This is a genomic window from Streptomyces sp. NPDC004721, from assembly GCF_053601495.1.
Genome location: NZ_JBSGBZ010000045.1, coordinates 1 through 57,311, shown reverse-complemented (window position 1 = coordinate 57,311; position 57,311 = coordinate 1). Strand labels below are relative to the sequence as shown.

49 protein-coding genes and 8 pseudogenes (1 of these 57 running past the window's edge) are annotated in these 57,311 nt (G+C 68.5%); 28 read left to right on the top strand and 29 right to left on the bottom strand.

What is annotated here, in order from left to right; genetic code table 11:
- From ACWEK3_RS31430 to ACWEK3_RS31400, 7 genes and pseudogenes are all read left to right on the top strand, one after another.
- Positions 1-409, top strand: partial view of a DinB family protein gene (locus tag ACWEK3_RS31430; RefSeq protein WP_453251147.1) — the 3' portion only. 176 nt of this gene lie to the left of the window's left edge; only the last 409 of its 585 coding nucleotides appear in the window; the start codon falls outside the window, past its left edge; its stop codon occupies positions 407-409.
- 45 nt (positions 410-454) lie between these two features.
- Positions 455-1,274, top strand: a pseudogene (locus tag ACWEK3_RS31425) (IS5 family transposase).
- Positions 1,275-1,717: 443 nt separating this feature from the next.
- Positions 1,718-4,486 carry a beta-N-acetylhexosaminidase gene (locus ACWEK3_RS31420; RefSeq protein WP_453251146.1) on the top strand — a complete coding sequence of 923 codons (2,769 nt, stop codon included), beginning with the start codon at positions 1,718-1,720 and terminating at the stop codon, positions 4,484-4,486.
- A 53-nt stretch (positions 4,487-4,539) separates the two neighbouring features.
- Positions 4,540-5,940, top strand: coding sequence for an ISL3 family transposase (locus ACWEK3_RS31415; protein ID WP_453251145.1), 1,401 nt, complete (start codon positions 4,540-4,542; stop codon positions 5,938-5,940).
- A gap of 231 nt (positions 5,941-6,171) precedes the next feature.
- Entirely contained in the window at positions 6,172-6,528 is a 357-nt protein-coding gene (locus tag ACWEK3_RS31410; protein ID WP_450546618.1) for a hypothetical protein, read from the top strand.
- Between the two features lie 68 nt (positions 6,529-6,596).
- Complete coding sequence (locus ACWEK3_RS31405) at positions 6,597-6,902, top strand: hypothetical protein (protein WP_453251144.1); 306 nt, start codon at positions 6,597-6,599, stop codon at positions 6,900-6,902.
- Positions 6,899-7,222: a hypothetical protein gene (locus tag ACWEK3_RS31400; RefSeq protein WP_453251143.1), complete on the top strand. Its 324-nt coding sequence runs from the start codon at positions 6,899-6,901 to the stop codon at positions 7,220-7,222. Before ACWEK3_RS31405 ends, ACWEK3_RS31400 begins: the two co-directional genes overlap by 4 nt.
- Positions 7,223-7,641: 419 nt before the next feature.
- Here ACWEK3_RS31400 and ACWEK3_RS31395 read toward each other — a convergent pair.
- Positions 7,642-7,943 (bottom strand): annotated as a pseudogene (locus tag ACWEK3_RS31395) (transposase); the annotation flags it as partial.
- Positions 7,944-7,996: 53 nt separating this feature from the next.
- Here ACWEK3_RS31395 and ACWEK3_RS31390 point away from each other — a divergent pair.
- From ACWEK3_RS31390 to ACWEK3_RS31365, 6 genes and pseudogenes are all read left to right on the top strand, one after another.
- Entirely contained in the window at positions 7,997-8,248 is a 252-nt protein-coding gene (locus ACWEK3_RS31390) for a hypothetical protein (protein ID WP_450546615.1), read from the top strand.
- 828 nt (positions 8,249-9,076) lie between these two features.
- The gene (locus ACWEK3_RS31385) at positions 9,077-9,490 is read left to right on the top strand and encodes a hypothetical protein (protein WP_384095571.1); all 414 of its coding nucleotides are present in this window, start codon (positions 9,077-9,079) and stop codon (positions 9,488-9,490) included.
- Between the two features lie 126 nt (positions 9,491-9,616).
- Positions 9,617-10,231, top strand: a complete 615-nt coding sequence (locus ACWEK3_RS31380; protein WP_453251142.1) for a hypothetical protein — start codon at positions 9,617-9,619, stop codon at positions 10,229-10,231.
- A 99-nt stretch (positions 10,232-10,330) separates the two neighbouring features.
- Positions 10,331-10,588: pseudogene (locus ACWEK3_RS31375) on the top strand (transposase family protein); the annotation flags it as partial.
- Positions 10,589-11,842: 1,254 nt separating this feature from the next.
- Positions 11,843-12,445, top strand: coding sequence for an SsgA family sporulation/cell division regulator (locus ACWEK3_RS31370; protein ID WP_453251141.1), 603 nt, complete (start codon positions 11,843-11,845; stop codon positions 12,443-12,445).
- A 138-nt stretch (positions 12,446-12,583) separates the two neighbouring features.
- On the top strand, positions 12,584-13,060 hold the full coding sequence (locus ACWEK3_RS31365) for a MarR family winged helix-turn-helix transcriptional regulator (RefSeq protein WP_450546612.1): 477 nt from the start codon (positions 12,584-12,586) through the stop codon (positions 13,058-13,060).
- Positions 13,061-13,078: 18 nt separating this feature from the next.
- On the opposite strand, the gene ACWEK3_RS31360 is transcribed toward ACWEK3_RS31365, so the two are convergent.
- Entirely contained in the window at positions 13,079-14,140 is a 1,062-nt protein-coding gene (locus ACWEK3_RS31360; protein WP_450546611.1) for a PP2C family protein-serine/threonine phosphatase, read from the bottom strand.
- A 194-nt stretch (positions 14,141-14,334) separates the two neighbouring features.
- Positions 14,335-15,666, bottom strand: a complete 1,332-nt coding sequence (locus ACWEK3_RS31355; RefSeq protein ID WP_453251140.1) for a hypothetical protein — start codon at positions 15,664-15,666, stop codon at positions 14,335-14,337.
- 258 nt (positions 15,667-15,924) lie between these two features.
- Here ACWEK3_RS31355 and ACWEK3_RS31350 point away from each other — a divergent pair.
- Positions 15,925-16,188: pseudogene (locus ACWEK3_RS31350) on the top strand (zinc-binding dehydrogenase); the annotation flags it as partial.
- 121 nt (positions 16,189-16,309) lie between these two features.
- On the opposite strand, the pseudogene ACWEK3_RS31345 reads toward ACWEK3_RS31350, so the two are convergent.
- From ACWEK3_RS31345 to ACWEK3_RS31310, 8 genes and pseudogenes are all read right to left on the bottom strand, one after another.
- Positions 16,310-16,414, bottom strand: a pseudogene (locus ACWEK3_RS31345) (transposase family protein); the annotation flags it as partial.
- Between the two features lie 132 nt (positions 16,415-16,546).
- Positions 16,547-18,196, bottom strand: coding sequence for an ABC transporter substrate-binding protein (locus ACWEK3_RS31340; protein WP_450546609.1), 1,650 nt, complete (start codon positions 18,194-18,196; stop codon positions 16,547-16,549).
- Between the two features lie 14 nt (positions 18,197-18,210).
- Positions 18,211-19,017: an ABC transporter ATP-binding protein gene (locus ACWEK3_RS31335; protein WP_453251139.1), complete on the bottom strand. Its 807-nt coding sequence runs from the start codon at positions 19,015-19,017 to the stop codon at positions 18,211-18,213.
- On the bottom strand, positions 19,014-20,036 hold the full coding sequence (locus tag ACWEK3_RS31330; RefSeq protein WP_453251138.1) for an ABC transporter ATP-binding protein: 1,023 nt from the start codon (positions 20,034-20,036) through the stop codon (positions 19,014-19,016). The genes ACWEK3_RS31335 and ACWEK3_RS31330 overlap by 4 nt, the downstream gene beginning before the upstream one ends.
- Positions 20,033-20,908 carry an ABC transporter permease gene (locus ACWEK3_RS31325; protein ID WP_450546606.1) on the bottom strand — a complete coding sequence of 292 codons (876 nt, stop codon included), beginning with the start codon at positions 20,906-20,908 and terminating at the stop codon, positions 20,033-20,035. Before ACWEK3_RS31325 ends, ACWEK3_RS31330 begins: the two co-directional genes overlap by 4 nt.
- Positions 20,905-21,924: an ABC transporter permease gene (locus ACWEK3_RS31320; RefSeq protein ID WP_453251137.1), complete on the bottom strand. Its 1,020-nt coding sequence runs from the start codon at positions 21,922-21,924 to the stop codon at positions 20,905-20,907. The genes ACWEK3_RS31325 and ACWEK3_RS31320 overlap by 4 nt, the downstream gene beginning before the upstream one ends.
- Positions 21,921-23,549, bottom strand: coding sequence for an amidohydrolase (locus ACWEK3_RS31315; RefSeq protein ID WP_453251136.1), 1,629 nt, complete (start codon positions 23,547-23,549; stop codon positions 21,921-21,923). The genes ACWEK3_RS31320 and ACWEK3_RS31315 overlap by 4 nt, the downstream gene beginning before the upstream one ends.
- A gap of 26 nt (positions 23,550-23,575) precedes the next feature.
- A complete protein-coding gene (locus ACWEK3_RS31310; protein WP_453251135.1) occupies positions 23,576-24,646 on the bottom strand; it encodes a C45 family autoproteolytic acyltransferase/hydolase in 1,071 nt (356 codons plus the stop codon).
- 189 nt (positions 24,647-24,835) lie between these two features.
- Between ACWEK3_RS31310 and ACWEK3_RS31305 the strand changes: the two genes are divergently transcribed.
- The gene (locus ACWEK3_RS31305; protein WP_453251134.1) at positions 24,836-25,864 is read left to right on the top strand and encodes a LacI family DNA-binding transcriptional regulator; all 1,029 of its coding nucleotides are present in this window, start codon (positions 24,836-24,838) and stop codon (positions 25,862-25,864) included.
- Between the two features lie 688 nt (positions 25,865-26,552).
- Here the strand turns inward: ACWEK3_RS31305 and ACWEK3_RS31300 are convergent.
- Positions 26,553-26,798, bottom strand: coding sequence for a hypothetical protein (locus tag ACWEK3_RS31300; RefSeq protein WP_453251133.1), 246 nt, complete (start codon positions 26,796-26,798; stop codon positions 26,553-26,555).
- A gap of 603 nt (positions 26,799-27,401) precedes the next feature.
- On the opposite strand from ACWEK3_RS31300, the gene ACWEK3_RS31295 reads away from it, so the two are divergent.
- Positions 27,402-28,124, top strand: a complete 723-nt coding sequence (locus ACWEK3_RS31295; RefSeq protein WP_450546600.1) for a dienelactone hydrolase family protein — start codon at positions 27,402-27,404, stop codon at positions 28,122-28,124.
- 1,459 nt (positions 28,125-29,583) lie between these two features.
- The gene (locus tag ACWEK3_RS31290) at positions 29,584-30,258 is read left to right on the top strand and encodes a hypothetical protein (protein WP_453251132.1); all 675 of its coding nucleotides are present in this window, start codon (positions 29,584-29,586) and stop codon (positions 30,256-30,258) included.
- 488 nt (positions 30,259-30,746) lie between these two features.
- Here the strand turns inward: ACWEK3_RS31290 and ACWEK3_RS31285 are convergent, their stop codons facing one another.
- On the bottom strand, positions 30,747-33,242 hold the full coding sequence (locus ACWEK3_RS31285; RefSeq protein ID WP_453251131.1) for a LamG-like jellyroll fold domain-containing protein: 2,496 nt from the start codon (positions 33,240-33,242) through the stop codon (positions 30,747-30,749).
- A 1,003-nt stretch (positions 33,243-34,245) separates the two neighbouring features.
- Here ACWEK3_RS31285 and ACWEK3_RS31280 point away from each other — a divergent pair.
- Positions 34,246-35,091: a hypothetical protein gene (locus ACWEK3_RS31280; RefSeq protein WP_450547711.1), complete on the top strand. Its 846-nt coding sequence runs from the start codon at positions 34,246-34,248 to the stop codon at positions 35,089-35,091.
- Between the two features lie 217 nt (positions 35,092-35,308).
- Here the strand turns inward: ACWEK3_RS31280 and ACWEK3_RS31275 are convergent, their stop codons facing one another.
- A complete protein-coding gene (locus ACWEK3_RS31275) occupies positions 35,309-37,360 on the bottom strand; it encodes a fibronectin type III domain-containing protein (RefSeq protein WP_453251130.1) in 2,052 nt (683 codons plus the stop codon).
- A gap of 243 nt (positions 37,361-37,603) precedes the next feature.
- Here ACWEK3_RS31275 and ACWEK3_RS31270 point away from each other — a divergent pair, with 243 nt between their 5' ends.
- The 3 genes from ACWEK3_RS31270 (at position 37,604) to ACWEK3_RS31260 (ending at position 38,747) form a co-directional block, all read left to right on the top strand.
- A complete protein-coding gene (locus ACWEK3_RS31270) occupies positions 37,604-37,828 on the top strand; it encodes a hypothetical protein (RefSeq protein ID WP_453251129.1) in 225 nt (74 codons plus the stop codon).
- A gap of 302 nt (positions 37,829-38,130) precedes the next feature.
- Positions 38,131-38,490: a DUF6247 family protein gene (locus tag ACWEK3_RS31265; protein ID WP_450547676.1), complete on the top strand. Its 360-nt coding sequence runs from the start codon at positions 38,131-38,133 to the stop codon at positions 38,488-38,490.
- Positions 38,487-38,747, top strand: coding sequence for a hypothetical protein (locus ACWEK3_RS31260; protein WP_450547675.1), 261 nt, complete (start codon positions 38,487-38,489; stop codon positions 38,745-38,747). The genes ACWEK3_RS31265 and ACWEK3_RS31260 overlap by 4 nt, the downstream gene beginning before the upstream one ends.
- Positions 38,748-38,951: 204 nt before the next feature.
- On the opposite strand, the gene ACWEK3_RS31255 is transcribed toward ACWEK3_RS31260, so the two are convergent.
- Together ACWEK3_RS31255 and ACWEK3_RS31250 are read right to left on the bottom strand one after the other, a co-directional pair.
- Positions 38,952-39,635: an alpha/beta fold hydrolase gene (locus ACWEK3_RS31255; RefSeq protein ID WP_450547674.1), complete on the bottom strand. Its 684-nt coding sequence runs from the start codon at positions 39,633-39,635 to the stop codon at positions 38,952-38,954.
- Between the two features lie 137 nt (positions 39,636-39,772).
- The gene (locus ACWEK3_RS31250; protein WP_453251128.1) at positions 39,773-40,006 is read right to left on the bottom strand and encodes a hypothetical protein; all 234 of its coding nucleotides are present in this window, start codon (positions 40,004-40,006) and stop codon (positions 39,773-39,775) included.
- 235 nt (positions 40,007-40,241) lie between these two features.
- Between ACWEK3_RS31250 and ACWEK3_RS31245 the strand changes: the two are divergent.
- Both ACWEK3_RS31245 and ACWEK3_RS31240 read left to right on the top strand, forming a co-directional pair.
- A pseudogene (locus ACWEK3_RS31245) lies at positions 40,242-40,632 on the top strand (polyphosphate kinase 2 family protein); the annotation flags it as partial.
- A 178-nt stretch (positions 40,633-40,810) separates the two neighbouring features.
- The gene (locus ACWEK3_RS31240) at positions 40,811-41,353 is read left to right on the top strand and encodes a MarR family winged helix-turn-helix transcriptional regulator (protein WP_450547673.1); all 543 of its coding nucleotides are present in this window, start codon (positions 40,811-40,813) and stop codon (positions 41,351-41,353) included.
- An 18-nt stretch (positions 41,354-41,371) separates the two neighbouring features.
- Here ACWEK3_RS31240 and ACWEK3_RS31235 read toward each other — a convergent pair whose 3' ends face one another.
- Both ACWEK3_RS31235 and ctaD read right to left on the bottom strand, forming a co-directional pair.
- Positions 41,372-41,725, bottom strand: coding sequence for a hypothetical protein (locus ACWEK3_RS31235; RefSeq protein ID WP_453251127.1), 354 nt, complete (start codon positions 41,723-41,725; stop codon positions 41,372-41,374).
- 37 nt (positions 41,726-41,762) lie between these two features.
- Positions 41,763-43,451: an aa3-type cytochrome oxidase subunit I gene (ctaD, locus tag ACWEK3_RS31230; protein WP_453251154.1), complete on the bottom strand. Its 1,689-nt coding sequence runs from the start codon at positions 43,449-43,451 to the stop codon at positions 41,763-41,765.
- A 604-nt stretch (positions 43,452-44,055) separates the two neighbouring features.
- On the opposite strand from ctaD, the pseudogene ACWEK3_RS31225 reads away from it, so the two are divergent.
- A pseudogene (locus tag ACWEK3_RS31225) lies at positions 44,056-44,148 on the top strand (dihydrofolate reductase family protein); the annotation flags it as partial.
- A 565-nt stretch (positions 44,149-44,713) separates the two neighbouring features.
- On the opposite strand, the gene ACWEK3_RS31220 reads toward ACWEK3_RS31225, so the two are convergent.
- Together ACWEK3_RS31220 and ACWEK3_RS31215 are read right to left on the bottom strand one after the other, a co-directional pair.
- Positions 44,714-45,604 (bottom strand): META domain-containing protein, encoded by an 891-nt coding sequence (locus ACWEK3_RS31220; protein ID WP_453251126.1) that lies wholly within the window; start codon positions 45,602-45,604, stop codon positions 44,714-44,716.
- Between the two features lie 45 nt (positions 45,605-45,649).
- Positions 45,650-45,886 (bottom strand): hypothetical protein, encoded by a 237-nt coding sequence (locus ACWEK3_RS31215; RefSeq protein ID WP_450546580.1) that lies wholly within the window; start codon positions 45,884-45,886, stop codon positions 45,650-45,652.
- A gap of 321 nt (positions 45,887-46,207) precedes the next feature.
- Between ACWEK3_RS31215 and ACWEK3_RS31210 the strand changes: the two genes are divergently transcribed.
- Entirely contained in the window at positions 46,208-46,882 is a 675-nt protein-coding gene (locus ACWEK3_RS31210; RefSeq protein ID WP_453251125.1) for a hypothetical protein, read from the top strand.
- A 305-nt stretch (positions 46,883-47,187) separates the two neighbouring features.
- Here the strand turns inward: ACWEK3_RS31210 and ACWEK3_RS31205 are convergent, their stop codons facing one another.
- The 8 genes and pseudogenes from ACWEK3_RS31205 to ACWEK3_RS31170 all read right to left on the bottom strand — a co-directional run bounded on the left by ACWEK3_RS31205 (position 47,188) and on the right by ACWEK3_RS31170 (position 54,429).
- The gene (locus tag ACWEK3_RS31205) at positions 47,188-47,844 is read right to left on the bottom strand and encodes a maleylpyruvate isomerase N-terminal domain-containing protein (RefSeq protein WP_453251124.1); all 657 of its coding nucleotides are present in this window, start codon (positions 47,842-47,844) and stop codon (positions 47,188-47,190) included.
- Between the two features lie 294 nt (positions 47,845-48,138).
- Positions 48,139-49,248 carry a PP2C family protein-serine/threonine phosphatase gene (locus ACWEK3_RS31200; protein ID WP_453251123.1) on the bottom strand — a complete coding sequence of 370 codons (1,110 nt, stop codon included), beginning with the start codon at positions 49,246-49,248 and terminating at the stop codon, positions 48,139-48,141.
- Positions 49,249-49,395: 147 nt separating this feature from the next.
- A complete protein-coding gene (locus ACWEK3_RS31195) occupies positions 49,396-49,551 on the bottom strand; it encodes a DUF6131 family protein (protein WP_450546576.1) in 156 nt (51 codons plus the stop codon).
- Between the two features lie 545 nt (positions 49,552-50,096).
- Positions 50,097-50,558 carry an ATP-binding protein gene (locus ACWEK3_RS31190; protein ID WP_453251122.1) on the bottom strand — a complete coding sequence of 154 codons (462 nt, stop codon included), beginning with the start codon at positions 50,556-50,558 and terminating at the stop codon, positions 50,097-50,099.
- Between the two features lie 658 nt (positions 50,559-51,216).
- On the bottom strand, positions 51,217-51,450 hold the full coding sequence (locus ACWEK3_RS31185) for a DUF6480 family protein (RefSeq protein WP_450546574.1): 234 nt from the start codon (positions 51,448-51,450) through the stop codon (positions 51,217-51,219).
- 403 nt (positions 51,451-51,853) lie between these two features.
- Positions 51,854-52,220, bottom strand: a pseudogene (locus ACWEK3_RS31180) (transposase); the annotation flags it as partial.
- A gap of 275 nt (positions 52,221-52,495) precedes the next feature.
- On the bottom strand, positions 52,496-53,542 hold the full coding sequence (locus tag ACWEK3_RS31175) for a 1-acyl-sn-glycerol-3-phosphate acyltransferase (protein ID WP_453251121.1): 1,047 nt from the start codon (positions 53,540-53,542) through the stop codon (positions 52,496-52,498).
- Positions 53,543-53,553: 11 nt separating this feature from the next.
- Positions 53,554-54,429, bottom strand: a complete 876-nt coding sequence (locus ACWEK3_RS31170; RefSeq protein WP_453251120.1) for a patatin-like phospholipase family protein — start codon at positions 54,427-54,429, stop codon at positions 53,554-53,556.
- A 114-nt stretch (positions 54,430-54,543) separates the two neighbouring features.
- On the opposite strand from ACWEK3_RS31170, the gene ACWEK3_RS31165 reads away from it, so the two are divergent.
- The 3 genes from ACWEK3_RS31165 (at position 54,544) to ACWEK3_RS31155 (ending at position 56,479) form a co-directional block, all read left to right on the top strand.
- The gene (locus ACWEK3_RS31165; protein ID WP_450546571.1) at positions 54,544-55,557 is read left to right on the top strand and encodes an iron-containing redox enzyme family protein; all 1,014 of its coding nucleotides are present in this window, start codon (positions 54,544-54,546) and stop codon (positions 55,555-55,557) included.
- Positions 55,558-56,253 (top strand): HemK2/MTQ2 family protein methyltransferase, encoded by a 696-nt coding sequence (locus tag ACWEK3_RS31160; RefSeq protein WP_453251119.1) that lies wholly within the window; start codon positions 55,558-55,560, stop codon positions 56,251-56,253.
- Positions 56,254-56,320: 67 nt separating this feature from the next.
- Positions 56,321-56,479, top strand: a complete 159-nt coding sequence (locus ACWEK3_RS31155; RefSeq protein ID WP_450546582.1) for a CDGSH iron-sulfur domain-containing protein — start codon at positions 56,321-56,323, stop codon at positions 56,477-56,479.
- Between the two features lie 563 nt (positions 56,480-57,042).
- Here the strand turns inward: ACWEK3_RS31155 and ACWEK3_RS31150 are convergent.
- The coding region (locus tag ACWEK3_RS31150) for a DUF418 domain-containing protein (protein ID WP_453251118.1) at positions 57,043-57,311 on the bottom strand (269 nt) is incomplete at its 5' end.

Genomic DNA, 57,311 nt, shown 5'->3' with positions numbered 1-57,311 from the left:
CGGCGAGGTCTTCGACCGCCCTTCCCCGGAACCGCTGCCCCGGTGGCAGGACTCCAACGGCAGCGATCTGTGGGCGACCGAGGACGAGACCCGCGATCAGATCATCGGGTTCTACCGGCGCACGTGGGAACACTCGGACGCGACGATCAACGAGCTTCCCCTCGACGCCCCCGGCCACGTGCCGTGGTGGCCGGAGCCTTATGCCGACACGAACCTGTTCGCCATCATGGTCCATGTCCTCGGCGAGTCCATCCGGCATGCCGGGCACGCCGATATCCTGCGCGAGGGCCTCGACGGCCGGACCGGGTTGCGCGCCGAACTCGAGAAGCAGATCGACGAGGAAGCCCGTGCAGCCTACTGCGCGAAGATCGAGCAGGCCGCCAGGTCGGCCGCACCAATCAAGGCTTAGAGGTTGTCTCACGTGACTTGATGTTCGTGCGGCATGATGCCGGTCGTGGGTGCTGATCTATCGGAGCGTCTGGTTCCTGATGAATCTGGGAGTTGGCCGCCCCGTTGCTGCCGTCGTTCGCTGCTCGTCCGCAAGGTGGTGGGACCGCTCCGTGTGACGAGCGGGCCGTGTTCACGGCAGTGGTGTACGTGCTGACCAGCGGCTGTGCCTGGCGGCATCTGCCGCCGACGTTCGGCACGTCGCCCGCCACCGCGCATCGCCGCTTCACGGTATGGACCGAGGCCGGCCTGTGGCGTCGGCTGCACTGGGCGGTGCTGGACGAACTCCGGGTCCGGGGCGAGGTGGACTGGACCTCGGCGATCGTCGACGCGGCCTCCGTTCGCGCCAGATGGGGGGATCGCTGACCGGGCCGAACCCGGTCGATCGCGGCAAGAAGGGCAGCAAGCCGCCGCACGTGCTGTCCGATGCCCAGGGCATCCCGCTCACCGTCGCCGTGTCCGGCGCGAACATGCACGACAGCCTCGCCCTCAAGCCGCTCATCCGCGGCATACCCGCCGTCCGGTCCCGCCTGGGACCACGGCGGCGCCGACCCGTCAAACTCCGCGCGGACAACGCGTACTTCTCCGCCGAACACCTGGCCTGGCTGCGCGAGCGCGGGCTCGTCGCGCGCATCGCGCGGCCCGGCATCGAGTCCGGCGAACGCCTCGGTCGACACCGCTGGAAGATCGAGCGGTCGATCGCCTGGCTCTTCGGCTACCGCCGCCTCACCGTCCGATACGAACGAAAGGGCTCGCACTTCCTCGCCTTCCTCGGCCTGGCCGCCGCCCTGACCTGCTACAAGAAGCTCGCGAAACTTGCCACGTGAGACACCCTCCAAAGTCCAGGGAGCGCGTCAACGTAACATATGCCGGTTCGCCCCATGCTTTGCCTGAGATCCAACTTGTTTATTTCACAACGGATTTCGCGCGTGCCTCCGTCCGGTGATTCCCAGTCGGCCGCAGCATCGGCGTACAACCGATCGGGGCGTGCTCGTCGCGCCGTACGTCTTTCTCGTCGCAGTTTTCGCCGGTACGGTCGCCCCTCCAGGCCCGCGTGACACCGCCAGCACCGGTAAGGAGTGACGTGAGATTCCCGTTCCTGTCGCCGAAACCCGAGGAGAGACCAGTCTCAGGCCATCGGTCTCGGCCTCGCGCTGTCCCCGCCCTGACAATCGCTGCGCTTCTGGCCGCAACTCTGGTTCCGCTCACAGTGGGACAGGCTTCCGCCGGCACCGCCACGACGTCCGCCGATCCGCCAACCTCTGAGAGCGTGAACCTCGCCCTGCTGCCGGGCGCGGTCGCCGCTGCCAAGTCCCAACGCATGACTGCACCCGCGGCGACGTATGCGCCTGCCAATGCGATCGATGTGTTCGTGCACAACGGATGGACCTCGAACTACGCATCGGTCGGCAACGGCTACGACCCGACCCAGGACTGGTTCCAGGTCAAGCTGGCCACACCCGCCCCGGTGTACGAGGTGTTCAGCCGCTGGACCTCTCCGTCCAAGCCGACCGAGTACGACCTGCAGGTTTCCACGGACGCCCACTGTCAGACCTGGTCGACGGTGGCCCACGTGGTGAATCCGTCCGACAAGGATTCGCAGGTGATCGATCGCAAGGATCCGATCTCCTGTGTCCGGATGCAGGCCCTGGCCACGAGGTCCACCACCGGGTACACGCTCAACGAGTTCGAGCTATGGTCCGGTCCCAAGCCGCCGCCGACCGTAGGCCAGATCATCCCCGTGCCGGTGAAGCAGACGGCCGGCAGCGGTCAGCCGTGGGTGCTCACGGACAAGTCCCGGATCGTCGTCTCCAGCAGTGCCCTCGCCGCCACCGCAGAGGTCCTCGCCGGCTACCTGCGACCGGCCACCGGGTTCGTACTCCCTGTGGTGACAGATTCCGCCACCTCCGCCGACATCTCTCTCTCGCTCGGACCGGTGTCCAGCATCCCAGAGGACAAGGCGGACGAGGGCTACTCCCTCACAGTGGCGAGTACGGGCGTCAAGATCGTCGCCCCGCAAGCACACGGTCTGTTCAACGGCTTCGTGAGCCTTCGGCAGCTGTTGCCGGCGGCGATCAACTCGTCCGCTACCGGCGTGGGGCCGTGGACGGCACAGCCCATCACAGTCCTGGACTACCCGCGCTACGCGCATCGAGGTCTTCAGCTCGACCCTGCCCGCAACTTCATGACCGTGGCCGAAATCCGGTCCATGATCGACCAACTGGCAGCGTTGAAGGGCGACCGGCTGCACCTGCACCTGAGTGACTCGCAGTCCTGGCGCCTGGAGATCAAGGGCTACCCGGCTCTGGACGGTATCGGGTGCAACGGGTCGGGCTGTATCGCGGGCTTCTACACGCAAGAGGACTTCAAGAGCCTGGTCAAGTACGCCGCCGACCGGTTCATCGAGATCGTCCCCGAACTGGAGAGCCCGGCGCACGCCACGGCGGCGGTGAGGTCCTTGGGTGGCGTCGCGGTCATGGGCTGCCAGGGCCAGACCCAGACCGACCGCTTCTGCACGAACCCGAACGACCCGGCGAGTGCGCGGGCGCTCGCGTTCTGGCGGGACGCGATCGCACAGCTCGCCGCGATCTCGCCCGCACCGATCATCCACATCGGCGGCGACGAGGCCATCGGGATGCCCCACGAGGACTACAAGTGGTGGATCGGGCAGATGGAGTCCATCGTCAACGCCAACGGCAAGCGGATGATGGGTTGGAACCCCGCACTCGAGGGCTACGCACCGGGTTCGACGTCCATCAACCACTACTGGTCCGACTACACCGGCGGTGGTCCGCCGCTGATCAAACCCGAGTGGTTCAACCAAGGCCGCGACGTCATCACCACCCCGGAGTGGAACGCCTACCTCGACTTCGGGTACGACGGGTCGCCCGGCCGGACGCCCCAGACCGAGCTCGACAAGGCCTACGGGTGGGACCCGGAATGGGTCTACGAGAAATACCGCTCCGTCTGGGCGCAACCGGCATACGGCGGACCGAAGGCGGAGGACATCATCGGCATCGAGGCGCCGATCTGGGGCGAGCAGATGCGTGGACTGGCCACCAACGAGTTCATGGTGTTCCCACGGTTGGCCGGAATCCTGGAGAAGGCCTGGTCTCCCAAGGTGCTCACCCAGGACTACGACGCGTACCGCCAGCGGCTCAGCGTCGCCGGACCGCGGTGGGCGTTCGCGAACGTGAACTACGGCTCCATCGCCCAGGTCACCTGGAGTCCGGAGTCGATGGGCACGGTCACCCGCCTCGGCGTCGACAGGACCCTGAGCAACGCACCCCTGGGCCGGTTGGCAGCCGGCTCGCTTCCGCCGGGTGAGTTCACGGCGGTGATCGACTGGGGCGACGGATCGCCGACCGAATCCGCCGGCATCGCAGCACGTGACTACGCGGCGAGCCAACGTCAGGGCAGAAGCCTGATGACGGTCAGCGGAAGCCACACCTACCCGGCGGACGGGACGTACCACGGGACAGTGACCTACAGCCGTCAGGACAAGACCTGGGTCGTGCCGTTCGTCGCGACCGGCGTCCCGTCCTGTACGTCGATGGTCACCGGGACGCACCAGGGCCCGTTGACCTTGTCCTCAGGCGTCACGTGCCTCGACGGCGCGACGGTCTCGGGACCGGTCACAGTGGCTGCGGGTGCTTCGCTCTACGCATCCGGGTCCGTGTTCCGCGGCCCGGTGACGGCGTCCGGAGCAGGCAACGTTCTGCTGTGCGGTACAACTGTGTCCGGACCGGTGGGCGTGACCGCTGCAACCCGGGTCTGGCTCGGCAACCGGAACGGCGAGTGCGCGCCGACGACAGTCGGGGGCCCGGTGGAGGTCAGCGGTTCGGCCGGTCAGGTGACGATCGACAGCGCCACCGTGGCGGGCCCGCTCGCCATCAAGAACAACACCGGCTCCGCGATCGTCTCCGGTAACCACGTCAGCGGGCCACTGTCCTGCACGGGCAACTCTCCCGCGCCGACCAATGCCGACCAACCCAACTCCGCGTCCGGCCCGATGTCGGGCCAGTGCGCCGGACTCTGACACCCGGTAAGTGAACATGGCGGCCCTGCGCGCGAGTTGCGCAGGGCCGCCGTGTGCGGTGTGGGCGGCGCGTATGGCCTGCAGCGCGCGGTGAGCCCACATCGCCCGCCACCACTGAATGTGAGACAGGGCAGTGCAGACGGTATTTTTGGGTCTGTACCCGCTGGTCCTGGAGGATGTGGCAGACGAGGGTGACGGTGTGGCGTCTGGTGTGTCCCACGCTCGGCTGCCGCCACACCTTCCGCGAACAGGTGCCCGGGGTGCTGGAGCGCTACCAGCGACGCACTGCCCGTCTGACCAGGCAAGGCAAGTCCGTGGTCGCGGAGTTAGCGAGCCGGGCTGGGGCACGATTGCTGGCGATACTCGCGGTGGGCCTGTCTCGTCACACGGCCCTGCGCACCCTACTGCGCATCCCGTTGCCCACCAGGCGTGTGCCCCGCGTGATCGGCGTCGATGACTTCGCTCTGCGCCGGCGGCACCGCTATGCCACCGTGGTGATCGACGCCGAGACGCATGAGCGGATCGACGTGCTGCCCGACCGTACGGCCTACACCCATCACGCATGGCTACGTGCCCATCCGGGCGTCGAGGTCGTGTGCCGTGACGGCTCCGCGACCTGGGCCGAGGCTATCCGCCGCGCCCTGCCCTCCGCGGTGCAGGTCAACGACCGCTGGCATTTGTGGCACAACCTGTGCGAAGCCGCCCTGAGCGAGGTGAAGGCGCACAGCAACTGCTGGGCCACCGTGCTGGACGCGCCCCTTTACGACCGGCCCCGCGCACAGACCACCCTGGAACGCTGGCACCAGGTCCATGACCTGTTCGACCCGGGCGTGGGCCTGCTCGAGTGCGCCCGCCGTCTGCAACTGGCCTTGAACACCGTCAAACACTACGCCCGAGCCGACCGGCCCGAGCTAATGTTCCGCGTCCCCAAATACCGCGCCAGCCTCGTCGATCCCTACCGCGAGCACCTGCGCAACCGCCGGGCCGAGGACCCGGCCGTCCCCGTTGTGCACCTCTTCGAAGAGATCAAGGCTCTTCGTTTCACGGGCTGTCTGAACCTCCTGCACAAGTACATCGACCAAGGCCGTGCGGACGCCGACCGCAGACACATCTCTTCGCGCAGATTCACCCGGATGCTGCTTCCCAGGCCCGACAACCTCAAAGCCGAACACCACGCCCTCCTGACCCGGCTCGCCGCCGTCTGCCCCGAAACGACCCAACTGGCCAGCAGAATCAGGGACTTCGCCCAGCTCCTGACACCTCACTCAGGTAACGCCGACGCGCTCGCGCGCTGGATCGCCCAGGTCGGCGCAGCCGACCTGCCCCATCTGCACGCCTTCACCCGCGGCCTGGACCGAGACCGCGAAGCCGTCGTCGCCGCGGCGCGCCGACCAGGCCCTGGCCGACAGGATAGGGGCCGTCCACCTCGCGTCCCATGCGGGACGCCAGCATGATGATCAACGAGAAGATGGTCGCCCGCGTGATGCGGAAGTTCCACATCGTCGGGGTGCAGCGCGCAAGAAGGTCACCACGACGATGCCGGAGCCATCGGACGCGGGTCTGTTCCAGCGGGACTTCACCGCCGACGCGCCGATCGCGCAGGTGACGATACTGTGGTCTGCGAAACCATAGTGCCGAGATCCACAGTGTTGCAAACCATGGTCTGCGGTGTCATGATGCGAAGCATGTCGGCGATGCAGAACAAGGACGACCAGGACCCCGACGTCCAGAAGGTCCGCAATACCCGCGCCGAGATCACCCGCGCGGAAAAGCAGCTCGCCCAGCTCCGCAAACAACTCGAAGACGACGTTCGTGCCGCCGTCACCGCACCCGTCGGCGGAAAGTTGCCGTACGGACGCGTCGTGAGACTTGCCCGCATGCTGGGCTACAAGGACTCCAGCATGATCTACACCCTGCGTGACAACAGCCTCGCCCGGGCCAGGCAGCGGTTCACAGAAAGCGCCACCAAGGACAACCAGAAACCAGCTGCCGAAGAGCTTGACGGCAGTGTCCCAGGCCGGATGAAGCCAACTGCCGCCTGACCGACCGCCAAGTAGGGGAACTGCCGTTCATGACTACCGCCACCCTGGGCTCTGGGGCCGTGCCCCCCATGCCCGACAGGACACCGAAGGCGCTCCGCGCCGCCATCGCCCAGCATGCGCCGCAACTCCTCGTCGACTTCGATCGACACTGGCGCCGAGACATCGCCGACGCTTACGACCTCGCGCCGGTTCCCGCCTTCATGGCCCGCTGGTGGGGCGAATTCGCCCTCGCCCGCGACCCCCAACTGGAAGCGAAGGTGCACGGTCTGGAGGACGAGGCCGGCAGGGAACTTGACTACGCCCGCGCCAAGTCACTCATTGAAGAAGCCGGACGCATCCGCCGCACGGCAGCGAAGGCAGAGCCCGGCCAGTGACCGACGACTTCATGGGGCCGCCCTGGCAAGCCGACTGGACCAAGAACGCCGAGGACGACAGAAACGCCCTCCCCGAAGAGGCCCGTGTCTTGGTCAACGAGGCCCGCGCCGAACTCGTCACCGCCGCTGACCCGTACTTCCGGGGCATCGACAGCGACCGCGACCTCCCAGGCGGAATGAGTGTCGAACCCGTCCAGTCCACCCGCCCCGGTGGCGAGCACGTCATCTATTTCGATCACGGCCGGGGGTGGCTCCGGTACCACTTCACCCGGAGGACCACCGATCCTCAGATCGTGATCGATGAGTGTTTCTGGCAGTGAGTCAGCCACCCTGAGCCTGGATCCATCCCATGCAGGGGCGCGGGGACACCGGCGTAGCCCGGGCCGGTGCTGCCGTCCCGAGATCCACCGGACACCACCATCGAGAAGCCGTTGCTCGGTCGGTCATGGTCGGCGGCGATACGTGTCGAACTCGTGCTGGTGGTGTACCGGATGCTCGAAGCTGACGACTCCGTCCCGCACGGCGGTGGTACTGGGATTTGGGTCGAGGTTTTTGGCCGTGACGGGCATGGAGCGGGGCGTGGGGAGTCTGCTTGGATGTCGGAGATGACGAGTAGACCCCCGGTTCCCCGTGCAGGCGACGTCCATTCAGGCCGCCTGACCGCGCTGCTGGAGCGTGCTGCCACCGGTCGGGATGGTCAGGTGTAGAGCCGGCCTTGACCCCGAATCTTGGACAGGGCTTATGCGGCTGGTGTCAGCGTAGTTGATGTTGTTCCGGACGCTGCCTCGTAGGCGATCGGGCTGCGTTGCCCGAGGCGGGAGTGACGGCGTCGGGTGTTGTAGCGGTGCAGCCAGCGGAACGCGTCGAGGCGGGCCTCGCGCTCGCTGGACCAGCTTTTCCGGCCCTGGAGCGTCTCGCGTTTGAACGTGGCGTTGAAGGATTCGGCGAGCGCGTTGTCCGCGCTGGAGCCGATCGCGCTCATGGACTGGCGGACGCCGTTCTGCGGCAGGCGTCGGCGAACGCACGACTCGTGTACTGGGCAGGTTCAACCAGTGGATGCAACACCGGCTTATTTGATCGATAGTAGATGGTCGTTGAGGGCTTCGGCGGGTGTCTTCCAACCGAGGAGCGTCGGCGCGGGCCTGATCGCCGACTCCCTCACCGAGCTGGTGCTCCCCGGATGGGCAGAGCGGGGCTTGCGTTGGCGGGCGGACGACGAGCCGCCGGCCGTGGCGCACGTCAACGGGCCGCGTGCTTCGCCGATCAACAGCCCCGTCGACCAGGGCGAGGTGTCCTCCAGGTCCTCGGTCAAGTTGCACCACCGCTCCAGGCGCGCGGCGACGTAAGCCGCAATGCGCTCGGTCGGCGGATGCTCCGCTGGGGCAGCCGCTGTCCCTGGCGTACCTTCTCGCGCAACGGTCCGCAAGGCCGTCCTCCAAACTTGCAAGGCGTGCGTCGAGGTCCGGTACCTGCTCGGATTCGGCATCCGCGATACCGCCCACGTCGGCGTCGTGTAAAAGTTCGCACGCGGAGCACAACGCCGGTTCGCGATACGCCAGACGCCCATCCTGTTCCCAGCAGTTGTGTTCGATCACCTGACCGGGACGGCCGCACCAATCACACGGCTCGGGAGTTCCCACAGCGCCCTTGTCCATCGCCACACTGTGCAGCGAGGGGGCCCTGGTCAGTTCTCCGGGCTTGGGCATGGTGGTACCAGTGCCGCAGAGCCACTTGGGTGACCTGCGGCTGCCGCTCCGGACGAATGTCATCACTGGTCGTCATAGAGCGTCACTTGATCACCCTTGGACGGCCCACAGACGGCCCAGGAACGGAGCGCTGCCGCGATCCCGCAGGGCGCCTGAGGCCTCGGTCACTGGCAGCTCAGGGGGTGGCGCGTCGGAGCCGGAGCCCTTACGCGGCAACGGTGCTCTGCCCACCAGGCCCGCGAAGTCTGAACGCCATGGACGCCTGGGCCGAGGGTGGAGGAGCGCTGTGCGCGACGGCGCCTCTTCCGTGTCACTCATCTGCACCGTCGGAGGCGACGGCGAGCAGCCGTCCGCTGAGACTGGGACCTGACACAAGTGCGGCGCGCTGCCTCTTCGGGAGCCGACCGGGCAGATGGGGTCGCGGCACGGCGGACACGCGCTGCCGAAGGAGGGAGAAGGTGTCGCCGCATGTCACACCACACCGCGATGGCGCCGGAGGCTACGTGGGTGGCCAGGTGGGCGGGAGCTCTGCTGTGTCTCGTGGTGGCCGCCATCCATGTCGTGGACCAAGGCGGCATCACGACGACGAGAGACCCCTACTATGTCGGCGTCGCCTACCACGTCCTGGAGATCGCTGCCGTGGTCGCTGCCGTGCTGCTCCTCATTGGCCTCGTCCGACTGGGATGGCTGCTGGCAGCCGTGGTCGCCGTCGGCCCCCTGCTGGGCTACATCTTCTCCAGGGGGACGGGACTCCCCGACTACAGCGACGACATCGGCAATTGGACGGAACCGCTCGGGCTGGTCAGCCTGGCCGTCGAAGGCGCCCTGCTCCTGTTGTCGGTGCCGCTCTTCGTACGAAGCCTGCGGCGCAGAGCCTACTAGGCCGTGAGCTTTTCCAACCTCAGCTTGCCGTTGTCAGGTGAAGGGTGAGGACGGCCTTGACCAAGCCGGTGATGCGGGTGGTCCTGCATCGTGTGTGCGTGCACCGACCAGCCCCAGGCCCGAGCCGTGGACGCCGACCCGACTTTCCGCCGGTTCTCTTGCGGTGCAGGATGCCTGATCACGGACGAGCACGCGGGAGATCCCATGAACGATCAAGGCACCCCTGGCTCGGCAGAAGGGTTCAGCGTCTTCGCTGTCGACGCCAACTGGCCGGAATCACGGCAGGCCACGGGTCACGGCTACAACCGAGCCACCGGCGACATCCACGTGTACCTGTGGTTCGGCTCTCCGTACTTCGACCCCCAGGTCGAGCACGTCACCGTCTTCAGCGCCTCCTCCGGCAATGCAGAGGCCAGCGAGGCCCTGGAACGGGCTTTCGAGATCTACTACCACCCCGGCGAGGAACCCCCGGCCAGCCTGCCGGCCTCCGAACCCGTCACCATCACCACAGGCGGGAAACCCATGACGTTCGAACTCTGGCGCAACAGCAGCCCTTACTGGGTCGCACCGGGATGCGTGGAGAGCACTGAAGTGGTCCTGTCCGGCTCCGACATCGAACCCAGCGAGCTCAGCCTGGTCCGCGTGAGCGACCTGACCGCGTTCTCGAACCCGTTCGCGTCCCTTGGGCAACTGCACCACACGGCGGCCCTCAGCTCATTGAGTCGTCTCCAACCTGCTTGAGAGGCTGGCCACTTGGCGTGGTGGTGGCGTTTGGGAAATGGTGAAGCTCCTGGTAGATCGGTTGTCGACCAAGATTAACTTGTCCGCCCGGAGCTTCAGGTGCTTGACTACCCATCGGGGATCGATCTGTCCAGCTCGACGCTTCGTCACCTGGCCCGCCTGCTGTCCGCGCGGCGCCTGGAGCACAGGACGCGCTGGCGTCGACTCACCGCCCGCCAGGCCCTGCTGGTACTGGCCCATCTGCGTTGCGGTCACAGCTACGCCCAGCTCGCGGCTGGCATCGGAATCGGAATCGCCATGGTGTACCGCTATGTCTACGAGGCGGTAGACGTCCTGTCCGTGCTCACCCCGGACCTCACCCCCGTCCGCGATCGACCACCTGCGGGCCACCCTGCTCCACCGTCGGCCGGGGTGACCGGAACCTGGCCTGACCGCCCCTGAGCCTGGCCTCGGAGTTCGAGCCGGGCGAACGCCTTGTAGAGGCCCGGCTCTGCGACCGCTCGTCGCGCTGGTCGACGGCGTTCACCAGCTCGTCAAGCCACCGCTCGTGCTCGCCGGGAGTCGGTGCGGATGCAGGCGGCCGGGCTGTTCGAGCAGCGGATCAAATCGCCGGAGGCCGCCCGGCGGCTGCTCCCCCGGAAGTGGAACGAGGGGAGCGGGCGTCCCGGCTTGCGGCCCGAAAGCCGGCTCGCAACAGCGGCTGTCGCAGAAATATTCCGACGCAACGACTTTTTGCCGCGTGGCGGACCTCACCGCCTGGGTAGTTCATTGTTCAACAAGCTCGGACTACTGTCTCAAGCGTCTGAGGGCAGGCAAACGCCAGCGAAGCCGCCCATTCACATCACGGGGTGAGCAAGGAGAAGGAATCATGGCAAGCAGGACTGTGCGTCGGGTTGTGGTCGCGATCGCTTCTACCGTCGTCGCGGCAGCCGGGCTTTTGGCTACCGGTGGTTCCGCCTCGGCGGCGACGTACCCGAGCAGCAGCCACTCGGGCGCCGTATCCGCCGTCCGAACCGCTGACGGCCATCACGGGGACCGGCACAGTCACCGCGGGAACCGGCACAGCGCGTTCAGCGGCCGCGGTAGCGGCGATCGTGGCCACTGGGACCGGGTTCAGGGTGGACGTCGCTACTTGGTCCGGGATCACGACGGAGGTCGTTACTGGATCCGCTACGACGACCGCGGCGGCTACTGGGTGCGTATCGACGAAGGTCGTCGTCTGTGGGTCCTCGACCAACTCCGCTGGGTTGACGGCCATGGGTACACCTTGTGGAGCCTGGAGCACGACGGTCGTTCACACCGCTGAGGACCGCAGTCATCGAGGCCGCCACTGCTTGGGCTGTCGCACGCCAGTGGGCGAGTGACGCAGTCTGAGCCACCCCGGCCCATGCGGGCGGCATCACAGGACAGCGGGGGCGGCAATCGGGGCTGCTTAAGGGACAGCAGCAGCCATGACACCGAACGCCGCCCCCGCGCCCTCAGCGGACGTTCCCAGCCACCGCCCCCACGGGCCGAGCGCAACCTCTTCAAGGGGGCCGTCATCATGCGTCGTCCTGCTTCAGCACCCGAATCCCAAGGGATGGAACATGATCCTGGGCCGACAGCAGCGCGATGGCCGCTTCCCGCTTCATGCGCACAGCAGCGCACCGAGACCACCTCTCGGACGGTCACCGTGACTGCCGGGCAGACCGCTTCTCCCGTGGACCGCACGGCCGCGTCGGTGCCGGGCCCGCGCAATGTTCCCACTGCCGACATCCGACACCACCCCGGCCCCCGAACACACTCAGAGCCATGATCACTTGTGTAGACCACATGCTTGACACGGAGCTCGTGTCGCCCCTGGGCGTACGGCTCCGGGTGCCGACTCAACTGCTTTACAGGTCGCAGGACCCCCTTGTGGTGGAGTTCCTCTTCCACGACCTCGTCCGAGGCCCAGTGCCTTGGGCCATCTCACGCGAGCTGCTCTTGCGGGGGTTGCTGGCACCCAGCGGTGAGGGGGATGTGCGGGTGTGGCCGACCGGAACCGGCCCGGAAGCACTTTTGCACCTTCGCCTGACTCCTCCGGGCGGGTTCGCCCACCTCATCGCCGCACTTCCGGCCGTCGAGCACTGGCTGCTACGCACGTACCAACTGGTGCCCGCCGCCCAGGAGACCGACGCACTGGGCCTGGACCTGGAAGGCCATCTCGACCGGTTCCTGAACGGGCCGTCCTGAAGCCACCCGCCGCCAGGCATCCTCGGGGTGGCTCCCTACCGTACGAGGACGAGGTCGGCCGCTGTTTTCGGGCACCTGTCAGTGGGCTGCGAAGATGATGTATGCACAATCATCCGCGCCGACCGGAGGTGGCCCGTGATGTCACGGACCAGGCCCGCGACCGGCACCAGGGCGTTCAAGGTCACAGTGTGGCGTACGTTCCTGCAGGTGCAGCATGACGTACTCGGCGAGATCGAGAAGGAACTCGCGGAACGCCACTGCCTCTCCGTCAGCGAGTTCGACACCCTCGTGAACATCCCGCTCGGCGGGATACGACTGCGGGAGCTGAAAAAGCAGGTGGTCCTGACACAGAGCGCGGTCAGCCGCCTGTGCGACAGGCTCGCCGACCGCGGACTCGTCAGCCGCTCCCCGGTGGCGGACGACGCGCGCGGTGCGACGATTCGGCTGACCGGGGCCGGCCGGAAGCTGATCCGCAGCGCGGCCCGCACCAACGCCGAGGTGGTGGAGCGGATGTTCGCCGACCGGCTGTCGCAGGCGCAGTTGGAATCCCTGCACGAGATCCTGGCCCAGCTGCACACGGGGGACCACTCGAAAGGCTGCGAACCCACCCGGTGAACCCGCCGGCTGCCGGGGTCAGCCGCCCTCGGACGTCCGCTCGGCGGACTGGGCGGCGGCACCGTCGCCCGCGTCCCGCCGATGGGTCACGGCCAGGAGCGCGGCGTCGTCGTCCAGGCGTCCGCCGGTGTGCCGTGCCAGGCCGGCGAGGAGGGTGTCCAGGATCGCGGCCGGGTCCGATGGGAGGGGGCGGGACAGGTGTGGCACGGGGTCGTAGAAGACGCCGTGGCGGTCGCGAGCCTCCAGCACGCCGTCGGTGAACAGCACCAGGGTTGCGCCGGGAGGCAGGGGATACTGCTCCACCGGGACCCGTATGCGGCCCAGGTCGCCCAAGCCCAGCGGCAGCGTGGGATCGGTCGGATCCAGTGGGAGCGCCCGGCCCTGATGGACGAGAAGCGGCGCGCAGTGCCCCAGGTTGGACAGGTACAGGACGGAGCCGTCGTCGGCGATCTCGATGACGGCGGCGGTGGCGAAGGACTCCGCCCCCTCCGCACTTTCGGCGTTCAGCTCCTGCATGCGTTCCTCCAGGCGGCCAACCACGCCGGGCAGGTCGGGCACCCGGGTCGCAGCTTCGTGGAAGCTGCCCAGCAGCCCGTTGACGGTCCTCACCGCCCCCATCCCCTTGCCTCGCACATCGGCGATCATCAGCCGGACACCGTGGGGGGTGGCGTGGATGGCGTACAGGTCGCCGCCGATGGCGGCCTCCCGCATGGCGGCCTCGTACCGGACGGCCACGGCCAGTGGCCCGATGCGGTCGGGGGGCGTGGGGAGCACGGCGAGCTGGACGGCTTCGGCGACCTCGCGGGTGTCCTTGAGCTGCTGCCGGTAGCGGGCCATCAGCCGGTTGAGGACGGCGGCCAGGGCCGTCAGGGCGACGACGGTGACGAGCTGGACGGGATGGGTGAGGAAGGCTCCCCCGCTTCTGGCAGCCACCTCGAGTTCCCCGATGACGATCCCCACCACCCCGGTGGCGATCGTGCCCTGCAGGGAGAGCACGGGTGCGGCCAGCAACGGCGCGGCCGCCAGGAGGGGGAAGGTGTTGACCCCTCGGGTGAACAGACCGAGAACGATCGCGGCCACGATGACTGCGGCAGGCAAAAAAGACGGCCAACGCCTCTGGCCGACCGGATGCGTGCGATTGTCTCTCATCCGCCGTCTCCCTGCGCTCCTGAGCCGGTCGTGGAGAGGCCTCAGGTCCCAGTCTGCGCTGCGCTCCGCACTGCGGCGACCGAAGCCCGGCCTCAGACACGCCGCGGCCGACGGCCTCTTCCCACTCATCCGGAACTGCGACCGCCTGTGCTTCTTCGTGCCAGGAGCCCGCGTTGCCACCACGGTCGATGCTGGACGGGGCGGAGGCCGGCGCGGGCAGCCGTCGCCGGTGCGGGGATCCGCTTGTGCGGGCCGCGGAGGCCATCCTCGGCCGGGCGGCTCGGGACGGCTGCGGTCGACCGGTCGGCGTGGTCCAGGTCGGCAAGGAGGCGCTCGACGTCGGTCATCAGTGATCCGTAGACGTGCCAGGCTCCCGGTTCGGCGAGTGCGCCGCGTTCGATCAGGCCGGTCATCGTCTCGTGCCAGGCCGTGGCTTCGCCAATGGCTTTGCGCAGCCGCTTGCGGGTCTCGACTCCGCCGGAGTCGGTGGCCTGCCCGGGAGCGGCGAACGACTCGACCGCCTGCCCCGCTGCCTCCAGGGTCGCCGCGTACCGGTCGGCGAAGAGCTGGCCCAGGCGGTGGTCGGAGTGCCGGTCCGCGACGTTGTCGGCCAGTGTCCGGGCGATGCCGCGGACCTGGAACGACACCCGGTGCAGGGCGCGCAGCGCCTCGCAGTGGGTCGACGGCTCCCGTCCGCCGTGCACCGCGCACCGCGTGTTCCAGCGCAGGCTCTCCTCGCCGCGGTGCACGTCCTCTTGTACCTGCACCACCAGCTCCTCCAGGCGTCGGCCCTGCTCCAGCCAGGTGTGCGCGCGGTCGGTGTGTTTCCGTTCCCGCAGTCCGCGGCCCATGTCGTCCAGGAGTGAGCCCATGGCCGTGGCCAGACCTCGCACCGAGGCGTGGGAGGCGCCCAGGTGCAGCGGCGGCAGGATGAGCGCGTTCACCGCGGTTCCCACCGCCGCACCCACCAGCGCTTCCAGGGCCAGCGCGGCCACCTGGCCCACCGGGGCGGCGGTGGCCGCGGCCAGGGTGAGTACCGCGGTGGAGGCGACCTGCAGCCGGCTGTCGGAGCTCTGACGGCCGGCGGCGACCAACGCGATCGCGAGGACCGCCACAGTACTTCCCGCGCTGGAGCCGAAGAGCCACACGACGGCCACGGCCAGCGACAGTCCGGCCACGCGGGTGGCCAGACTGCGAGCGGCCTGCGTCACCGACCGGTAGACGGTAGGGGCATTGACCATGAGCAGCGCGGTGGCCACGGCGAGGTACTGCTGCTGCCCGGGGATGCACCGCGAGGCGACCTCCCAGGACAACAGCGCCGCGATCAGCGCCTTGGCCCACTGCACCGACGCGCTGGCTGCCCGCCGGGGACGCATTGTCCGCAGGGTCCGCAGCAGTCGCGGTGCCCAGTCGGCCGCGGCCCCGCAGGTCAGGACGGTGCCGCTGGAAGCGGCCACCGAGCGAAAATGGTTGAATATTGCACGATGCCGATGATGGCATGATTTGCCTTATTGGTCGGAGTGGTGCTGGCCACACCCTCGGGCGTGGACTGCTTGAAGGCTGGTCCGGTGCGGCGGTCCGGCGGCAGATGGCCAGTTCGGTTTCCAGCTCGGCGGTGCGCTTGCGGGTATCGGTGATTCGGCGTGATCGGTGCTGGTGGTGCCGGAGAGCTGCACGGCGTCGATGCGGCGCCGACGGCGCCAGGAGCGCGATAGAAGATCCTCGCTCGCACCTGGCTCTGGAACATCCTGCCCAACTGCCGCCGCGCCCACTTCTACAACATCTGGGCCGACCGGACGCTGCACAGGAACCGCTTCCGCGCCCGGCTGCACACCGATCTCACCGAGGTCTTCGCCGCTCTGCGCCGCGGCGACATCACCGCCCCCATCGCCGCCCAACTGCCGCTCGCCAGGGCCGCCGAGGCCCTGCGCCTGGCGGAATCCGGCACCGTCACCGGCAAGGTCGTCCTGACCCCCTGACCCGTAAAGCCCCGGGCGGCACCGCCCGGCCACGCCCCCAAGCTCCCCGCCACCGCCGGACCTCGAAGCAGGTTCAGCGCAAGCCCATATCCACTCGCCAACCGCCGGCGAGGAGGTCGCCCCCAGCCGGCACCGCGCACGCGGTCCGCGCGAGTACCGCGACCAGAGCGTGCCGTACACCGCGCGGATCTCGCGGGTCCGGCACTTCGGCCAGTCGGTCCAGGAAGCCCGGGATCCCGGGTTCTCCTTGGGTACGGCATCAGGTTGCTCGCCGAGTTGGCCAAAAGGCGGGCGGGACCGGCGCGACGAACCGGACGTCCGGCAACTACACCGAAGCCCCGCACCGTTCCCGCGGGGACTACTTGCCCGTTCCGCTGAGGTAGGCCGCCCACGGGTAGTAGACGTAGTCGAACGCTGCCGGCGCCCCGGTGATCTTGCTTCCGAGCCACACGTCGTTCGTCAGCTGGATGCCGGAGAACATCGGATTCATCTCGTCGTGCAGCTTCCGCTCCATCTGCACGACCAGCTTGGAGCGGGCGCTGTCGTCCTTCGTGCCGATCGCCTTGGCGTAGAGGCCGTCGATGCCGCTGTAGCCGGACTGGTTGAAGGTGCCGCCGGTCACCGCGGTGAGGCCCAGCCAGTCGAGCGGGTTCGGGATGTTGGGCCAGAACTGCGTGTACAGGAGGTCGGTGTTGCCACGCGTCGCCGGGTCGTACAGGTAGTTCGAGTAGCCGGTTGCGGGTACGACGTTGAGCTTGAAGTTCAAGCCGATCTTGTCGGCCGCGTCCTTGATCCCGACGCCCAGCTGCTGCGTCTCCGCCTGCTGCGGAACCACGAGGCTGATCTGCTTGGACTTCACGTCAGCCGGAACGCCGGCGAGGAGCTTCTTCGCCTCGTCTATCTTCGCGGAGCCGTCGGTCTTGACCGAGTCGGCGTACGAGGTCAGGTCGTCTTTCGCGAAGCCGTAGACGGCCGGCACGGTCTGCAGCGAAGCGGGGGTCCCCTCACCGGCATACACCTGCTTGCCGATGCCCTTCCAGTCGATGGCCATCTGCAGTGCCTTGCGCACGTCGGCGTTGCCCATCGCGCCCTTGTGGTTCGCGACCACGAGCGTGACCGCCAGTGGCGCGGCACCCGAGTAGAGCTTGCCCGCCGACGATGCCTTCAGCTGTGCCAGCCCGGCCGTCGGCGGACCGTAAGTTCCGTCGATCTGGCCCGAGAGCAGGCCGGAGGTGATCGCGGAGTCGTCGGTCAGGAAAGTGAAGTCGATGTTCTTCACCTTCAGTGGCAGCGACTTGTTCCAGTAGCCGTCGTAGCGGCTCACACTGATCGACTGACCCCGTGTCCATTTGTCGAACTTGTAGGGGCCGGTGCACATTACACCGACACCCGGTGTACCGACCTTCTTGCCGTGTTGCTCGTAGAACTTCTTCTCGACGACGACACCGGCGAAGCTCGCCAACTCGTCGTTGAAGAGGTAGTCGGGCTTCTTGAGCCTGACCGTCACTTCGCCGGCGCCCGTCTTCGCGATCGAGGCGACGTTCGAGTACAGGTAGCCGTAGAAGCTCGACTTGTCCGTCATGTTATGCCGCATGCTCCACACGACGTCGTCGGCGGTCATCGGCGAGCCGTCCCAGAAGGTGGCGTCACCGCGGAGCTTGTAAACCCAGGTCGTCGGGTCGGGGTTCGAGTACGACGTGGCCAGATTGGGCTTGATCTGGAAGTCGGGCGTCTGGGCGAGCAGCGTCTCGCACATGTTCGAGTTGATCATGTTCGGCGTGTAGTCGGCCGACTGGAAGGGGTCGATGGTCTGCGGCTCGCCCTGGAAGACATTCCAGGTGATCGAGTCGACCGAGCCCGAGCCCCTGGGCGTGAACGTCGTCAGCGCGTCGGAGGACCCGGTCGCTTTGGTGCCGGATGTGCCTCCGGAGCAACCGGCCAACGCGAGGGTGGTGGCGGCGGCGACGGCGAGTGCCGTTGCCCGTCTGTGCGGGCGGGGTGAGTACATGGCGCAACTCCTGGTCAGTGTCGGGCTGTGATGGCTTCGGGGTCCCACCCGCTGCGAGGGACGCTGTCACGCAACAAGCGGGTGTAGGAGTCCTGAGGGTTGTCGAGCACGGCGGCGGTGGGCCCTTGCTCGACGACGGCGCCGTGACGCATGACGATCGTGTCGTCGGTCACCTGGCGAATGACGGCGAGATCGTGGCTGATGAACAGGTAGCTCACGCCTCGCTTCTCCCGGATGTCCGAGAGCAGATTGAGGATCTGTGCCTGGATCGAGACGTCCAGGGCCGACACGGCCTCGTCGAGGATGAGGATGTCCGGATCGGCGGCGAGCGCGCGAGCGATGGCCACGCGTTGGCGCTGCCCTCCGGAGAGCGACCTCGGCAGTGCCGCGAGCTGCCGGTCGTCGAGTCCGACGAGCTCGGCGAGTTCACTCACGCGCTTCCTGGTCTCGTCGCGGCCGAGCCGGGAATGAACGCCCACGACTTCCGCGAGGCAGTCGCCGATGCGCTGACGGCGGTCGAGCGAGGTGTACGGGTCCTGGAAGACGATCTGGATGTCCCGGCCCCGCTCACGGCGACTGCGTGCGGAACGCGCCGGGTGCGTGCGGTCCTCGCCCCGGAACATGATGCGGCCACCAGAGGGACGCTCCAGGCCGATGATCATCCGCGCCGTGGTCGTCTTGCCAGAGCCGGATTCGCCGACGATGCCCAGAGCTCCGCCCGGAGCCAGGGCGAAACTCACGTCGGCGACCGCGGTCGCCTCGGCACGCCCACGGCCGAACGTCTTGGTCAGGTGCTCGACCACGAGCAGCGGTTCGGTCATCGCTGGGCCTCCTCGTTCGAAGCGGAGCCGACGTGCTCCTGCGGCACCATCTGGCCGCGCAGGCCGGGCATCTGGACGCACCGCGTCTCCGACGGACCGATCTGCAACAGGGGCGGCACTCCCGCCCGACACTCCTCTTGTGCGAAGCGACAGCGCGGTGCGAAGGCACAGCCGTCCGGCGCCTCGTAAGCGGTGGTCGGATGACCGGTGATCGCGGGCAGTCGATCAACACGCCGGCCGATCTCGGGCCGCGCCTGCACCAGCGCGGCCGTGTAGGGGTGGAGCGGGTCCTCGTGCAACCGCACCGACGCCTGGCGCTCCATGACCTGGCCGGCGTACAGCACGATCGTCTCGTCGCACACGGCACCGGCGAGCTCCAGGTCGTGCGTGATGAAGAGCATCGCCATGCCGTACTCGCGCTGCATACGCCCGAGAATCGCCATCACCTCCGCCTGGGTGGTGACATCGAGCGCGGTCGTCGGCTCGTCCGCGAGGACGAGCCGCGGTCGCGCGGCGACCGCGGCAGCGATCATCACCCGTTGCAGCAGGCCGCCCGAGAGTTCGTGGGGAAACTGCCGCAGCCGGCGCTCCGGGTCCCCGATTCCGACCTCGGCGAGCAGCTCCTGTGCGCGCTTGCGCGCAGCGGCCTTCGGCATCCGGTCGTTGGTGCGCATCGCCTCGGTGAGGAAGTCGCCGATCGTGCGTACGGGGTTCGTGTAGGCCCGTGCGTCCTGGAAGATCATCGCGACGTCCTTCGCCCGGTAGGACCGCAGGGCGACGGTGCGAAGGTCGAACACCTCGGCGCCGTCGAAGCGGACACTGCCCCGGACGTCGGCGCCGTCGGGGAGCAGGCGTGCGATGGTGCGAACCGTCATCGACTTGCCCGAACCGGACTCGCCGACCAGGCCGAGAGTGCTTCCACGGTCGAGTGAGAACGAGACATCGCGCAGCACGGTGCGCAACTCGCCCGCGACCGGCAACTGAACGGTGAGACCGTCGACTTCGAGAAGTGCGTTCACGAGCGTGCCTCCCAGCGTTCCGTGAGTCGGTCGCCGAGCATGTTCACGGCACCGACGGTGATGACGATGAGTGCGCTGGCGAAGAGGGCCTCCTGAGGGTGCTGCTGCAGCACACCGGCCATACCGGTGCCGACCATCGCGCCCCAGTCCGAGGTCGGTGGCTGCACCCCGAGGCCGATGAACGAGAGGCCGGCGAGGTCCATCAGGGCGAACCCGAAGGCGAGCGTGGCGTTGGCGACGATCAGCCCACCCACGTTGGGCAGGATGTGCCGCAAGGCGATCCGCAACCCGTGCACGCCCTGCACCCGCAGTGCCGCGATGTAGGGCAGCGAGCGCTCTCGCAGTGCCGCGCTCCGTACGATCCGTGCGATGTAGGGGACGTAGGCGATGGACAGTGCCACGACGGCGGCGTTCAGGCCGGACCCGAACAGGGCGGTCGCCAGGATCGCCAGCAGCAGACCGGGGAAGGCGAACACGGCATCGACGACGCGCACCACCATCTGGTCGAACCAGCCGCCGAACCACACGGCCGCGAGCGCGAGGACCGTCCCGAGGAGCGTCGAGATCGCCACGACGAGGAACGGTCCGATCAGCGCGGTTCGGGAACCGTGGACGAGGCGCGAGAGAAGGTCCCGCCCGTTCGCGTCGGTTCCCAGCAGGTGGGCGCCGCTCGACCCCTGGTACGCACCGGAGAGGTTGACGGCGTTCGGATCGAGCGGTGAAAGGAGGGGCGCGAGGACGGCGAAGCAGACGACGAGTCCGAGGAGGGCGATCGCCACCCAACCGGACATGCCGATGCCCCTCGTACGACGCGTCGGCCGCCGGCCGGCCTTGCGGGCTCCGATACGTCGCACCGCTGCTGTCGTGCTCATGAGTCCTTCTTCCCGATCGACACGCGCGGGTCGAGCAGTGTGTAGGCGATGTCGATGAGGGTGTTCAGCACGATGAAGGCGGCGACGTACACCAGGCAGATCGCCTGTACGACGGGGAAGTCCTTCTGCTGCACCGAATTCACGAGGAACTGACCGAGCCCGCCGAGCTGGAAGACCTGTTCCACGACGACGCTTCCCGCGATCAGGCCCGCGATCGTGAGACCCGCGACGGTGAGCACCGGCATCGCGGCGTTGCGCATCACATGTCTGCGTACGACTGCCCTGCGGGGCAGTCCTCGGCTGATCGCCGTCTGCACGTGATCGGCCGACAGTTCCTGTCGGATCGCGGTCTGGGCGAGTCGCGCGACGAACGCGACGGACGCGAGAGCGAGCGCGATCGAGGGAAGGACCAGGTGGTAGACCTCGTCGAGGCCCGCACGGCCGGCGCCGAACACCGGGAACCACTCCAGGTCGACGGCGAACACGATGATCAGCACGACCGCTCCGACGAAGGTCGGCACCGCCATGACGCCCGTCGCGCCGGCCATGGCGGACCGCGACAACCAGCCGGGCTTGAGGCCGGCGAGAGTGCCGATGGCCAACCCGAGCACCAGGACGATCGCCGCCGCCATGAGAACGAGAAGCGCGGTCGCGGAGGCGCGACTTCCGACCAGTGACGACACCGGTTGGTTGTAGGTGATCGATGTTCCGAAGTCGCCGTGCACCACGCCAAGCAGCCACCTCAGGTACTGCTGCCAGATGGAGTCGTCGAGGTGATACTCGGCCTTGATCGCGGCGATCGCGTCGGGGCTCATGGTGCGACCGTGCGTGAGATAGGTGAGTGGGCTTCCCGGCGCGGCGTAGAGCGCTCCGAAGACGACCAGGCTCGCGATGAACAAGGTCACCACCAGCCCCACGATGCGAGCGGCGATGAACCGCAGCATCACCCCGGCGGGCCGCTGCTTCGCCTTCACCTGCCCTGATGGCACGGGTGCCGACATGGTGGCGTCACTCATCGGTTCACCCCCGGCTGTGCGTGATGGACCACGCGGCCACCCACGACTGTCCGCAGCACTCGCGTGTCGAGCAGTTCCTCGAGTGGCAGGGCGAAGATGTCCCGGTCGAGGACGATGAAGTCGGCGTACAGCCCCTCGGTGAGACGGCCGTGAAGGTGCTCGGAGCGGCTCGCCCAGGCGGCGTCACGGGTGGCGTGCACGATCGCGTCCGCCAGTGGCAGGGCGTAGTGCGCGTGGTTGGCGGGCAGTGACGGATCCAGGGCCGAGCGCCGTGTCGCCGCGATGAACATGTTGGGCAGTGGGGCGTGCGGCGACGTGGGGGAGTCGGTGCCGAGGACGAGTGTGGCTCCGGCCTCGGTCATCTCGGGCCACGGGAAGCCGCGGTCGACCCGCTCGTCGCCGAGCACGCGTCGCCAGTTTTCCTGGATGGCAGGATCAGCGTGCACGGGTTGCATGCTCGCCGTGATGCCCAGTGCTGCCAGACGGTCGATGTCCGCGGGGTCGACGACTTCGAGATGTTCGATGCGGTGGCGACGCTTCTTGGGGCCGTTGAGAGCGACGGCGTGCTCGACGGCGCCGATCGCGACCCGGATCGCCTCGTCCCCGATGGCGTGCATGGCGACCTGCAGGCCGGCCGCGTCCGCGGCGGCCACCACCGGCGCGAGTTCGGCAAGACTCCAGATCGGGTCGGCGTTCGTGCCGTTCACGTAGGGCTTTCCGAGCGATGCGGTGCACCCGTCGACGGTTCCGTCGACCATGACCTTGATGCCGGTCACGCGCAGGAACGGGGTCGACCGGTGGGTGGCGAGTTCGACGGCGTGCTCGACCTGGGCGAGGTTCCCGCCCTCGTCACCGGTGGGCTGGACGCGCCAGAACGCGGCGATGCGAGTGGTCAGGACGCCCGCCGCATCGGCACGACGCATCGCCTCGTAGTCGCCCTCGCCCAGCGCCATCTCGGTCGAACCGACGATCCCGGACTCGGCGTACGCCGCAAGGGCGACTGCCAGGGCCTCGTCACGGTCGGAGTCACTGGCGAAGCTGTCGAGCACCGGCCACACGAGGTGGTGCATCGCGGTCTCGTCGACCAGGCCGGTGGCCGCGCCCCGCTCGTCCCGGTGGACCGTTCCCCCGGGTGGTGACGCCGTGGTGTCGTCGATGCCGACTTCGGCGAGGGCGGCCGAGTTCAGCCAGATCGAGTGGAAGTCGTAGGCCTGCGCATAGACAGGCCGGTCGGCGACGACGGCGTCGAGCATGCCCCGATCAGGCAGGCCGCCCGGGATGTCACCGTGCTTCCACCCGGTGGCAAGCACGCGAGGTGCGTCGGGGTTCTCCTGCACCCACGTCCGGACGCGCCGCTGGATCTCCTCCACCGTGTTGGCGCCCCAGAGATCGACCTGGGCCGCCGCCTCGCCGGTGCCGACCACGTGCGCATGGCCGTCGACGAATCCGGGGAGGACGGTCGCGCCGTCGAGGTCGTGGATCAGGGCATCCGGTCCTGCCACACGCGCCGCGGTGGCCTCGTCGCCGACGTAGGCGAGCCGGTCGCCGACCACCACGAGCGACTCGGCCCAGGGGCGTTGGGCGGAGGTAAAAAATTGGGCGTTGCGGTAGAGATGAGCGGGCATGGTCGTGTCCTTGTCCATCGGGTTCCTCAGAAGCGGTCGAGGCCCTCGCGGGCCGCAGCGTCGGGGTTGCCTGCCCGGTACTCCAGGGCAAAGCCGGGGAGGTCGAGAGATGCCGTGAGCAACGTGCTCCACCGCTCGTGGCCCGGCTGGGAATCGTCGGCATGGACGCACACCACGGCGGCGGCACCGTCGCCGCCACAGAAGGCGGCCGCGCGCTCCGGCGCGGAGCGGCCGGACATGCTGCCGCGCACAGCCTGCGTGTGCTGGTGCCGCTCGACCGACACCGATGCAGGAATGCTGGTGTCACCGTCGGCGAGGCCGGAATCGAGAAAGTGGTTCGTGTGGATGACCCAGCCGTCGGTGTCGGGTGACACCACGGCGAATCCGGAGGGCGACATCTCGATGGACGCCGCTGCGGCGTGGCCGTCCCGGTAGGTCGCGATGGTCAGCACGGTGGATGCGCTCACGGTCGCGGAGGCGACGATGTCGCGGGCCTCCGCCACCGTGGTCGCCTCCTCGAGGACGCGACGCGCGACAGCATGGACGGGCACGCCGCCGGTGGCGTTGTCGGAGCGATGGTTCAGGATGTTGAAATGCAGGCCGAGGCCGGCGTCGTTCACCCCGATCTTCGCGGCTGCGCCAAACTCGGTGAAGAGCTTTACCCGGCGTTGGGTTTCGGTTTCGAGCGACAACAGAAGACCATCCGGCGTGAGCGAGTCGTGCCAGTCCCACGTCTGGATCGTCTCGGGTGGGCCGCCAAAGGGCGGTGCGTGGACGGCGGTTGTGCACTCACCCTTTCCGGGCGCGGCGGCGAGTACTTCGGTCCGTGCGCCGACCGCTGCCACCCGCCACGGCTCGATTCCTGACGCCTCGGCGATTCCGTCGGACTCCTCGACGAGAGCCGGGTACCAGTCGCGCAAGGCGTCGTAGCTGTGGGCGACGATGTCGCGGACGGTCGTTTTCGAGATGCCCAGAACCTTGAAATGCGTCAGGTAGCGGGCGCTGACGTCACGCACCTGGTCCGCGAATCGCGTGCCGATCTCGCGTCCACGGTCGCGGGAGCGGGGGGTGGTCGTGCGCAGGGTGTGCAGCTTCATGGTGGTGCTGTCCGACCTTTGCCTGTGAGTCCGGTCACGGTGAGGGGCGGGCGACACGCTATGTAGGTAAAACGTTTAATACAATGATGTCGCCAACGTCACTCTCTGTACTCACTGCCGCCCGGCCTGCGTCGGCGACCACGGACCGGCGACGTGAGGCAACAGCGGACGGTAACCAAGGAGGTCGCCGTGGCTCGATCGAAGGGCGTCACCATTCGCGACGTCGCCCAGCGCGCAGGCGTCTCGGTTGCGGCGGTCTCGATGGCGCTCAACGGCACCGGGACGCTGAGCACGGCCACGCGACTGCGCGTGCGGGCCATCGCCGAGGAGATGGAGTACGAGGCCGACGCCCTCGCGCGCGGCCTGCGACGTTCGTCGGTCGGGGCGATCGGACTCGTCATGCGGTCGTTGGACGCGCTGGGTGAGTATGCGCCGCGGGGTGTTGATGTGTTCAGTCGTTATATCGGCGCTGTTTCGGCGCAGGCGATGGACCGCGGGCTGAGTCTGATGCTGGTGCCTGACCCGACGAGGCGGCCGACGCCGCCACTGGCGTTGTCGCTGGATGGGTACATCGTGACGATGCCGCATGTGGATGATCCGATGATCGGTCTCCTCGAACGGCGTGGGATCCCGTACGTGACGCTGGGACGCGATCCCAGCCGTCCGGAGTTCACCGACTGGGCCACCGAGGACGACAGCTTGAGTTTCCGCCGCATCTACGAACACTTCGCCGCATCCGGTGCCCGATCGATCGTGCTGTTGCGCGGAACCGACCCCAACGCGTGGAACATCGACAGCGAGGCGCTGTACCGCGAATGGTGCGAGAGAGTCGGGATCACACCACGCGTCTACGCGTCGGCCGAGCGCGCCGGCGAGCACGGCGGCGAGAACATCGCGCACGCGATCGTGGACGAGGGGATCCCCGATGCGATCCTGTGCCACACCGGTCGTCAGGCGGCCGGAGTGCTCGCGGGCCTCACGTCCCGCGGCGTCGCCGTGCCCGACCAGACGATGCTTGCCGCGGCTTCCGACTCCGAGCACACCCGACACAGCCGACCCGCCATCTCGGCAGTCGAACTCCACGCCGCTGAAACGACGTTGGCCCTGCTCGACCTCCTCCAGGCACGCATCGCGGGCGACTCGAGCGCGGGACCGGTCCTGACGACGGCCCGGTTCCGGGTCCGAGCATCGTCGCGACGCACGGATACAAACACATGACGCTCGCCGAGCCGGGACGACTGTGACCGTTGACAGGTCGGTTCGACATGCGTCAGCTTCGCCGGAGCGAAGTGCAGATGGAACCGCTGGTGATGCTGCCACACCTGCTGGACTGCAGGCTGCTGCCACGAAGACCACCAGCACGGTGGTCGCCCAACAAACCCAGGCCCTGCGGGTGCCGAATGATCATCCGCCGTGGTCAGGCGGCATGTCCGTGCTCACGGAGGAATTCCGCCGAGTCGACCTCGCCTCGGATCCTCAGGCGCCTTCTCCAGGGCGGAACGTCGCTCACTTCGGGCAGCGGGCGGAGTGAAGCGGCCTGACCCAGGGCGATCTGGTGTCTGCTCCGGCGCGGCACCCTGACAACTCCGCATTCAGCGTTGACGCGCAATGCACCACGGCAGGCGCCATCTTCCCGGGTGTCCGTACCGTCGCGATTAATGCGCTCGGGGCCGTAGGAACAGTGGTCGGCTGTGGTGATCGACGGCTCGGCCGGTTCATGCCTGGAGTGGCCGATCGTGCGCGCTGCGGCGTCCACCGGGGAGGGACCAGCGTCCGTGTCCGGCGTCGCCGGTGCCAGACCCGGCCATGTCTCGAAGGGTGGGCCAGGATCGCGCGGCCACGGCGCGATGCCCTCGGGCACCGGCACCGGCGTCGGGTCCGTCCATTCAGGCAGACGGCTGCGCCGTTACTCGGCGAAGTCTGAGGCCAGGACATCCTCCAGACGGACAGCGGATATCTCTGCCAGTTCTGTCGGACGGCCGAGGAACGGCCCACCCAGCAGCGGCACCAGCCCGGTGTCTTCCTGCCCGGACAGCAGGGGCCGCCACACCCCGTCAACATCACACGGCAGCTCGTCCGCAATCCAGACGCACGCCGACCCCGATGAGACGAACCGCCCCGGGGGAAGTCCCTCTGGCAAGTCGAAATCCATGCCCGGACGATAGACCTCGGCTCCCTTCGGCCGCCCGCCGCCCCATACGGCCCCGGGCTGCCGGTGTCGCCGCCCGAGAAACCACCATGACCAGGCGACCCCCGGAAGGATCGCTCCCGCAGCCAGTGGCTTACCTGCGGATTCACGGAATTGCGGTCAGAACCATGTTCACGGAGCCCCAACACCTTGCCGCCTTGCGACGCTCAGTCACAGCTGCACGGAAGCTGTGCCAGAACCCGGGAACCGACAGCACCTGTACACGAGATTGGGAGGCGTCGGCGGCACGTCGTGTTCGATGTTCAAGAGAAACGACAGCGCCCCCAGCGCGCCCCGCCGTCGCAGGGCCTCACCTCGGGAGGCCGCGATGAGGCCCCAAGTAGCTCTGCGCAGTGTTCCGACTCCGTGGCATCCGGCCACGGAGCCTCCGCAAAAACCCGTTGGCGGACCACGGCGACCACTGCTACGTTTCCGGAGGCCGTGCGAGAGAACAAGGAGGTGGTACCCGTGAACGCAGTATCGACATGGGTGCTCCCCTCCGGGGTCACGGTCGGACGATAGGTCGTCCGGGAGCGCCGTTCCAGAGCACTCCCGAAAGGCACGACCATGCAATTCACTTCCGAACAGCGCCTCGACGACGGCGTCCTCGAACGCGAATTCACCCTCGGAGACATCCCCGGCACCCTGTGGACGCCTGAATCCGCCGCACCAGCCCCGCTGATCCTGATGGCCCACAACAACGGCCTGCCCAAGCGGGAATCCCGGCTGGTGGCCCGGGCCCGGCACTCCGCGGCGTACGGCTACGCGGTGGCCGCCATCGACGCCCCCGGGTGCGGTGACCGGCCCCGTTCCGCCGCCGACGAGCAGGCCCGCGCCGACCTCCGCCGGGCGATGCAGGCCGGCGAGCCGGTCGATGAGATCTTCGAGTCCTTCATCGGCCCGCTGGTCGAAAAGGCGGTCCCGGAATGGCAGACCACCCTGGACGCCCTCCTTGCGCTGCCCGAAATCGGCGGCCCGGTCGGGTACTCGGGATGGACCGCCGTCGGCATTCGGCTGGCGGTCCTCGAGCCGCGCATCGCGGCCGCCGGCTTCTTCGCCGGAGGCTACGTGCCCCGCGCCCAGCGCGAGGAAGCCCGGCAGGTCACCATTCCACTGCTGTTCCTGCTGCAGTGGGACGACGAAGGGAACCCCCGGCAGCGGGCCCTGGACCTGTTCGACGCCTTCGGCACCAAGGAGAAAACGCTGCACGCCAATATGGGCGGACACACCGGCACCCCGTGGTTCGAGGTGGAGGACGGGAACCGGTTCTTCGGCCGGCACCTGAAGTGAGGCCGGGCCGCCAGGCCGGCAGACGGTAGGCGGTGTCGCCCAGGACGCCGCTCATCGGGGACAGGTCCCGGCTCTCCTCAGCTCTCTATCCCGCGGGCCCCTGCCAACTCGGCAGGGGCCCGCGCTGCCCGAAGCCATGAACTGTTCGATTTCTGCACTGCTTCGAGCGCTGCCCAATCTCGGGTACGGGTGCTGTCGGTTCTCGGGCTCTGTCTCAACTTCTCTGAAGAGGACTCGGAGCACATCGGCCCGGCCGTCAGAGGCACGTCTGGCCTGAGTAGTAGCGAGTGCCTCGTCGTCGGTGCCCCCGACGCATGTCCGCGCCATAGAAGTTGCGCCAGAACCGGTTCTCGTGAACAAAGCCACCTGGGCATCCGTCCGGTCATCGCCCGCCGCGGGACCGAGCACGGCTCCGGCCTGGCGTCCACCGCTGGGTCGTCGAAGCCGCCTTCGCGCTCCTGCACTGGTTCCGCCGCCCGCGTACCCGCTGGGAAATTCGCGACGACCTTCACGAAGCCTTCCTCATCCTCGGCTGCAGCATCATCTGCTGGCGCCGCCTGAAGACCCCTCCTAACGGTGCGTCAGCCTGAAGTGTAGGCGCAGATGGCCGTCGGCTCCTCCCGAAGGGCAAGCGCCGAAACCGCCCCCGCGAAGATCGCTGCTAGACGGAAACGGGGGGCCGGGCCAGCCTCGGGACCCTGGCCGTATCGCAGGGCAGAGTTGCGCACCCGGTTGCGATCAGTGGCTCGCGAGGCGCTCCACTTCGCTGAGCGGGACGGTCTGGAAGCCCACCTCCGCAGCGCGTCGGTACGAGTGGCTTCCGGGGACCTCCGCCAACGGACCGGGGAATGCGCGGGTGGGCCGATCCTCCAGCCAGCACCCGGCGGTGCTCAGGACGACCTGCCCCTCCACGACGGTGCCACCCGCATGGCGGAACCCTCCGGACCACCGTCGGTGGACTGGGGCCCGATGATTCCGAAGAGGCTGCGGTCGCGGGCCCAGAGGGATGGGCAGGCGCGGGCTGCGGCCCGGGTCACCGCGCCTCCGATGCCTTCGCCGGTGATCCGGCCGGAGGGGTCTCCGATCCCTGCGACCGTGCCGCGTTCGTTCGACAACCACCGTTCACGTGGCCTCCTTGGAGCGTACGACAGACCACATGTCAAGCAGCGACTCGCCGACACTTCCCGGCGACCCACCGCCACGATGGGTGAGCGGACGTCAGAAGATCACCCGCAAGGGCTAATTGTCATTCAATCCCCAAGCGCAAGCGATTGTTTGACGGTCACTCAGTCCTTCTTCGGAGCGGCGTAAAGGACCTCTACATACCCGATCAGCCCCACAAAGCCGGAGATCCCGATTTGCTCGATATGACAGCAATAGGGGGTGTTAGTACGTTCAATCACGCACCGGCTGCCACAGCGGGTGTTTCTCTCTCCGTCTCAGAAGGAGAACAAGCGACATGATCATGAACCGTTCCCACGCGATCCCCGCGGCCCTCGCGGCCGCTGCGGCACTGACCGCGACCGGTATCACCTACGCCACCGCCGCCACCGCACCCCAGACGGCCCCGGCTGTCGTCAAGCAGGCCCCCGCTCCCGCCTACGCCCCGCTGGGCGGCGAGGGCGGACAGGGCAAGGGCAACGAGGGCGGCGGCCGCGGCGGCGAGCAGGGCGAGCGCGGCGAGCAGGGCGAGCGCGGCGAGCACGGCAAGCGCCGCCACCACGAGATCGGCCGGATCTTCATCAACGAGCGGTCGTTCTCCGCTCACCCCGACGGCTGCATCACCGTGGTGAGCGGTCTGGGCTCCAAGAGCTTCAACATCCGCAACGACAGCAAGCAGACCGTCGAGTTCTTCCGCGGCGTCACCTGCGACAACGGCGCCCCCATCGCCACCGTCGGCCCCCGCAGCGAGGCCAACAACGTCCGCCCGGGCAAGGTCAAGGACGAGGACGAGGACGAGAAGGGCGAGCACGAGAAGGGTGAGCACGAGAAGGGTGAGCACCACAAGAAGCACCACGAGGAGATGGAGGACGGCGTGAAGGTCAAGAACGGAGTCGTCGGAAGCTTCCGGGTCATCAAGCGCCACCACGAGAAGGGCGAGGGCGGCGAATTCGGCGGATTCGACGAAGACTAAAACCAGCAACCGCGTGATGCGCACGCTGGAGAACCCCGGCCCGCCGTAATCGGGCCGACGTCCTCCGGCCAGGCGCACAACACAGGATCCCGGCCCGCCGCAATCGGGCCGGGATTCTCGTCTGGACGCCGGCCCAAGGACATCCCTTCTCGGAACATCCACACCAGACCACTGTCCGACAGATCACGCGCCTGCTACGCCATCCTTCCCCTAGCGACGACCGCCCAGTCCACCTTCCACGGCATGACCGGACACATCCCCCTCGTTCCTCCCAGTCGGCCAACTGGTGCCGGGGGGCCGAAGAGATGACCGTCCGCTTGGCCATCTGGGACCAGATCACCGGCGCTGCTGGCCGGTCCACCACGGCCTGACCCCAGGCCCGAAGCGCAAGCCCATCACGCCCCGACGGCGCCATCAGACGGGCCGCTCTGGGGCGAGCGAGGGCCGGGCGGCACGCGCCGCCCGGCCCCGCGGATGCTCTCCCTCGGCTACTTGCCCGAGACGTACAACCGGGAGATCTCGTCACTGCTGAGCGCCCGGTCCCAGACGTGCACCTGGTCCACGCCGCCCGGCCAGAAGTCGACCTTGCCGCTGTTGAAGCGGGCGCGGCCGACCGAGAGCGGGCCGTCGGACTTCGGGTTCAGGCACTGATTGAACGAGTTCTGCTTCACGCCGTCGACGTACAGCGAGTGCTCGCCCGTCTCCGCGTTGCGCACGCCCACCAGGTGGTACCACTGGCCGGTCTGCGGGGAGAACGTCGACAGGGCGCGCCCGCCGCTGGTGCTGAAGGAGAACTTGTTCGTGTCACCGGTCTTCTGTAGGAAGAACGCCGACTGGACCTTCCCGTCCTGGCCGACCGCCGTGCGCCAGCCGTCCAGCCGGTCCAGCTTGACCCACGCCGACACCGTGAAGTTGCCCGAGGTGTCGAGGACGGGTCCTGTCGTCTCGGCGTGGCCGGCGACGCCGTCGAACTGCAGGTCCGCACCGGAGGTGCCGGTGCCCCACGTGGCGCCCTGACGCAGAGTCAGGTCGTGATCGCCGGCCTCGTCCTTGGCGACCGTGCCGCTGCCCTCGTCCATGGACCAGGCGGCAGTGCCCGTCAGGCCGGGCGTGCCGGGCGGGTACGCCGGCGGCGGTGCGGAGCCGTCGGCACCCTTGATCACCTTCTCGTTGATGTCCCGCACCTGGTCGAAGTCCATCTTCGTCACCTGCCGGTCGTAGGTGAAGAAGCCATTGACCTCGTGCTCGACATCGGTGAACTGGGTGTAGATGCCGCCGGAGACGCCGCACTGCTGGGCTGCCGTGAGCAGGTCGCGCTGGTTCTCGACGTAGCGCCGGGTCAGCGTCGCCGAGTCCGGCTCCATCTCGTACGCGTGGCCGTTTTCGAACCACATGTGGCCCGGGACCTGGAGGCCGAAGCCGCCGTGCTCACCGTCGATGGCCACGCGCCGCCCCTCGGGCACGGGCGAGGCAGGCCCGACGTACTGGTGGAAGTCCACGACGTCGCCCTTGCCGGAGTCGCCCAGCGAGTTGCAGCAGTTGACCCCGGAGTGGGCGTTGACCAGCCGGCTCGGATCCTGCTTGGCCACGTCGTCGGCGATCCGGCCGGTGGCCTCGCGGCTCCATTCGCCCCAGCCCTCGTTGAACGGGATCCAGCCGATGATCGAGGTCCAGCTGTCGTGCTGGTCGACCATGGTGCGGAGCTGCCGTTCGAACTCCTGGCGGGCGTCCTCGGGCGGGGTGTTCTCGGTCCGGGACTTGGAGAAGTCGACCTTCATCGACGGCATGTCCTGCCACACCATCAGGCCGAGCTTGTCCGCCCAGTAGTACCAGCGGTCGGGCTCGACCTTGATGTGCTTGCGCACGGTGTTGAAGCCGAGCCGCTTGTGCTCGGCCAGGTCGAACTTCAGCCCGGCGTCGGTCGGCGCGGTGTGGATGCCGTCCGGCCAGAAGCCCTGGTCGAGCGTGGACATCAGGAACGTCTGCTTGCCGTTGAGCGTGATGTGCATCCTGCCGTCGGAGCCCTTGGCGGTGCCGATCTCGCGCATCCCGAAGTACGAGCCCACGTCGTCGACCGGCTTGCCGCCGCGCAGCAGCCGGACCCGCAGGTCGTACAGGAACGGCGAGTCGGGGCTCCACAGCTTGGCGCGCGGGACGGGCAGCTTCAGCGTGGAGCCGGCCGGGCCGGTGACGGTGCCCACCGCGCCGTCGCCGTCGTACGCCGTGGCCTGCACGGTCATGCCGTCGGCGCCTGTGACGCGCGGTGTCACAAAGAGGGTGCCGGTGTCGATGTCCGGCGTGGTGCGCAGCGCGTCGATACGGCCGGTGGAGACCGGCTCCATCCAGACCGTCTGCCAGATGCCGGAGCTGGAGGTGTAGAAGATACCGCGGTCGGGCGCGTTGCGCTGCTTGCCGACCGGCTGCCAGGTTTTGTCCGTCTGGTCGGTGACACCGACCACGACCTCCTGCGGGCCGGTGCCCTTCAGCGCGTCGGTGACGTCCGCGGTGAACGCGTCGTAGCCGCCGCGGTGGGTGGCGACGAGATGGCCGTTGACCCAGACCTTGGTGTCGTAGTCCACGGCCTGGAAGTGCATGAGGAGCCGCTGGCCGGGCTCGGCCGTCCAGTTGCGCGGGACGGTGAAGGTCCTGCGGTACCACATCTGGTCCTCGTGGCGCTTGATGCCGGACAGCGCGGACTCCACCGGATACGGCACGAGGATGCGCTCGTCCAGGTCCTTGCCGAAGGGCGGCGCGTCGCCGCCCCGGGCACCGGCGAACTGCCAGACGCCGTTGAGGTTCTGCCACTGCTTGCGCGTCAACTGCGGCCGCGGATACTCCGGGTGGGCGTTGTCCGGGCCGACCTGGTCGGTCCACGGAGTCTTGAGCGGGGGCGTCTTGGGCGTCCAGCCTTGGGCGGCCGCGCCGGAGCCGCTTTCGGGGCTGGCCACGGCGGGGCCCGCGAACAGCGCGCCGACGAGGCCCACGGCCGCTGCCGCTGCCGCCAGTACGCGCCGTCGCCGACGACCCGGACCTAGGGCGTGCCATGGCTTTTTTCGTCTCACGACTCCTCCTGTCACTGCGTCTCAGCGGTACGGCCGGGCGGCTGGTGCCGGCTGCCTGCCTGCTCGGCCGGTGGTGAGTGAGCGCCGAGTCCCCGCGCGGCACGGTGACCTGACGGGGCGAGCGCCTTCTAACGTTGGAAAAGTGGGACTGGAAGCATGACAGCACGCCCCCGGGAGCGTGTCCAGAAGGGCGAGCTGCCGCACCATGGCGAGCCCGGGCGAGGAGAAGGGCGTGCGCGGGCACCTTCTAACGTTGGAAAAGCGGGACTGGAAGCATGACAGCACGCCCCCGGGAGCATGTCCTGAAGGGCGAGCTGCCGCACCACGGTGAGCCCGGACGAGGAGAACGGCGTGCACGTGTGAAGTACCGCTGCGGTGCCAAGAGATGTTGTTACTGAGCCAGCGTCAAGTTCGTGGTACGAGTGTGCTGGCCTGTAGTTGAACGCTCGGGCCGGGTCGCCCGCAGCCGGGGCAGCGGCGTCTGTTGATCCGTCCAGCCGGGGGGAAGTCGGACTGTGCGGAGCGGACTTGGTACACGTCCAGGAGTAACGGCGTGCGGCAGAGCGGGCAGGGTCCTGCGTATCTGCTGATCACGGGCGGACTGGGCACACGGTGCCTGCTTACCGTTCACGGCTGGCGGGACGGTCCGCCTGGCGGGCTCTGCGGTAAGGATCTAGTGATGGCCTTCCGCCCGGCGGGAACTTCCGATCCGGCCCCCCGACCGGACAAACATGCCAAGTGACAGCACCGCCACGCCCTGTTCACCAAAGGACTCACCCATTATGAAGCGACCGGCACGATCGACACCGCACCTCGAAGCGGCGGACAGAACAAAGGAACTGACCTGGTGTTCGTGATCAAGCAGTGATTGACAGCGGCACTGAGTACGTCAGAAGGTGCTTGCTCGGACGGCTGGGGTGGGAACGTGGAACGGCAGCAGTATGTGGAGCGGTGCTCAGAGCTTTTCGCGGTGGGTGGCTATGCCGCTGTGAGAGCAACGGCAGAGGCGGGACTCGAGGAGTGCGGGCCGGATCCGGTTCTCTTCCGCTGGCTCGGACAAGCACACGCTGCGGAGGATGAGGACGACCATGACCGTGAGGCCGAGGCCGCGTATCGCAAAGGCCTCGCACTAACAGCGGACGATCTCGGGCTCCTGGTGTCGTTTTTGGAGCTGTGCCTTCGCTCGGACTCCTTCGAATACCCGGAGCGGGCGCGCCGTGCGGTGGTCCTGCAAGAGAGAATCGAAGAGCTGGCGCCGCCCGGGTCAGCTGAACGCGAGCGCGTCGATGATGCGACTGGCTGGGCCGGGCGGGGTTACTGGGACGACCTGAACGCGGGCGCTGCTCGCGGGCAAGCTCAGCAGGCAGCCCTCGCGGAGCAGAGCGTGCTGGTCACCGACGCGCTGCGGCGAGCCACTCGTGGTGAGTCCGGCGAGGACACAGGGGAAGACCTCCGGGCCGCCGAACTGGCCGCGGCAGTTGAGCTGCTGCAGGGGGCCCGGAACGCACCGCTGCGCCTGCTTCTCGCGCACCGGGTCGAAGCGTATGTGCTGACGTTCGTCGCATCGTTTGGCCTGAACAAGGCACTGGTGTGGAGCGGAGTGCAGGACTTCAGCCTGTGGGGCTGGTTGTTCTGGGTCCCCGTGCTCGTTGCCGAAGCCAAGCTCCGCCAGGCCAAGAGGCTGGGACAGGAGCGCGTCATCGCGCGCATACAGGCGCGCCACGACGCAACGGACCTGGCTGACAGCCAACCCGAGAGCAAGCGCCAGTGAGAGCTTCAGTTGGCGACAGCCGCCAACTGGAGCACTAGGAACCGCGTGGCTGTTTGAGCACATTGCCGCCCTCGTCGCCCGATGCGCTGGGCGCAGACCCATTCGGTGTTCATGCAGGCGAACGGCGAACGCTGATGCGTGGAGCGGGGGACTGGAAGTCCGGCTTCCAGCCCCCCGAGGCATCCGCCGCCCGGGCCGGTGTGTTCGGCGCGGGTGCTCAGCGGGTCACGGCGACGGCCTCGGACGCGCCGGACTCGGTGCCGTCGGCGTAGAGGACCGTGACGCGGTAGTACACCGTGGTGGCGGCCGGCTGGGTGTCGTCCACCCAGTGCCCGGTGCTGGAGGCGTCCTCGGGCTCGGTGCCGATCAGGTCGAACGTCCCGGTCCGCGGATTCCAGCGGTGGATGGCGAAGCCGGAGACCGGACTGCCTTTCTCGCGCTCGGCGCTGGAGAGGGCCCAGGTGATCAAGCCGCCCGCGTGGGTGCTGAGGTAGGCGAGTGGAGCGCCGGTCGCGGGCGGAGCGGTCGGGCGGAGGTCCAGCTCGGTGACGTCGATGACGGCCGCGCCGGTGTCCGGGGTGAGCTGGTTGCCGTACTGGTCGACGGCGACGACGCCGTAGCGCACCTGCTGCCCGTTGGCGGGTACGGGGTCGTGGAAGGTCGTGGACGTGACCCGCCACGGCTTGAAGTCCAAGGGGTTCTTCACCGGGATGTACGTCCACTGCCCGTCGACGAGGGAGCCACGCAGCACCAGGTAGTGGTCGAGCCCGGGCGCGCTGCTCGCGTCCCGGGAGAGGGTGACGCCGTTCTCCTTCGGGACGGCGGCCAGGCCGGTGACCGCGGCAGGGGCGGTCGTGTTGCCGACTACGGTGATGACGACCTCTTCGGAGGGGGTGCCTCCGTTTCCGTTGTGGTCCAGGGCGACCACCGAGTAGTACGTGACGCCGGGCGGAGGGGCGGCGTCGGTGAACGAGGTGCCCTTCACTCCCTGGCCGACCCGCTCGCGCACGCCCGGGGCGGTGCGCGGCTGGCGCGATCGGTAGATCGCGTAGCCCGCGAAGTCGTCGCTGGTCCGCTCGGAGGCGTCCCAGGTCAGGGTGACGCCCGCCTCGCTCTCCGTGGCCCCCAGGTTGAGGGCGGTGTCCACCGGGCCCGTCCGGTCGCGGGCGTAGTACACCGCCGTGCCCGAGGGCGCCGACTCGTTGCCGTGCGTGTCGACGGCGGTGACGACGTAGTGGTAGATGTCGCCGGTCTGCGGCAGGGGCCCGCTGTAGTAGCCGGGCGACAGCTCGTCGCCGGTCAGCCGGTTCTCGGCGGTGAGTGCGACCGGGGAGGAGGTCGAGCGGTACACGCGGTAGCCGGCCAGGTCGGGCTCCGTGTTGCTGTGCCAATGGAGGGTGATGGTGTCCGGGGAGCCCATGACCCAGTTGTCCTCGACGCCCTTCGGGGCGGCGGGAGCCGTGCGGTCGACGGTGGTGATGCCGAGGTCGGCGGTGCCGGACGAGAGATTGCCGGCCTTGTCGTAGGCGCGGACCTCGTAGTAGTAGACGTTGCCGTCCTTGGGGACGGTCGTGTCGGTGTACGAGGTGGACGTTGTGGTGGCGATCGGCTTCGTGGGGAAGGAGGTGCCCTTCAGGCGCCGGTACACGCGGTATCCGGCGAGGTCCATCTCCTTGTTCTTGGCCCAGCCGACCTTCGTGGACGCGGTCTTCGTGCTGTAGCTGACGGCGGCCCCGGCCGGGACGAGGGGCTTGACCTTGTCGACGGCCGCCGAAGTACGAGGTGTGTAGGCGAACTTGACGTTGGCCGCGCCCTTCCAGTTGACGAAGTCGACGCGAAGGCTGTGCTTGCCCTTCGGGATGGTCACGTTGACGGTCTTGGAGACGGTCTTGGACACGTCCTTCCACATGTCGACCTTGCGGACGCCGTCGAGGTAGACGCGAATGCCGTCGCGGGAGGAGGCGGCGAACGTGAAGGGGCCGCCGGAGCCGAAGTCACGGGTCACGGACCAGCGGACGCCGAAGTTGTCGGCGGGAATGCCCTTGTAGCCGGGTGCGCGGGTGCCCCAGTTCTCGTTGATCACAGAGTCGCAGTCCGTGCGCTTGGGAGTCCCGGAGAAGGCGGTGTTCGCGTAGAACGTCCGCTTGAAGACGGGAGACGCGCAGGTCACGGCGGCAGAGGCGGGAGTGGCCGCGGTGAGCAGACCACCCGTGGTGGCGAGCACGACGCCGCTGGCGATGGCGACAGTTGTGCCTCTGGGTCGGGTCATACGTCCCTCCGGTCGTGATCGGCGGCGGGACTTCGCCGCCGATCACGACACGTGAGGAACGCGCTTGGTTGTACGCCGGTACCCAGGCAGGACACCGTTACGGGACTCGCCGCCATTGAACGGAGACGCTGTCCGAAGCGCACAGCAGGCGCAGCCGGACGCCACTGGCCGGCCGGCGAGGGCGTCAGCCTGGTCGGGCTGGAGGACGTCGAGCCGTGGTCTGAGCGGGCCCGCACTCCGCTGATGGCCTTCATGCTCTGCCAACTCCACGTCGCCGGTCCTGAACACCCGCTGCCTGACGGCCTTACGGCGGTGTACACGGAATTCACCGACTTGTTTCACGAAAACACGTCGAACGGTGCGGGCCGCGCGGAGACCCTGAACCCGGGCACGACGGTGGTTTCCCGCCCGTCCAGCGCGGTGGTGAGCCGGTCGGCGTCCTGGGAGGCGTGCCGGGCCTGGGTGTAGGGCCCGAGGCGTAGCAGGGGGTGTAGCCCTTGCCGTCGGGGTTGCGAGGTTCGATGGCATGCATGATCGGCTCTGCGAGGCGGCACTTGACTTGCAAGAGGCCGGCTGAAGGGGGAGGACGTGGTCTGCAGGTACGAGACCACCCGCGCGGCGATGCACATCGCGCTCGACGGCATCCTCAACGCCTTCGGCTATCGCGCCAGGTTGCACGCCCTCGGATTCGGCCACATCATCGCCCCGGATCAGTCCTGGCCAACTCGCCCAGGCGTCGACCGGCGCTCGCACGGGAAAGGAAAACAGGCATGGCCGCTCCCGCCGCCCCGCACCGCGCGTACGGTGGCGATACGACCCGCCAGGAGGTGCTGATGAGCGCGCAGCCCGAGGAAGCCCCCGCCCCGCCGGCCCCGGCCGCCGCCGCCCAACTGCTCGCGCAGCTGCGCGAGGACCGCCGCGCCGACACGTGGGTGCCGGCCTTCGAGCGGGACTGGGCCAAGGCACTGGAGGACTCCCGCCACACCTACAGCCTCACGCCCCTGCACGACGTCGTCCGCACCTGGCAGGGCCGACTCGCCGCGGCCCCGGCCGTCGACGCCTTCATGGACTCCGGCCAGGATGAGACCGGCTTCGTGGACCTGGCCGACGTCCTCGGTGCCCGCCGGTGACCGGTGAAGCCTGGGCGGTGCGCCTGTCCCCGCAGGCCGCGAAGACGCTCACCGTGCTCCCCGAGCACGTGAAGGAGACGGTCCGCGACGTCCTGGACATCGCGGTGCGCTCCCCGTGGGGCTGGCCCCAGTGGAACACCGGCGATCCGGAGGGCGAGGACGTCCGCGCCGCCTCCGTCGGACAGCTGTCCGTCGTCTACGTGATCAATCGGCTCACCCGGCACCTGTCCGTCCTGGACATCGTCTGGATCGGGTAGCCACCCGCGCAGGCGGCCCGACCCCGGTGGGTCTTCCGCTCCGAGTCACACCTCGAAGTCGGCGACATGGCTATGTCTGTTTTTTCGGGAGTCGTTTGTCGACGAGTTCGGGAGTCACTCAGGCAGCGTCCACGTGATCGATACCGGCGAGTTCTGATGTCACTCTGCGGGGTTGTAGGGCTACGCGGGAGACGGGTAATGACGTCAGTTCTTGGCTGCACCGGCCAGAATGTCGGCCAGCTCGACGGGGCGGCTGAGCGCGACACAGTGGCTCGCGGCGATCTCTTCCGGGACCACTCCGAGACGTTCCAGCACGAGCCGGCGCAGGAAGTCGGGAGGAAACAGACGGTCTTCGGTGCACTGCACGAACCTGGTCGGCACGGCCGGCCAGGCGTCGAGCGGCCACGGCTGGGCCGACGCAGCCGACGACGGGTGCGCCCGTTCCTTGCTCATTGCTTCCTCGGCGAGTTCGCGGGGCACGTCGTGGTAGAACGCGACGTAAGGGTCGTCGCTGCCGGTGAGGCCGCCGTCCCGGGCAGCCTGGCGCCGCACGGCCTCGGTGTAGCCGGTGTTGCTCCACCACTGGTCCGGTGATTCGGCTGGCTCGGGGACCATCCCGGCGACCAGGACCAGTGCCTCGACCGGGCGGCGCACGGCGACCAGGGGCGCGGTGAACGCGCCGAACGACTGCCCCACGACCACGAGACTGTGGCGGTCGCCGACCGCCTCGACCACGGCGTCGGCGTAGTCGTCGAGCGTCAGCGAGTCATCGTCGCCCGGAAGGTCCGGAGCCACCACGTCGTGCCCGCGCGCCCGAAGCTCCGCCTCGACCAGATGCCAGTACCAGCCGACATCGCCGGCACCGTGGATCAAGACGAACGTACTCATAACACGGTTCCCGTCCTCTGCAGCTTGCCCATCCGGCCTCCCGGTGGGAGGAACACACCCAGGCTCCCACCGCAAGGCTCCAACTGTCGTCACAACAAGGCGACATCACCAGGCCCGTCAGCAGGCGCCTCCCGTGGTCACTTACAAACGGCTCCCAAAGCCATCGACATGGCCAGCGACGCCGTTGGGCGCGATTTCGGCTCGGCGGCCGGGGTGGCGGGGAGACGTTCGGTGGCGAGCTGGGCGCATGGCGCGGGCGGCAGCTCGGTGTCTCGCGTGCGGGAGACGTCGGCGCGGTCGGGTGCGGTGCCCAGCGGGCGGCGGTCGGTCTGCGCCCGATTCTCGCGATGCGGCAGGAACTTCTTCTTCACCGCCTCGCCCTGACACTGCGGGCCGCCCCAAGGTTTGCGCGTGTCGCGCGCGTGCGAGGCAGGCAATGAAGGGCTTCGTCAAAGCGCAGAGCGGACGATCCGCTGGGTGATCCAGCGCTCGGACGTCCGCATCGGCGACATCGTCGCCCGTCGGAGCACCGGTCTCTGGGACGGGTAGCGCGGTCCATCGCCCCGGCGCACCATCGGGGGAACCGACGCGAGGAGGAGGTGCGCCATGGCGAGGAAGGGCGACGAGGCCCCGCTGCGTGACCTGCTCCGCCTCCCCGTCGGCGAGCCGGTCGACCTGACCGCCGGAGCGACCCCCGGCGGTCCCGACGACAAGGCCGCCGGGCTCGCGGCGACCGCTGGGATGGGCAAGGAGCTGGCCGGCCTGCAGGAACGCCTGTGGGCGTCGGCGACGGCCGGGGACCGCCGACGGATCCTGCTGGTGCTGCAGGGCATGGACACGAGCGGCAAGGGCGGCACGGTCAAGCACGTCATCGGACTGTTCAACCCGGCGGGCTGCCGCATCCACGCCTTTCAAGGCCCCCACCTGCGAGGAGCGGCAGCACGACTTCCTCAGGCGGGTGGCGAAGGCGCTCCCGCGCCCCGGCGAGACAGGCATCTCACTGCGCATCTCACCGGGCTGTCGCTGGCACTGGGCCCTCGGCGACGCGGGCGCCGTACTCGAGGCCGGGCGGAGTCTGCACGCCGACCTGCTTCCCCACCGCGGGATGGAGGAGCCGGGTGCACTGCCCCGGTGAAGACCGTGCTCGGTGGTGCTGCCGATAGGCTGTGCCCGCGATGGGTGAGTACGAGGAGATCGAAGCCGGCGGCGACAGCGACAGCGTGGACGCGATGCTGGCTGAGTGGCGCAGTGAGTGGCCGGAACTGGACGTGTCGTCCAGCGAGGTCATCGCGCGCCTGCTGCGTGCGGCTCGGCTGCTGGAAGACCTGTTCGCGTCGGGGCTGCGCCGACAGGGCGGCATGCCCATTGCCAATGTCGGGGACTTCGATCTGCTGCAGGCGCTGCGCCGCGGCGGCCCTCCCTACGCGCTGACGCCCGGGCAGCTGCGCCAGGCGCTGATTGTGTCCTCCGCCGGCCTCACGGGCAGGCTCAACCGGCTGGAGCGGGAAGGCTGGATCGAGCGCGGTCCCTCCCCCGTCGACGGCAGAAGCACTCTGGTCCGTCTGTCGGAGGAGGGCCGGGCGAGTTTCGACCGCGCGGTGGAACGGCACTTCGCTCTGGAACGGGACGTGCTCTCCGTTCTGGAGCCCAAGGAACGCGCGGGAGTGGCGGACGCCCTGCGCAAGATCCTGGTGTTTCTGGAGGCGGACGCCGGTTGAGGGACCGGCTGGGTGACGTCAGGCGGCTCCCGCCGCCGAGCCGAGGATCACCGCGATGCAGAGCCCGATCAGCCCGAGGGTGACAACGGCCATGGCGATGGCCGCCTCCCGCGTGAAGCGGCGGTGGCGTGCCACGTAGCGGGTCTCGATCTGCTGTATGCGTTCCGCGATGTGGTGGGTGACCTGGCGGGCGTTCTCCACCTGATCGCGGGCGTACGCCTCCTCGATCATGAGGCGTTGGTCCGTGGTGAGGCCGGGCAGGTCCCAGGCGAAGTCCCGTGCCTTGCGGTGCGCCTCACGGCGGTTGGCCTCCTGGTAGAGGTAGCCCTCGATCTGGTGCAGGCCGAGGGCGGCTTCATGGCTGGCGTCCATGGACGGCTCCTGAATGTTCGAAGGGGGACCGGCCTGCTCAGCGCCGACCGGTGGCCGTCGATCGCTCCTCCTCGATGTCGTCGCTGAGGGCGATCTCGGGGTGGGAGAGGCCGAAGGCGGGTGACTCGTTCCGTATGCGCGGCAGCTCTTCGAAGTTGTGCCGCGGCGGGGGACAGGAGGTCGCCCACTCCAGCGAACGGCCCCAGCCCCACGGATCGTTGACGGTGATCTCCTGGCCGTGCTTGGCGGTCTTCCAGACGTTGTAGAAGAACGGCAGGATCGACAGACCGAGCAGGAAGGAGAAGATCGTCGACACCGTGTTCAGGGCGGTGAAGCCGTCGGCCGCCAGGTAGTCGGCGTACCGGCGTGGCATGCCTTCGGCGCCCAGCCAGTGCTGGACCAGGAAGGTGCCGTGGAAGCCGATGAACAGGGTCCAGAACGTGATCTTGCCGAGACGTTCGTCGAGCATCTTGCCGGTGAACTTCGGCCACCAGAAGTGGAATCCGGCGAACATCGCGAACACCACGGTGCCGAAGACGACGTAGTGGAAGTGCGCCACCACGAAGTACGAGTCCGTGACGTGGAAGTCCAGCGGCGGCGAGGCCAGGATCACACCGGTCAGACCACCGAACAGGAAGGTGACCATGAAGCCCATGGACCACAGCATCGGCGTCTCGAAGCTCAGGGACCCCTTCCACATGGTGCCGATCCAGTTGAAGAACTTCACACCAGTCGGAATCGCGATCAGGAAGGTCATGAAGGAGAAGAACGGGAGCAGCACACCGCCTGTCGCATACATGTGATGTGCCCACACCGTCACCGACAGACCCGCGATCGCGATGGTCGCGCCGATCAGCCCCATGTAGCCGAAGATCGGCTTTCGGGAGAAGACGGGGACCACCTCGGACACGATGCCGAAGAAGGGCAGCGCCAGGATGTACACCTCCGGGTGGCCGAAGAACCAGAAGAGGTGCTGCCACAGCAGCGCCCCGCCGTTGGAGGGAGCGAAGATCTGGGCGCCGAACTTCCGGTCGAATTCGAGCGCGAAGAGCGCGGCGGCAAGTACGGGGAAGGCGAGCAGCACCAGGACGCTGGTGAGCAGCACGTTCCACGTGAAGATCGGCATGCGGAACATGGTCATGCCCGGGGCGCGCATGCAGACGATCGTGGTGATGAAGTTGACCGAGCCGAGGATGGTGCCGAAGCCCTGCATGGCCAGACCCATGATCCACATGTCACTGCCGACACCCGGCGAGTGGATCGTGTCGGACAGCGGGCTGTAGGCGAACCAGCCGAAGTCGGCGGAGCCCTGCGGCGTAAGGAAGCCGCCCACCGCGATCAGCGAGCCGAACAGGTACAGCCAGTAGGCAAGCATATTGAGCCTCGGGAACGCCACGTCGGGCGCGCCGATCTGCAGCGGCATGATCCAGTTCGCGAAGCCGGAGAAGATGGGCGTGGCGAACATGAACAGCATCACGGTGCCGTGCATTGTGAAGGCCTGGTTGAACTGCTCGTTGGAGATCAACTGTGTGCCCGGACGGGCCAACTCGGCGCGCATGAGCAGTGCCAACAGGCCACCGAAGCAGAAGAACGCGAACGAGGTGACCAGGTAGAGGGTGCCGATCCGCTTGTGGTCGGTAGTCGTCAGCCAGCCGACGACGGCCCGGCCTGGCCAGCGATGTCGCGCCGGAGAAGTCGACTGCGGCGACGAGTCGGGCGGTGACAGAGCGGGCAGGGCCACGGCAATCCTCCATACGTGCGAGACCTCCGGGCGTGTGGTGCTTACACATCGGCCCGGCCTCTCCCAAGGTATCTCGCTCGCGAGAGAAATAAATTTAGGGGGTGCCCGTCGTTCTGCGGGTGACGGATCGCGAGGTGCTCGAGGTCGGTCACGGTCTCCGGAAATCGCCCCCGCAGCCCGGCGACCCGTGTGCGCACTTCGTCGGTCAGGCCCCCGAGGGAAGGAGCTGCGGGGCAGCGGCCCGCCGCCGGTGATCGCGGAGCGGCCGTGTGCGGCCGGCACCGCCGGGGCATCCGAATGACCCTCCTTCCCGTCGGGGCGGACGCCGAGTCCGTAACACAGCAGCCGCCCGCCGAGCAGCACCGCGCGGGCCCGACGGTCAGCAGCCCGCCCACGAGGCAGGCGCCCGCACGCTCGTGAGCCGCAGGACCAGTCCGCCGAGCGCGGCACCCGCTGGGGCTGACCAGGGGGACACGGAGTGTCTATTCGGGCTGGTCAACAAGAAGTGGGCTGTGGGGGCGAATTCGCATCCGGCACACGCTCCATGCGTGAGCGATGAGTTCGGGCGGCGGATCGGGTCTTCCCTGGCATGCCTCGAATCATCGCTGACATCTCGGTCTCCCTCGATGACTTCGTCACCGGGCCTGACCCCAGCCCGGGCAACGGCTGGTCCGGCGACGGGATCGGCTGCCGCATTCCTTGCCCGTGACGCTGCGCGCCACGGCACGCTCCGGCGGCGCAGCAGCGTCTGGAAGCGCAGGCTGTAGGCGCCGGCGCTCACCCGGGCGGTGACCACGCGGAGCGTCGCGATGCCCGCCGACACCAGCAGCAGGCCGAAACCGAGCCAGACATCGAGGAGCTCGCCGCAGTACGTGATGCGCACCGCCATCAGGCCCGCCCCGGCCGCTTCCCACACTTCTGGCCCCTGTACACGGGCACGTCGATTCCCATCGACTCCTGGCGGTCACGAATGTGGCTGGACACTTGGGTCTAGCTGGGCAGACACACCACTGAGGGCGCGACTGTGAGTCGCGCCCTCATGGTCGTTGCTGGTCGATAGTGGCTGTCGCCGGTCACCGTCAGACGGCCCCGAGACAGCCCCACGGCAGATTTACAGACCGCGCGGCAGTCAGCACATGACCAGGGTGTTCGGCCGCAAAAAAGTCCTGGATTCCCATGGATGCCCCAGAGGCTCCCTCCGGGGCCGGGTGCGCACCGCCGGTTAGCGAGCTGGGCCTACTGTGAATCTAGGCCCCTGGACGTGGTGGTGTGCCGGTCAGCCGGATGAAGTGGTAGCCGAAGTAGTTGAGGCCGTGGGTCTCGTCCACGAACTTGATGCCGGAACCGGTCATGACCGTGAACGTGCGTGGGTCCTGGTTGAGCAGGTCGTCCTCCTCGGACATGATCTTCCGTGAGCAGGTCCGGTGCGTGGTCCGGGTGAGCGGGTACAGCGTGACGTGTTCGCCTGCGAAGGCGGCCCGGCCTTTGATGCCGTTGCAGCCTCCCTTTCCGGTGACCGTGCCATCCCGGTGGAAGACGAAGTAGACCTCTTTGGCGGCCGTCATCGCGACGGTTGCGTCGCCGACGATCAGATACTGGAGTTGCCACGGTGCCTCGAAGAGCCCCTGAGGCCACAGCATTTGCAGCGCGACATACCAGCCCTGCTGGTTCTTCAGGGTCATCGACAAGTCGTCGACCCGCTCGGCCACTGCCAGCGGACCGCCGGTGAAGATCTTCCTCATCTGCTGCTCGAAGGCGCGTTCCTTCGCCGGGCACGCGTCATCCGGCACCGCCCTCGACGCCTGCGCACCGACGGTGAGCGTCGTGGCGGTGACCGTGGCCGACGCCATGAACGGCGTGCACCCGTAGTCGCCCACGGCTGTGTTGTCGTAGCCGAACTCCACCCATGCGCCGGCGTTCGGCGGTGCGTCGATGTTGCGCCCGTCGACGGTGGCCCAGTCCACCCGCCAGCGTGCGCCCAGGAGCAGCCCGCCGTAACCGCCCGGCCCCTTCGGCGCGGTCCACGGCGTGGGACGGTCCAGGGCCTTCCCCCCGCTCCCCGCCCGGGGCGAACCGCACGCGGTAACGGTGAGCAGAGCGACGAGCAGTGCGCCCAGGAGGGCGCCGGTTCGGTACATGCGCATGATGATTCAGACCTCCGACCAACGTTCGGGGTTGTCCCGTCAGGGCCGCGGAAGTTGCCGCGCCCACCCCTCCCAGTCGTTCATGCGACGGTAGGTCAGACATACGTGCCTGCGGGCCGCATGGCCCTGGAAGGACTCCTCCTCCTCGAGCGGGAGGCGGTACAGCGCCCAGGTCAGCGCCGCGGCGTGCGGCTCCCGCCGCGTCCGCTCGTGACCGCGTCCCGGTCCGGTCCTCGCGACCTCGACGTACGTCTCCGCTGATGCGAGCGCTGACACCCGGGTGGGCCGAAAGCTCGGCAGCTTTACAACGGGCCGCGTGTGCGCCCGACGAACAGGGGCTTTCCATCCAACGGGGAGCCTGGGGGACGGGTGGGGGATCGAGCTTCACTGGTCGGCTCGTGCAGCACGCCACCGCAGTGACCGCCGTCGACCCCGCGCAACGCTCCACGGCTTCATTTCGCACCGCCGGGTTCTTGGACCGGGGCTGTTCTTGAACTAGCCGCTGGTGATGAACATCTGAACTCGCTTCGTCCGTGGGGCCCCTGAGACACTGATTTCTCAGCAAGCTCTCAGAAACCGCCCCTACGGTCGCTGACCATGGACACCACCAGGACAGACAATTCGGACGAAATAGCCGAGCGGGACGCGGCGGAGGCCGTGGCACGCGGGAACCTCGCCAGCGAGGCTGCGACCGACGATGCCGTGACCGAGAAGACGGCCGACACAGCCGATGTACGGGTCGAGAGTGCCCCAGAGGCGCTGACGGGCGACGGGGAAGCCCTCGGCGAGGACGTGCGCGAGGACGACGACGCGGCGGATGCCGATGCCGCGGCTGCCGCGGAGCGGAGCGCGTCCGGCCTGCTCTTCGGCGCTGCTGCGGTCGCCGCCGCAGGCCTAGGCCTCGCCTCCCTCACCGGCACGTGGGTCAGCACCGTGATGTCGGCCCGCCAGCAGCTGATAGGCCAGATCGAATCCCAGTCGAGCTCCCCTGCCAACCAGATCGCCGCGATCTACGGCGACCCGTGGCACACCACCGCCCTCGTCAATGGCGTCTTCGCGCTGATCGCCGTCGTCGTCGCGGTTGCGGTGCTGCTGTGGCACAAGCCCGTCTCGGGGCGGGGCGACGCCGCCTGGGTGAAGGCCGTCGCCTGGGGAGCGGTGGCGCTGGGAGTCATCGGCCTGCTGATCGCCGGGGCCGTCGAGGTGAACCTGTTCACCTCCCTGCCCTCCGTGCCCGCGACAGCCCCCGGTGCCGCCGGCTCCACCGGATGACGCGGCAGGCCCCGGCGCAGGCTTCCGAGGCCTGACGGCAGCCCCGTCGCGGCGTAGTGGGGGAGCGCGCGCGACCGCGTGTCCTCCCGTATAGGCGGCGAAGAGGCCAATGATGGCGAGCAGGGCCAGGACGATGAGGGGTCAACTCCTCGATCAAATCGCCGAGATGTGTGCGGGAGACGCCGGTAAAGGCAGGATGAGACAAGGCCGCACGGGCCCACCTCTTCTTGATCACACTCGAAGAACCCGTGCGGTCCCCTCCACGTCACGGCCACGCGCCTGATCTTCAACGGCCGACAACGTCGTTAGCCGAGGATGAGCGGGAGGTTTGCGGCGAGATCGCCCAGAGCAGCGTTCTCAGCGTCGGTCGGCGTGCGACGTCCGGTGCCGATCAGCAATGCGTCCTGGTCGGAGAACGAGGCGGGAAACGGGGTCCCGGCGATCTTCTCCAGCGACGTGCGAGCCGCGACGAGGGTCTCGGCGGGCGGCTCGGCGGCCGACGGCAGATGCGCGATCAGGTCGAGGTGGTGCAAGGTCCATTCGAGCACGTACGCGGACAGGTAGTCGCCGACGGTCAGCACCTTGTCCTGGGTGCTGACGCGGAGGGTGGGATCGGCGAGTTCGGCGGCTCGGCCCGCGGCGGAACCCACGTCGTCGAGGTGGAACTTGAGCCACCGCGGCTCGCCGTATGCGGCGGCCAGCCGGGGGATCAGCGCATCAAGGGGGTCCTTGCCGGACGGTGGTTCGTCCAGGAGGCCCCAGTAGGTGACCGCGTCCGTGGTCGGTTCGGTTTCGGTGGGCGTGACCAGGGTGATCAGGACGTCCTGGGCGTCGATGACCAGGTGGCAGACCAGGTCCCGCACGAGCCAGCCGGTACAGCCGGACGGCTGCTCGAAGTCCTCGTCCGGTAGTTCGGCGACCGCCGTGCGCAATGCTGTCCAAGAGTGTGAGAAGAGATCCACTACGGCACGGTAAGCCGGACTCGGAACGGCGGACAAGCGAATTCAGACGGCTGGCTCGTGTACCTGACCGATCTTCCACGCCGTCTTACGGGCTGCCCCGCGATCAATCGCGGTGCAGCCCGTAAGCGGGCCTATCCGGCGGATCATGACGCGGACGCAGGGTCTGGCGGGCGCCCGCGAAGCCGTACCGGTACGCGTCCGGCGCGCCGCTGGCTGCGTCACACGCCGCTGGCTGCAGGACTTCTACCGCCGCTGTCGGGGCGCTGTGATGTCCCCTGTAGTGCGCATGCAGAGCTATACGGCGTCTTGGGTGCGCTGGATGGCAATCACGGCAGCGTCGTCGGTAAGGCGTCCGCCAACGTGCTCAAGCAAGTCGACGCAGAGGCGGTCGACCAACTCCGGCGGGCTCTTCTGGGGCCACCTGGCGACTCGTTCAATGAGTGGGTAAAAGGCGCCGTGGGAGTTGCGGGCCTCGACAACGCCATCGGTGTAGAGCAGGAGGAGATCGCCCGTCTGGAGGGCGAAGGTGTCCACGAAGTACTCGGGGCTGAACGTTTCGCACAGGCCGAGCGGAGGCGCGGGGCGGGCGGAGGGGAGCGCGGCGACCTGCCGGGCGTGCAGTATCAGCGGGGGCGGATGCCCGCAGGTGACCATCTGCACCTTGGGGCTCGTGTCGGGAACGTCGAGCACTGCCGCAGTGATGAAGCCCTCCCCGGCCTCTTCCCCCTCCGCGGGCTGGGCCAGATTCACACACACGCTCTGCTCCAGGTGGGCCATGAGTTCGGGCAGCTCTGCGCGCCGGTGAGCGGCCTCCCGAAAGGCACCGAGCAGCAGGGCGGCATCGCCGATAGCGGTCAGTCCTTTGCCCATGACATCGCCGATGATCAGCCGGGTGCCGGAAGGCGTCCGGACGGCCGCATACAGGTCCCCGCCGATCAGCGCATTTTCCTCGGCAGCCAGATAGGCGGAGGCAACCTGCAGCGGGCCGATCCGGTGCGGCAGAGGCCGCAGGACCGCGCGCTGCGCGACCTCGGACACCGTCCGTACCTGCGCCAGCTCTTGGATGTGCATGGTTCGCAGGTAGCAGAGCCCGGTAACGAGCACCGTGACCACCACCAAGGCAAGAACCTGCGCAAGGAACGCCATGTCCAGGATGCCGAGTGCCACGCCCGCACCGACCTGGGCCGCCACGGCGATGGCGCCTACCGCCCCAGTGAGGAGAGGCCCAGCGAACCAGGCGGTCATCGTGGGCGCCACAATCAGCAGCGGTCCTAGTGGGAGGTTGGGCGGGGTCAGGATATCGGCGATCAGGATGGCGACGATCAGCCCGAGCGGGATCGCCAGAACTGCGTCGCTGGCCTGCCAGGGGCCGCCGAGGCGGCGAAACCGGGGCTGCAGTCGCATGCTTTCTCCCCCTACAGATCCAGGCCGGTCCGTACGGTGCCGCTGCCGGCAGCGTGTCTCGGGCTTCCGCCGAACGGAGTTGGCGCCGGGGCGGCAGCCAATCGCGGTGAGTGCCGTGGTTCACCTGCGGTGAGGACCACGGTGCGATCACCAGTAGTGGCGTCGTCCGCCGATGGCGTGTCCGAGTGCTCCGAGGACCCACAGGACGGCGCCGATCACCAGCAGCACGATCCCGATGGTCCACAGGATGGAGATGCCGAACACGAAACCGAGGATGAGGAGGATGACTCCGAGGGCAATCACCAGGGCCTCCGATCGTCCAGGAAGAGGAGTACCGTCCATGTGCCCGGTTGGTTGCGATATAGGCCCATTTCGTGCGGAACTCGCGGACCGCCCACGCGTGGCCTGCTGGCGGCGTCCTGCCCTCCTCGGCTCATGATCGTGTCTTACGTGCCCTCCGCTTGTTCGCTGTGCGAATCGCGTCCTCATCTTCCTCAGCCGCACCCGGTACGGACCAGGCTGGCGCTTCTTTACGCACAGCGCGCACCGGATGCTGGCACTACCTGGCGCGTGCGGTCGAACGGTCAACTTCCTGCGCGGATGCACGCGCTTAGTCCTCGGCCCGGGCAAGTACGCCGTAGCGGCGGCCCGGCGCCGTTTCTCGGCTTCCTGCTGTTCTTGGTCGGCTCGGCGGAGCCGCCGAAGCGCGCTGGCCCTTGCCCATCAAGTGCGAGGGCGGGACGGTTCCTGCAGCCCGCCCGATCGCCCAGCCACTCCCGATTACGTGGACCACCGGAGGCATGGTCAGGCAGCGGGACACAGGCGGAAAGGGGGAGCTGCAGACCAGATCACGGCTGGAGCGATGCATTGTGGGAGGCAAGGGCTTCGGGGTATCGGAAGTGAACGAAGATGATCTTGCCTCCGTGTTTAACCGGAGCAACGGTCACTCCGCCTCCGTACAGCTTGGCGAGGTCGACAACCGTGCGTAGCCCCTCGCCTGCGTCCGCGCGCGTTGTGGGTGGAATGTGCGGGTCACGGTCTGCGACACCCACCACCAGGTAATCGGCACCCACCGTAATAACGACTTGTGCGCTGGGAGAGCGATCATGTGTGTGCCTCACCACGTTCGTGACCAACTCGCTGACGACCAGCAGCACCGCGTCCACCAGGGCGGAACCTGGCGCGACTTCCCACTCCGCGAGCGCTGCCTGCGTGGAGACGCGTGCCTGATGAACCGATGCCGGCTCCGTCGGCACGCTGAAGACGCGGCGGCACGGGCCCAGAGGCAGTACCTGCGGCTCGGCCGTCATCGCTCGGCTGGACCACCTCATAGCGCCTCCCACGACCGGCGTACCTGTCGGACCGCAAGACGGCTGAACCGCGTAAAGAGACCCGGCCGCCATGGGGATTCAGGCCAATCCTCCTCTTCACGGTGGCCTACCCGCGGCCCTGACTAAAAAAGCGGACATTATTCGCATACCCGCTATGCCTGCGGCCGTACTCAGGTCAGGCGCCTAACGACAGTGGCGAGTGCACGGGCCCGCCCGCCGTGCCGCTACACCTCGATGTAGGCGACCGCGGCGACGGTCTGCAGGGCGGTGACGCAGAGCTCGTGACCTGACCTGCACGGCCTTGCGCTGCATAATCCTCAGACTCCACCGCCCCCCGCGCACCCGCTCCGTCGCCCGCGCGGGCGCGTGCTCCTGGCCCCTGTGGCTCACGGTGTAGCGGCTTTGAGGAGCCGCTGCACGGGAGGAACCCGAGGGCCTGTCCGACGTACAGCAGCCCCGGAGGACGTACTGAAGGACCCGTCGCCAAATTGGCGACAGTTCCGCCGCTACCCACGGCGGGTTCGCCGGACGGGTCACCCCGACGGCGCCGCGCCGAGCGGAGTACCCGCGACGGGCCCGGCCACAGCTGCTCCCCCTCAGCCACTCCCCGGGCAGTGATCTCCTCAGGGACTTGTTCTCACCTCACGGCCATGAAGATCGCCAGCGCCACCACCAGAAGCAGGACCAGGACAAACACCACGAGGACGGGTGTCAGGGGTGTCGGGCGCCAGTTCCTCCGTGGGGCTTCCTGTGGGGGGCCGAGTTCGGAAACGCCTGACTCGGCGGGCGGTGTGGCGCCGGCGGCCATCTGGGTGTCCCCCGGAACGGAGAGACCTTCGTCCGGCAGCTCTTCATGGATTCCGGCCATCATGTCCTCCTCATCCGCCGGAAGCCAGGCCCCTGCCCTCCTCGCCTCACCTGGGTCGAACTTCGAGACGAGCGCGTTCTCCAGACTCCCCCCAGGGCCAGACTCCTCGCAGAGAGAAAATATCTATGCGAAACGAACGTGGTCGCCTCCGGAAAGCGTCGGGTGCGGACACGAAGAACCGCGCTGCGCCGTGAGAAGAGAATTCGTCGCGGCTCGCTCGCCGAGTGCCTTGGCGGGTCGTCCTTCGGTCCGACTGGCTTCCAACTCGGCGCTTATCCGGTGCCTACCCGTGCGAACCGGATCTATACACCCAGACGCGTCCGGAAAGGAATTGTAAGTCGCTACTCGAGGCACGATCTAGCGGACCTTGTGAGGGCCCCTACGCCGCTGCCCACTCCAGCCCCAGCTTCTGCCACTTCTTGACGATCTTCGGCTCGAAGGAGCCGTCGCGGACGCGGGGCATGGCTATCTCGACCGGGCCGATGGCGGTAAGCACGGTCTTGGCGCGAGTGCCATTGCGGCCGTTGCCGCCGATCTTCCCAGTCGGATCGTGCTTGTCATAGCCGAGATGGTCAGTGATCTCACCCCTCCAGGGCGGACTCCAGCAGGCGCTTGGTGAGCTGCTGGAGCTGACCGCTCTCGCCAGTCAGCTGGAGACCTTCCGCTTGGGCCCGGCCAACCAACTCCTCAATCAGCTGGTCGTCCACTGACTTCGACGGCTGCGGCTCAGCCAACTCGGCGTTCTCGGGCTCGGTCACGTTCTCTCTGGTCATCGGTGCATCTTCCTTGATCAGGAGTTGCACCGAACGTCTTACAGTCCCGCGTGCACCTGCCCACGCAGGCCATCGGAAGGAATACCCCCGACGGGACATCGAAGCCGAGCATAACGGCGCTTACGGCCTCGACGGGACGGGTTGTGGCGGGCGGTTGGTGTTGATGGTGTCGTCTGGTTGGTGAAGATCGTTGTCGTTTCACTGGGTGAGGTGGATGACGCCTGCGTGGGCGGGAGTTGGTGGATTCCGGGGCCGGGGGAGTGCGGCTCTGGACCTCACGCGTGCGTCGCGTCCGGGGTGGCGTGATCGGCGATCCAGCGGTCGACGCGGGCCCACTGGGCGAGCAGCCACTCGCTGCGGGCATCGTCGCCCGGCGGGACGCGCCTTGCGGGTATGCGCCACCAGTACACCCGCACACTGTCGCGTAGCGGCAGCCGGATCCAAACGGTGCGCGCCGAGTGGACGACGTCGAGGCCGGTGTGGGCGACGAAGACCACGTCGGCCGTGGGCGCGGCGGCGATCGCGGCGAGGGCGCCGGCGTCCTGCGGCGGCAGGACATGGTGCATTTGTTCCGCGCGGGACGCCAGGCGCGGCAACCCCCGGCGCCGCAACGAGGCGATCGCGCGTCGGCGGCGGCGCGGTGTGAAGTTGCCGCCCTCCGGAAAAATCACGAGGGCGTCACCCGGGCCCAGCCTGGCCGCCAGGCCCCCGATCGCGTCCTCGGCCCGTCCGCCGAAGGGTGGAAGGAAGCAGTGAGGGACCCGCCCGATGAGGACGTCGAGAGCGGGATCGGTGCGTAGTGTCCGCTTCAGGACCGTGTGGGGGCGCAGTCCGACCTGGCTGAGCAATGTCTGAAGCAGCAGGAAGGAGTCGCCGACCCCCGCGTGCCGTACGAAGACCAGGACCGGCGCCGCCGCGATTCCGGTCGCGCTTGGCGGCGGGGGCGTCACCTCCACCCGGAGCCGGAAGACCCGCTCGCCCGCACGTCGTAGCAGCCGCAGCAGCCTCTCCAGCACGGCGAACGCATCCGCGGCGCGCCGCTCCTGGCGGTCCCGCCTGTCGGGCAGCCGCCGCGCCCACAGACCGGCGGCGGCCACCAGCCCGGCCAAATCCACCAGGAGGTACACCAGGGCGAAGCCGGTGATCCGGACCGGCCTCCAGGGGCCGCGCGTGGCGAGCGAGACCGGCGCACAGATCACGCCCGCGGCGACGAGGAGCCCGGCCACCGTAGGGACGAGGACGACCAGCAGCGCGATGGTGGTCGTGCGGCGCAGCCCGGTGACCACCGCACCGGTCAGCCGCGCCGGGCGTATTCGGGGCACACCCGCATCGGTCATGGCGCGCCGTCGGGTGCGCTGAGAGCGGTCTCGAGGTACCGGGAGGTGGCCGCGTAGGCACGCTCGATGCGCTCGGCAGTCCGGCCGAAGCTGCGGTACCGCAACTGCCGCAGAGTGGCTGTGCCCTCCTCGGGGCCCGAGCCCGAAGGCAGCACGCGGACCGTAACGCCGGGCGGCAGGTCCGCCATGTCGCGGGCGAACCGGTGTCTGCGAGCGATCTCGAACGCCACCAGTGCCACCTGCCAGGGAGCCCGCGGCGGGGACAGGGCTCGCTCGACACGGCCGACCTGCAGGACGTAGACCTCGGTCGCGCCGAGGGCCACTGCGCGGCCGACGGGGATGCTGTTGACCAGGCCGCCGTCGACGAAGTGCTCGCCGTCGAGCCGGACGGGCGGCAGCAGCCCGGGCACTGCGGACGAGGCGAGCACCGCGTCCACCAGCGGCCCGGCGGCGAACCAGTGCTCGGCGGCCCGCTCGATGTTCGCCGCGACGCACTGGAACGGTAGGGCCAAACTCTCGATATCAGTCACCGGAAGGTGGGAGGAGAGCAATTCCCGCAGCGGCGTGGGGTGGTACAGGTGAGTGCCACTGCGCACGGCCGTGCTCAGCCGCCCGAGCAGCGACCCGGAGAACACACCGGCACGCCCAAGGCCGGTCCACAGGTCAGCGAGCTGGGCCACCGACGCCCGCGACGGCTCGGCCGCGACGGCGGCGCCGTTGATCGCGCCAACCGAGGTGCCGACGACGAGGTCCGGGTGCACGGCGGCGGCGAAGAGCGCCTTGAGCATGCCAACTTCGTAGGCGCCGAGTGCACCGCCGCCGCCCAGTACGAAGGCACGGGTCGGGGGGCGGGTGAGCCGGCTGTCCTCCATGGCCGAAGGGTGCCCCGAAACGGCGCCGCCATAGCGGGGTTGTCGGCACTCATAGGGCCGGTCCGCGGGGAAGGACGGGGGTGCTCCGCCGGAAGTCGCGGGTACCCGGACGCCATGGCCAACGATCACCGAGGACCCGAGCTGCCTTCCGACCGGGGGCCGGTCTCCGCGGCCGTGACGGCGTACCTGCGGGGCACGGGTCCGCTGCCCCGTGCCGAGGACGCCGGCGGCGCGGCGCCGTACGGCGACGATCTCCAGCTCGCCCTGTACCTCTGCTACGAGCTGCATTACCGCGGTTTCGCGGAGGTCGCCGCCCGGCACGAGTGGGACCCCGGCCTGCTGGGGGTCCGCTCGGCTCTGGAGCACCGCTTCCTGGCCGCCCTGCGCGCCGACACGCCCCTGCACGACAGCCTGGACGACGCGCTCGCCGGCCTGCTCGTCGAGCCGGTCGAGGGCACAAGTGTCAGCCACTACCTGCGGGACGAGGGCAGGCTGTGGCAGTTGCGCGAGTACGCGGCACAGCGTTCTCTGTACCACCTCAAGGAGGCCGACCCGCACGCCTGGGTGCTGCCGCGCCTGTGGGGCCGGGCCAAGGCGGCGATGGCGGCGGTGGAGTTCGACGAGTGGGGCGGCGGTCGTGCCGAGCGCGTCCACGCCCGGCTGTTCGCCGACCTGATGCGGGACCTGGGCCTGGACACGACGTACGGCCGCTATCTGGACGCGGCCTCGGCGGAAGCCCTGGCGACGGTGAACCTGATGTCCCTGTTCGGCCTGCACCGCGAGCTGCGGGGAGCCCTGGTGGGCCATTTCGCCGCGGTCGAGATCACCTCCTCCCCGGGCTCCCGCCGGCTGGCCGAGGCCATGCGCCGCACGGGCGCCGGACCGGCCGCGCGGTTCTTCTACGACGAACACGTGGAGGCGGACGCGGTGCACGAGCAGGTCGTACGCCACGACGTCATCGGCGGGCTGCTGGCCCAAGAACCGCACCTGGCGTCCGACGTGGCCTTCGGCATCGACGCGACCGGACACCTGGAGGACCGCTTCGGCGGACGGCTGCTCACCGATTGGCGGGCCGGCTGGTCGTCTCTGCGTACACCCCTCGCGGTGGAAATGACCGGTATCACCTGAATGCCGGGGTACCCGCCGGATGTGAACGCACTGGTACTTCCGGGCGTCTACGCCCCGCAGGACGACACCGCGCTGCTGGCCGAAGCCCTGTCCGACGAACCGTGGGAGCCGGGCGCACGGGTCCTCGACGTGGGCACCGGGAGCGGTGCGCTGGCGCTGGTGGCCGCCCGGCGGGGCGCCGAGGTGACCGCGGTGGACGTCTCCTGGCGCGCGGTGTGGACCGCCCGGCTCAACTCCTGGCTCAGCCGGCTTCCGGTCCGCATCCACCACGGGAACCTCTTCAGCCCGGTGCGCGGACGGTCGTTCGACGTGGTCCTGGCCAACCCGCCGTACGTTCCGGCCCCTGATAGCCGGCGCGGGCCGCGCGGCAGGCGCCGCGCCTGGGACGCGGGGCGCGACGGGCGGCTCGTCCTGGACCGGATCTGCCGGGACGCACCCCGGCTGCTGCGCCCCGGGGGCGTGCTGCTGATCGTGCACTCCGCGCTGAGCGGCCCCGACCGCACTCTGCACCGGCTGCGCGCGACCGGACTCGAGGCCGCGGTGGTGCGCCGCCGCTGGATCGCCTTCGGTCCCGTATTGCGTTCGCGGCGTGGCTGGCTGCGGGAACGCGGCCTGCTGTCCGCGGAGGAAGCCGCCGACGAGAAGGAAGAGCTGGTGGTCATCCGTGCCGAACGTCCCCTTCGACAACCCGCATGACAATCCGGGCGGCAGCCCGGACACCTCCGCCGCCGGTGCGCGCCCCGACCCGCCCCGCCGGGTCACGATGCAGCGCCGCGGTCCGATCCTGGTCGACGGCCCGGTCGAGGTGGAACTCGAGGACGGCAGCACCGTCTTCTCGGACCGCTTCCGCGTCGCCCTGTGCACCTGTCGCCGCAGCCGCCGCTACCCGTGGTGCGACACCAGTCATCGCGACAGGGGGTAGCGGGCGGCCACGATGGCCGTGTGGGGTGCCATAGGTCCGCACGTCCTCTGACCTGGGCGTTCGTCAGTTCCCCGTGATCTCCGTCAGGATGCATCGCTGTACTCGTGGATGAGTCCGCCGAGGATGGCGTGACGCTGGACGCGCTGCGCCGGGAAACGGGATGACGTTCAGGTCGTCGGCAGGGGCCGACCAGCTGCCCCATACGCGACTGCGAATATGGGGCGCGATTGTGCAAGGTGAGCATCCGGTAGCGCAGTTTGAGCGGTGACCTGTCGCGTGGTAGTCCGGCCGGTACAGGACGCCGGGATCATCGTCTGAGATCTTGGTCAGCTCGGCGAAGATCGGGTCGAAGTCCGCGACCCGAACCTCCTCGACGAGCGAGCGCGCAGCGCTGCCGGAGCCTTCCTCTTCGACGGCAAGATGGTCGACGGCCCTGTCCTGGCGCAGGCTCGCCGCATTCTGTTCCCAGCACGACGTACGCCTCGCGCGGCGCACCGCGGCGGTCGTAGCCAGGGGGCGTCGACCGCCGGGGGTCAAGGGCGTCGGTTCGGCCGGTTCTGCGCTCAGGGGATGTGCCGGGCCAGACCTGTCGCCTTGGTCATCAGCCATTCGAGTGGTCCGCGCTGCTGGAAGCGTGACCAGACGGTCGCGAACACCATTGCGGCCGCGATGAAGCCGAGCAGGACGTGCAGGGGTGATCCGGGCAGTTCCTCGATGCCCAGGAACCGGATGCCGAAGAGGTGGAAGACGTATGCGGTCAGCGACATGGAACCGACTGCGATGACCGGCCGGGCCAGGGACTGGAGCCGTGGGAGGGCGTCCGTCGCGGCCA

Coding starts and splice junctions, on each gene's coding strand:
- ACWEK3_RS31410 (WP_450546618.1), top strand. CDS start 6,172: ATGTCGGCGATGCAGAACAAGGACGACCAGGACCCCGACGTCCAGAAG.
- ACWEK3_RS31405 (WP_453251144.1), top strand. CDS start 6,597: ATGCCCGACAGGACACCGAAGGCGCTCCGCGCCGCCATCGCCCAGCAT.
- ACWEK3_RS31385 (WP_384095571.1), top strand. CDS start 9,077: ATGTCACACCACACCGCGATGGCGCCGGAGGCTACGTGGGTGGCCAGG.
- ACWEK3_RS31370 (WP_453251141.1), top strand. CDS start 11,843: ATGGCCGCTTCCCGCTTCATGCGCACAGCAGCGCACCGAGACCACCTC.
- ACWEK3_RS31365 (WP_450546612.1), top strand. CDS start 12,584: ATGTCACGGACCAGGCCCGCGACCGGCACCAGGGCGTTCAAGGTCACA.
- ACWEK3_RS31340 (WP_450546609.1), bottom strand. CDS start 18,196: ATGTACTCACCCCGCCCGCACAGACGGGCAACGGCACTCGCCGTCGCC.
- ACWEK3_RS31335 (WP_453251139.1), bottom strand. CDS start 19,017: ATGACCGAACCGCTGCTCGTGGTCGAGCACCTGACCAAGACGTTCGGC.
- ACWEK3_RS31325 (WP_450546606.1), bottom strand. CDS start 20,908: ATGAGCACGACAGCAGCGGTGCGACGTATCGGAGCCCGCAAGGCCGGC.
- ACWEK3_RS31320 (WP_453251137.1), bottom strand. CDS start 21,924: ATGAGTGACGCCACCATGTCGGCACCCGTGCCATCAGGGCAGGTGAAG.
- ACWEK3_RS31315 (WP_453251136.1), bottom strand. CDS start 23,549: ATGCCCGCTCATCTCTACCGCAACGCCCAATTTTTTACCTCCGCCCAA.
- ACWEK3_RS31310 (WP_453251135.1), bottom strand. CDS start 24,646: ATGAAGCTGCACACCCTGCGCACGACCACCCCCCGCTCCCGCGACCGT.
- ACWEK3_RS31300 (WP_453251133.1), bottom strand. CDS start 26,798: ATGGATTTCGACTTGCCAGAGGGACTTCCCCCGGGGCGGTTCGTCTCA.
- ACWEK3_RS31295 (WP_450546600.1), top strand. CDS start 27,402: ATGCAATTCACTTCCGAACAGCGCCTCGACGACGGCGTCCTCGAACGC.
- ACWEK3_RS31290 (WP_453251132.1), top strand. CDS start 29,584: ATGATCATGAACCGTTCCCACGCGATCCCCGCGGCCCTCGCGGCCGCT.
- ACWEK3_RS31275 (WP_453251130.1), bottom strand. CDS start 37,360: ATGACCCGACCCAGAGGCACAACTGTCGCCATCGCCAGCGGCGTCGTG.
- ACWEK3_RS31270 (WP_453251129.1), top strand. CDS start 37,604: ATGGCCTTCATGCTCTGCCAACTCCACGTCGCCGGTCCTGAACACCCG.
- ACWEK3_RS31265 (WP_450547676.1), top strand. CDS start 38,131: ATGGCCGCTCCCGCCGCCCCGCACCGCGCGTACGGTGGCGATACGACC.
- ACWEK3_RS31255 (WP_450547674.1), bottom strand. CDS start 39,635: ATGAGTACGTTCGTCTTGATCCACGGTGCCGGCGATGTCGGCTGGTAC.
- ACWEK3_RS31240 (WP_450547673.1), top strand. CDS start 40,811: ATGGGTGAGTACGAGGAGATCGAAGCCGGCGGCGACAGCGACAGCGTG.
- ACWEK3_RS31235 (WP_453251127.1), bottom strand. CDS start 41,725: ATGGACGCCAGCCATGAAGCCGCCCTCGGCCTGCACCAGATCGAGGGC.
- ACWEK3_RS31220 (WP_453251126.1), bottom strand. CDS start 45,604: ATGTACCGAACCGGCGCCCTCCTGGGCGCACTGCTCGTCGCTCTGCTC.
- ACWEK3_RS31210 (WP_453251125.1), top strand. CDS start 46,208: ATGGACACCACCAGGACAGACAATTCGGACGAAATAGCCGAGCGGGAC.
- ACWEK3_RS31200 (WP_453251123.1), bottom strand. CDS start 49,248: ATGCGACTGCAGCCCCGGTTTCGCCGCCTCGGCGGCCCCTGGCAGGCC.
- ACWEK3_RS31190 (WP_453251122.1), bottom strand. CDS start 50,558: ATGACGGCCGAGCCGCAGGTACTGCCTCTGGGCCCGTGCCGCCGCGTC.
- ACWEK3_RS31185 (WP_450546574.1), bottom strand. CDS start 51,450: ATGATGGCCGGAATCCATGAAGAGCTGCCGGACGAAGGTCTCTCCGTT.
- ACWEK3_RS31170 (WP_453251120.1), bottom strand. CDS start 54,429: ATGGAGGACAGCCGGCTCACCCGCCCCCCGACCCGTGCCTTCGTACTG.
- ACWEK3_RS31165 (WP_450546571.1), top strand. CDS start 54,544: ATGGCCAACGATCACCGAGGACCCGAGCTGCCTTCCGACCGGGGGCCG.
- ACWEK3_RS31160 (WP_453251119.1), top strand. CDS start 55,558: ATGCCGGGGTACCCGCCGGATGTGAACGCACTGGTACTTCCGGGCGTC.
- ACWEK3_RS31155 (WP_450546582.1), top strand. CDS start 56,321: ATGCAGCGCCGCGGTCCGATCCTGGTCGACGGCCCGGTCGAGGTGGAA.